Origin of the sequence: Prauserella aidingensis, assembly GCF_024171865.1 — a bacterium.
In the GTDB taxonomy this organism is placed as follows: Bacteria; Actinomycetota; Actinomycetes; order Mycobacteriales; family Pseudonocardiaceae; genus Prauserella; species Prauserella aidingensis.
Genome location: NZ_JAMTCN010000004.1, coordinates 57672 through 114922, shown reverse-complemented (window position 1 = coordinate 114922; position 57251 = coordinate 57672). Strand labels below are relative to the sequence as shown.

Genomic DNA, 57251 nt, shown 5'->3' with positions numbered 1-57251 from the left:
CGTGGTTCGGCCACGCCTCGACGCTCGTCGAACTCGACGGCGCGCGCGTGCTCGTCGATCCCATGTGGAGCGACCGGGCCTCGCCGTCGCGGTGGTTCGGCCCGCGGAGGCTGTTCGCACCGCCGCAGCCGCTGGCCGAGCTGCCCGAGCCCGACGTGGTTCTCATCTCGCACGACCACTACGACCACCTCGACATGCGCACCGTCGGCGAGCTCGCGCGACGGACCACCGCGCTGTTCGTCGTGCCGCTCGGCGTCGGGGCCCACCTGCGCCGCTGGGGTGTGCCGGCCCACCGGATCACCGAACTCGACTGGCACGACGAGACGCGCTCGGCGGGCCTGCGGATCATTGCCACACCCGGCCTGCACTTCTCGGGACGCGCCTTCTCCCGCAACAACACCCTGTGGGCGTCGTGGGTGCTCGCGGGGAAACGGCACAGGGTGTTCTACAGCGGCGACACCGGTTACTTCGACGGGTTCGGCCGGATCGGCGCGGACCACGGCCCGTTCGACCTGACCCTCGTGCAGCTGGGCGCCTACGCGCCGAGCTGGCCGGACATCCACATGACGCCCGAGCAGGCGGTGGCCGCGCACGTCGACGTCGGCGGCGGACTTCTCGTGCCCGTGCACTGGGGCACGTTCGAACTCGCCCCGCACGGCTGGGCCGAACCCGTCGACTGTGCCCGCAAGGAGGCCGCGGCACGCGGCGTCGCGCTGGTCGTGCCGAAACCGGGGGAGCGCGTCGACGTCGCGTCCCCGCCCGAGCTCGACCCGTGGTGGGAACACCTCGCCTGACCGACGCGCGGGACGTCGTGTTGCGGTTCTGGGGGACCGTGTTGCCGTTCGGGGAGACCGTGTTGCGGTTCTGGGGGACGGTGTTGCGGTTACCGGGGCGGCGTGCGCGAGCAGGACGCGCGGGTGGGGCGATGCTGCTAGCGTCCGGCTCGACAGGCTGTCCAGGGTGTGGAGGCGGGCGATCGTGGGGAATTCCGGCAGCGAGCCGGGGTACGGCGAGCCGGGAGACAGCGAGCCGGGAGACAGCGGGCAGGGAGGCAGCGGGCCGCGAGACAGCGGGCCGGGGCAGCTGCGGTTGCGGCCACCGGTACACCGGGTGCACCGCACGGCCGTGACGTGGTGGCGTGCCCGGATCCTGCTCGCCGGTGCGGCGGCCGTCGCGGTGCCCGCCGTGACGGCATTGCTGCTTCCCGACGTGGTGCGCCCGTGGCTGGTGGTGCCCGCGGTCGGGCTCGCCGTCGTGACCGTGGTGGCCGCCGTGGGAATGCCGCCGTGGTGGTACCGCGTGCATCGCTGGGAGGTCACCGGCGATGCGGTTTACACCCGGACGGGCGCGCTGTGGCAGGAGTGGCGCGTCGCGCCGATGTCGCGCATCCAGACGGTCGACAGCGACCGTGGGCCGCTCGAGCAGTTCTTCGGCCTGGCCACGGTCACCGTGACGACCGCGTCGGCGCGAGGGGCGCTGCGGATCCCCGGTCTGGACCACGCCCTCGCCGCCGAGCTCGTGCACGAGCTCACGGAGACGACCCAGGCGACCCCGGGCGACGCGACGTGACGCTGCGCGCTGCCGGTGGGCTCAGGAGGCCGGCGTGTTCGGTGGCGTGCCGGGGCGGCGCCGTGCGCGCAGTCGATGCACGGAGAGGACGCCGAGGCCCGCACCGACGAGCGCGGTCGCGCCGCCGGCGAATTGCCACTGCGGGGCGGGTGCCTGGACGGGCCGGCAGTCGCCGGTGCACAGGATCGGGTCCACGGTGACGAGGCCGATTCCCTGGGCGAACCAGAAGAGGCCGAGCGCGGTGAGCAGTGCCGCCACCGCGGTAACGATGCGCCATACGACGGTCATGAGGTGCTCCCTTCCTCGCCGATGATCGCGGCGAGCAGTGTCCGGGTGGAGTCGAGCCGGTCGTCGCCGACGGCCGCGGCCCAACGGCGCTCCGTCGACGCGTAGTGCTCCTCGAGCGCAGCGCCGGCGCGCAGGCCCCGTTCGGCCCAGAACACCCGCCGTGACCGTTGATCGGCCGGGTCGGGTTCGCGCCGGACGTATCCCATGTCCTCCAGCTCGGCCAGGGTCTGGCCGATCGCCTGCGGGGTCACGCCCGCCAGCCGGGCGAGGTCGGCGGGCCGGTCCCCGTGGCCGGTCAGGTGGCGCAGGACCTGCAGGAAGTGCGTCGGGCGCAGGTCGTCGAACCCGGCCTCGTGGAGACCGCGCATGATGCCGGCCGTCACGGTCTCGAAGGCGAGGCAGATGAGCGCTGGTGCGGGACGGGTGGGCGTGCAACGGTCGTCGGCCATATATGAAAGCTACTTGAGAAAGTTGCTTTATGTCTAGGTCGGGTCGACAGTGCGGCCGTCGTTCGCGACGATCACGCGTGACCGTGACCGACCGCGGCGACACGAAGGGAGCATCGTGCCGACAGCCGATTCCGAGCAGGGGTGGCGCCGACTCGACGCGCGCACCGTCCGGGCGAGCGTGGTCACCGTCGCCGGGATCTGCGTGGCCGCGGGCATGCCGACCGCTCTCGGGATCGCCTCGTCGTCGGTGTTCTGGGCGCTCGTCACGGTGCTGCCCGCCTCGGTCGCCGCCCTGGTCGCCGCGGTGGTCGTCGAGCACGTGCGGCTGCGCAGGACCCGCTATCGCGTGACGGCCGACCGCGTCGAACTCGTCCAGGGCATCGTGGTGCGCAGCCGCAGGTCCGTGTCGCGGGACCGCATCCGCACCGTGGACCTCACCGCGGGGCCACAGGTGCGGATCTTCGGCATCGTCACCGTGAAGATCGACACCGGCGAGGGCGGATCGGCGGGCGGTTCGGTGTCGCTCTACGCCGTGGCACGCGAGGAGGGGGAGCGGTTGCGCGCCGAGCTTCTCGACCGCGGGGGCGGCGCCGGGGAACCCGTCACCGACGGACGGCTCGCCACGTTCGATCCCGGTTGCGTGCGGTACGCACCGTTGTCGATCCTCACGCCCGCGCTCGGTGCGGGCGCCTACGGGGCGGTACTGCAGGTCGCGCAATGGTTCGACCTGCAGGCGGGGGTGATCGGCTGGACGGTCGGCCTGCTGGGCGGACTCGGTCTCGTGGGTGCCCTCGCCGTGGTCGTGGCCGCCGGCGTGGCGATCGGGGTGGTCGGTTCGCTCGCGCTGTTCGTCGAGATGTGGTGGAACTTCCGGCTCGATCGCGAACCCGGCGGCACGCTGCGGGTCCGCCGTGGCCTGGTGACGGTCCGGTCGATCTCGCTCGAGGAGCAGCGCCTCCGTGGGGTCGAGCTCGTCGAACCACTCGGGGTGCGCACGGCGGGCGCGGCGCGGGTCGACGCCGTCGCGACCGGTCTGCGGTCCGGGGGTGACGACAAGGCCGACCGGAAGACCCTGCTCCCCGCCGCACCCCGTGGCGAGGCGCATCGGGTGGCCGCGGCCGTGCTGCGGGAGCGAACCGGCCCGATGCCGGCCGCGCTGACGCCGCATCCGCGGGCCGCACGCGGCAGGCGCATCCGCTGGGCGCTGGCCGGCGCTGCGGTCCCGGTGCTGACGCTGACGGCGCTCGGCGGGCTGCTGTCGTCGGCGGTCCTGCTCCACCTGGCGTGGATCGGCGCGGCGCTCGGCGTGCCGATCGCCCTCGCGCTCGCCGTCGACGCGTACCGCAACCTCGGCCACGGCCTGAGCGGTGACCACCTGGTGGCGCGCCACGGCAGCGTGCGCCGCAGCACCGTCGCCCTCCAACGCCGTGGGGTGATCGGCCTGAACGCCCGTCAGTCGCTCTTCCAGCGCCGCCGCGGGTTGATGACGATCACCGCCACGACCGCAGCGGGGTCCGGTGCGTACTCCGTCCACGACGTCGGCGCCGCCGAGGGCCTCGCCTTCGCGGACGAGGCCGTCCCGGGGCTGTTCGGACCGCTGCTCGAACGCGGGTGACCCGATCGCCGCGACGGGGCCGGGCGCGCGCTCAGTGGGGCGGGGCGCCCGGCGGGAGTAGCGTGCCGATCATGAGCGCTTCCCGCCGACACGCTTTCGGTGCCGCGTTCGACGTTCCCCTGGGATACGTCAACACGCCGAGCATCGGCATCCCGCCCGTCACCGTCGCCGACACCGTCGCGACCGCCGTCGACCGCTGGCGCACGGGCGCGGACGATCCGCCGGACTTCACCGCCGCCGTCGACGCCTCGCGGGTGTCGTTCGCCGACCTGGTGGGCGTTCCGGCCGAACGGGTCGCCGTCGGCGCCACCGTTGCGGGGCTGCTCGCCCCGGTCGCGGCGGGCCTGCCCGACGGTGCGCGGGTTCTCGCCGCGACCGCGGAGTTCACCAGTGTGACGTTCCCGTTCGCCGCGCACGAACACCGCGGCGTGACCGTCGAGACGGTGCCGGTTGCCGAGCTCGCCTCGGCGGTCGACGGGCACGACCTCGTGGTGGTCGCCGTGGTCCAGTCCGCCGACGGCGCGGTCGCCGACCTCGCCGCACTCCGGGCCGCCACCGCCGAGGCCGGGATCCCGGTGGCGCTCGACGTCACGCAGGCGGCCGGGTGGTTGCCGCTCGCACTGGACTGGGCCGACTGGGTCGTCTGCGCGGGCTACAAGTGGCTGTTGAGCCCGCGCGGTGCGGCGTGGCTCGCCGTGCATCCGCGGGCGCTCGACCGCGGCAGGCCCGTGGGCGCGAACTGGTACGCGGGGGAGAATCCGTGGGACACGGTGTACGGCCTGCCGCTGCGGCTGGCCGCCGGGGCGCGGCGATTCGACGCCTCACCGGCGTGGCTGGCGTTCATCGGGGCCGCCGCGGCGCTCGACCACCTCGCCGCGCTCGACCGGGGAGCCGTGCATGCGCACTGCACCGGGCTCGCCGACGCGCTGCGCGGCGAGTTCGGCCTGCCGCCCGCGGGCAGTGCGATCGTGGCCCTCGACACCCGAGCCGACCCGGAACGGCTCGCTCGCGCGGGCCTGCGCGGAAGTATGCGTGCGGGCCGGTTCCGCCTGGGATTCCACCTGTACAACACGTGGCAGGACGTCGATCTGGCGGTTGCGGCCCTCCGCTGACACCGGATCGACTACCGTCACGGGCCGTGCCAGGACAGCAGTCGCAGTTCCCCGGATCGAGTGGACGACAGCCCGGACCGGCGTACGGGCATCACGGACCGCATCCACCGTGGTCCGGGCAGCCGGCCGCGCCCGCAGGCCCTTCGACGCCGTCCGGCCCGGCCGCGCCCGCAGGCCATGCGGGTCCCGCCGGTCGGGTTCCGCACGGCACGCCCGCGCCGGCAGGACAGTCGCCCGCACCCGGACGGCCCGCGATGCAGGGAGGCCCCGCAGCGGCAGCAGGAAGCCCCGCAGCAGGAAGCCCCGCAGCAGGAGGCCCGGCAGTAGGCCCCGTGGCAGGACGCCCCGCAGGGCCAGGAGGCCCGGCGCCGCAGGCGGGAGCAGGACCGTCGGGGCCGCCGTCGTCACCGCCGCCGGGGTCGCCCGACGGCTCCGCCGGTTCCGGGAGGTCGCCGCGGCTGAGGAAGGCGCTGCGCGGGGGCGGTCTCGTCGTGATCGCGCTCGTCTCCGGGCTCGTGTGGTGGCTGATCCGGTACGAGCCCGCCGGTGACGACCCGCCGCCCAGCGCGCAGCAGGAGAATCCGCTGACCAGTGGCGAGTTCGACTACACGCGAGTGGCGGGGCCGGAGATCTCGGCGGGCTGCGCGGCCAACTCCTACGGCGACGTCGTCGGCTGGTTCCGGCAGCACCCCTGCGAACAGGTGCACCGTTCGTTGTACGAAACGCGCTCGCAGGACGCCCGTGCGCTCGTGTCGGTCGTCGTCGTGACGATGCCGGGGCAGACCGGCGCCAAGCAGTTGAAGGTCACGACCGACACCGACGGCACCGGAAACGTCAACGACCTCGTCCGCGACGGCACCGCGAACCTGCCGGGTGCACCGAACGTCGCCACGGGCGAATACGCCTCCCGGGTCGTCGGGAACCGTCTGACGATCGTCGAGACACAGTTCTTCGCCGACACGCCCGGTTCGTCCGACCTGCTGGGCGAGATCGCCCACGACGCGCTGCGCCTGTCAGCCGCGGCCCGGTAGTGGGATGACCGCGGGATTCTCGTCCGCGTCGAGCCGCCAGCTGGTGCCGCGGGTCGCCGAGCCGACGAGGGCCTGCGTGGCGACGTCCCGCAGCCCGGCCACGTCGGTCCGCTCGAGCACGCCGTGCCAGGCGTGGGCCGCGTCGGTCTCGGCGGTGATCACGAGGTGCGTCGCCGAATCCTGATCGGACACCGTCTCCCCGTCGCGGGTGCGGTAGGCGACCTGGGCGTCGCGCGGGGTGGCGCCCGCCCTGCGGAGCAGGGTCTCGCACGCCAGTCTGCGGTCCCGGTGCGCCTCGCGCCCCTCGGTCAGGCCGTTGTCGTAGCTTCCGGGCAGGAAGGCCGTCACGGTGGTGTACACCCACTCCGCGGCGTGTTCCGCCGCGAGGGCCTGCTGGAGCGCCTCGACGGCGGAATCGTCCAGCGGTCCCGCCGACACCCGCCGAAGCGGTCCCGGCTGGCCCCTGCCGAACGCGTCGCCCAACTGCTGTGCGGCGGCGCAGCCCGCGGTCACCGCACCGACCAGGCCCGCGCGGTGGGCGGGCAGCTCGGGCACCAGGCGGGCGGCCTGCTCCCGCGCGTCACCGAGCCGCTGCCCGAGTGCCTCCGCGCTCGCGACCGTGGCGGGTGGGGCCGACGTGGCCGTCGGCCGCGGCCGGTTGAGCCGGTTCACTTCGCGGCGCAGCGCCCCGGCGTGCGTCGAACGGACGGTGGCGACCTGCTCGGCCTCGGGGCCGCCCAGGGCACGGGCGGCGGAGGCGTCGGCCTCCGCGGTCTCGAGCAGCGGTAGGAGCGGGTCCGGGCTGTCGTCGTAGTCCGTACAGCCCGCGACCGCCCCGAGGCCCACTGCCGCCGGGACGGCCAGTGCGGCCGCACGGAGGACGGCACGACGGTTCGGCGGGGTCACGGGTCGACGGAAGGTCACGGAACGTCATCCTGCCAGGCGCTTCGTCCCGGCGGCTCGCGCGTACCCCGCTGGTCGGCGGGCGGCGGCCCCGACACGATAAGCTGGACCACCCCTGTCCGGAGGAGCGTACGGGCGCCGGCACCCGTACATTCGGACGACCTCGAGAACCGACGACCTCGGGACACCGGGACACCACACGACACCGAGACCGCAGGACCGAGAGACCACAGGACACCGACCACGACTCCGTCCCCGACGACAACCGCGTCCCCGACCACAACCCTGTACCGACAACCGCATACCGACAAGACGCATAGACAACAGCAACTCACGGGAGCATCACGGTGCCCAACGAACTCGCCAGCCGGCTGGAGCCCATCGTGGCCGAGGCCGTCACGGCCGCGGGTTTCGATCTCGACGCGCTCGACGTGCAGCAGGCCGGACGGCGCAAGCTCGTCAAGGTCGTCGTCGACAGCGACGACGGTGTCGGCCTGGACGAGGTCGCCGAGGTCAGCCGCGTCCTGTCCGAGGAACTCGACCAGCACGAGCACCTCATTGCGGGCGCCTACACCCTGGAAGTCACCTCGCCGGGCGTCGACCGGCCCCTGACCACGCAGCGGCACTGGCGCCGCGCGAAGTTCCGCCAGGTGCGGGTGACCCCGACCGAGGGAGCCGAGTTCACCGGCCGGGTGGGCCGGGCCGACGAGACCGCGGTGCGACTGCTCGTCGGCGGCACCATCCGCGACGTGCGCTACGCCGACGTCGCGAAGGCCGTGCTCGAGGTCGAATTCAAGCAACCGCCCGCAGGCGAGCTGAAGCTCCTGGAAGAGGACGCGGGCGAGGCCGCGGGCGACAACCACAACAGCGAGGGTGCCGCGGCGGCAGCACCGGAGGAGGAGCCGAGGTGAACGTCGACATCGCCGCGCTGCGGGCCATCGAGGCGGACAAGGACATTCCGTTCGAAGCGGTGCTCGAGGCGATCGAGTCCGCACTGCTCACGGCCTACAAGCACACCGAGGGCCACCAGCCCCGGGCAAAGATCGACATCGACCGCAAGACCGGTTACGTGCGGGTACTGGCGCACACGCTCGACGAGCACGGCGAGATCGCCGAGGAGTGGGACGACACGCCCGAGGGCTTCGGGCGGATCGCCGCGACGACCGCACGCCAGGTCATCCTGCAGCGCCTGCGGGACGCCGAGCAGGAGAAGACCTACGGCGAGTTCTCCGCGAAGGAGGGCGAGATCGTCGCCGGTGTGATCCAGCGCGATGCCCGCGCCAACGCGCGGGGCATGGTCGTCGTCGACATCGGCGGGGACACCGAGGGAGTGCTGCCCGCCGCCGAGCAGGTGCCGGGGGAGGACTACCCGCACGGCGGGCGGATCAAGGCATACGTGTGGCAGGTCGCCCGCAGCGCCCGTGGGCCGCAGATCACGCTCTCGCGCACGCACCCGAACCTGGTGCGCAAGCTGTTCTCGCTCGAGGTGCCCGAGATCGCCGACGGCACGGTGGAGATCACGGCCGTGGCCAGGGAACCCGGTCACCGGTCCAAGATCTCCGTTCGCTCGACGGTGCCCGGCGTGAACGCCAAGGGCGCCTGCATCGGACCGGTGGGCGCGCGGGTGCGCAACGTCATGAGCGAGCTCGGTGGTGAGAAGATCGACATCATCGACTACTCGGACGATCCCGCCCAGTTCGTGGGCAACGCCCTGTCTCCCGCGAAGGCCGTGTCGGTCACGGTCGTCGACGAGCGGACGAAGACCGCACGCGTGGTCGTGCCGGACTTCCAGCTGTCGCTGGCGATCGGCAAGGAGGGGCAGAACGCCCGGCTCGCGGCCCGGCTGACCGGCTGGCGGATCGACATCCGCAGCGACGCCGCACCCGATGCCGGACCCCAGCAGGAGGCCTCTCCGGACCCCCAGCCGGAGGACTCACCGCACACTGCGGTAACCGGTTCCGCCGAGTGACAGACCAGGGGCTAAACTGGGATCGGTGCAACGCCCGACGTCGATGACCGGCCCGATGCGTACGTGCGTCGGTTGTCGTCGACGGGCGTGCAGCGACGAGCTGCTTCGGCTGGTCGTGTCAGGTGGGGAACTCGTCGCCGACGAACGGCGGCGGCTTCCCGGCCGCGGTGCCTGGGTGCACCGCGACCCGGCCTGCCTGGCCACGGCCGAACGGAAACGAGCGTTTCCCCGTGCGCTGCGCGTGTCCGGTCCGTTGGACACCTCCGGCGTGCGGAGTGTCGTGGAGCGGTTCGCCACCGAGGAATGAGGGCCCGGGATCTCCCCGGGCCCTGGTCGGAAACAAGGAAGCAGGTCGACCCGTCATGAGTCAGCCGTGAAGCTGAAGCCATGAACGCGCGACGATAAGACGAGGTCAGCGGGTGCTCTGCCTGCCTGGCCTCAGTTGAGGAGAGCAGTGGCAGGCAAGGCCCGCGTGCACGAGCTCGCGAAAGAGCTCGGTGTCACGAGCAAGGAAGTACTCGCCAAGCTCAAGGAGCAGGGTGAGTTCGTGAAGTCCGCGTCGTCCACCGTGGAGGCACCGGTCGCCCGGCGCCTCCGCGACGCCTACGGCGGCGCGGCCGGAGACAAGAGTGGCGGTAAGGGTGGCGGCAAGTCCGCGTCCAAGCCCGCCGCAAGCAGCGGTGCGGCCGAGTCGCAGGCACCGCAGGCGCAGCCCGCCGCGTCGGCGCAGTCCGCGCCGCAGCAGGCGGACAAGCAGGACGCGGCGCCGTCGGCAGCGCCGAAGCCCGGTCCCAAGCCGGGGCCGAAGCCGGGCCCCAAGCCCGGTCCGAAACCGGCTCAGCCGGCCGAACCGGCCGAGCAGGTGCCGGCAGCGAAGGCGAGCCCCGAGCAGGAGGCGCCCAAGCAGGACGACTCCGGCGGTTCGGTGGTTCCGCCGAAGCCGCAGGGTCCCAAGCCCGGTCCCAAGCCCGGTCCGAAGCAGCCGCGGGTCGGCAACAACCCGTTCGGCGTCGGTGCGGGCGCGCCCACGCCGCGTCCGGCCCCGCCTCGTTCCGGTGGCGGCCAGCAGGGCGGTGGCCAGGGCGGCCAGAAGCAGGGCGGTCAACAACAGGGCGGCCAGCAGCAAGGCGGCGGCCAGCAGCAGGGTGGCCAGCAGCAGGGCGGCGGTAACCGGCCGAGCCCCGGCAACATGCCGCCCCGCCCCAACCCGGGCATGATGCCGTCGCGTCCGGCCCGCCCGAGCGGACCCGGTGGCGGCCGTGGTGGACCCGGCGGTGGTCGCGGTGGACCCGGCGGCGGCCGTGGTGGACCCGGCGGTGGTCGCGGTGGACCCGGCGGCGGTCGCGGTGGACCCGGCGGTCCCCCCGCAGGCGGCGGTCCCGGTGGCGGCCGTGGCGGTCCCGGTGGTCCCCCCGCAGGCGGCGGCGGTGGTTTCCGCGGCCGCGGTGGTGGTGGCCGCGGTGGCACGGCCGGTGCCTTCGGGCGTCCCGGTGGCCCCTCGCGCAAGGGTCGCAAGTCGAAGCGGCAGAAGCGCCAGGAGTACATGGAGAACATGCAGGCGCCGTCCGTGGGTGGCGTGCGTCTGCCGAAGGGCGGCGGCGAGACGATCCGCCTGCCGCGCGGTTCGTCGCTGACCGACTTCGCCGAGAAGATCGACGCCAACCCGGCGTCGCTGGTGCAGGTGCTGTTCCACCTCGGCGAGATGGTCACCGCGACGCAGTCGGTCTCCGAGGACGTGCTCGAGCTGCTCGGCACCGAGATGAACTACAACGTCCAGGTCGTCAGCCCGGAGGAAGAGGACCGCGAGCTCCTCGAGGCCTTCGACATCACCTACGGCGAGGACGCGGGCACCGACGAGGACCTGCAGGTGCGGCCGCCGGTCGTGACCGTCATGGGTCACGTCGACCACGGTAAGACCCGACTGCTGGACACCGTCCGGAAGTCGAAGGTCGCCGAGGGCGAGGCCGGTGGTATCACCCAGCACATCGGTGCCTACCAGGTCGAGACCGAACTCGAAGGTGACGAGCGGACCATCACGTTCATCGACACCCCGGGTCACGAGGCGTTCACCGCCATGCGTGCCCGTGGTGCGCAGGCCACGGACATCGCGGTGATCGTGGTCGCGGCCGACGACGGCGTGATGCCGCAGACGATCGAGGCGATCAACCACGCGCAGGCGGCCAAGTCGCCGATCGTGGTGGCGGTCAACAAGATCGACAAGGAAGGCGCCAACCCGCAGAAGATCCGCCAGCAGCTCACCGAGTACGGGCTGGTGGCCGAGGAGTACGGCGGCGAGACGATGTTCGTCGACATCTCCGCGCGGGAGAACGTCAACATCGACGGGCTGCTCGAGGCGATCCTGCTGACCGCGGACGCGGCGCTGGATCTGCGGGCCAACCCGCGGATGGAGGCGCAGGGCGTCGCGATCGAGGCGCACCTCGACCGTGGCCGTGGTCCCGTGGCGACCGTGCTGGTGCAGCGCGGCACGCTCCGGGTCGGCGACTCCGTCGTGGCGGGCGACGCCTACGGGCGCGTGCGCCGCATGGTCGACGAGCACAACCGCGACGTCACCGAGGCCGACCCGTCGCGTCCGGTGCAGGTCATCGGCTTCACGTCGGTGCCGCGTGCCGGTGACACGTTCCTGGTCGTGGACGAGGACCGGGTGGCACGGCAGATCGCCGAGCGCCGCCAGGCCCGCATCCGCAACGCCGAGAACGCGGCGAAGCGCAAGCGCGTCAGCCTCGAGGATCTGGACTCCGCGCTGAAGGAGACCAACAGCCTCAACCTGATCATCAAGGGTGACAACTCGGGTACCGTCGAGGCGCTCGAGAGCTCGCTCAACCAGATCGACGTGGGCGACGAGGTCGAGCTCAGCATCGTGCACCGCGGTGTCGGTGGCGTGACCGAGAGCGACATCGATCTGGCGACGGCGTCCGACGCCGTGGTGATCGGCTTCAACGTGCGGGCGCAGGGCAAGGCGACCGAGCGGGCGAGCCGCGAGGGTGTCGACGTCCGGTACTACACGGTGATCTACCAGGCCATCGAGGAGATCGAGCAGGCCCTGAAGGGCATGCTCAAGCCGGTGTACGAAGAGGTCGAGCTCGGCAAGGCGGAGGTGCGCGAGGTCTTCAAGTCCTCGAAGATCGGCACCATCGCCGGTTGCCTCGTCACCTCGGGTCTCATCCGGCGCAACGCCAAGGCGCGGGTGCTACGCGATGGGGTCGTGGTCAGGGAGGAACTGCCGGTGTCGTCGCTGCGGCGGTTCAAGGACGACGCGACCGAGGTCCGCGACGGTTACGAATGCGGTATGACTCTCGGCAAGTTCTCCGACATCAAGGTCGGCGACATCGTCGAGACGTACGAGCAGCGCGAGAAGCCGCGCGTGTGAGTTCGCGGTGCCGGTGGGGCGGGAACGTTCCCGCCCCACCGGCACTCCCTTCCCCGGTGAGCCCGGAGTGGAGCCGGTGGCAGTGTCGAGTCCGTGCCGACGCGGTGCCGCCGGCCTCGTGGCAGGTGCCGGCTGACAGGACGGTGCGACGGTGTTCGTGGGTTCGCTGGAACTGGACGTGCTGCTCGGGGACGTCCGTTCACTGAAGCAGAAGCGTTCCGTGGTGCGGCCCATCGTGGCCGAGCTGCGCAGACGTTTCGACGTCGCGGTCGCCGAGGCCGGGCAGCGCGAGCTCTACCGCCGCGTCACCATCGGTGTCGCGGCGGTTGCGGCCGACGCCGCGCACGTGCGTGACGTGCTGGAGGGCTGCGAACGGTTCGTCGCCGAGCGTCCGGAGGTCGAGTTGCTGTCGGCCGGACGGCGGCTGCACGGCACGGACGACGAATAGCGGTCGGGTCGCCGACGCCGGGCGGCCGGGCCGGAACATCATGGTGGTACGCCGGGTCGTGAGGTGCCGGCGTTCGAACGAGTGAGGGGATGGCCGTGGCTGACAAGGCTCGGGCACGCAGGCTGGCCAAGCGGATCGCACAGATCGTCGCGTCCGCGATCGAACACGAGATCAAGGACCCGCGACTGGGCAACGTGACGATCACGGACGCCCGCGTCACCGGTGACCTGCGCGACGCCACCGTGTATTACACCGTGCTCGGCGAAACCCTCGACGCGGCGCCGGACTTCGCCGGTGCCGCCGCAGCGCTCGAATCCGCCCGCGGCGTGTTGCGGACCAAGGTCGGACAGGGCACGGGCGTGCGGTACACGCCCACGCTGGCGTTCGTCGCGGACAACATCCCCTCCGAGGCGCGCAACATCGACGATCTCCTCGCCAAGGCGCGCGAGGCCGACGCCGAGGTCGCCCGGCAGGCCACGACCGCGGAGCCGGCGGGCGAACCCGACCCGTACAAGCCCGCCAAGGACGCCGACGAGGAGTAACCGTTCCGGGCGGTCGGTGTCCACTGAGGACGTCTGCATCCCGCGGCGGCCGCTATCGGGCGGCGAGGGCGTCGGTGAGGGCGTCGGTGAGGGCGTCGGTGAGGCGATCCGCCCACGGATCCGAGGTCTCCACGAACGCCGCGGGGGTGCCGATCGGCGCCGGGACGGTCCGTGTCGCGGCGCCGTCGTAGACCTTCCCGGTCAGCAGGTGCCGCCACCGGCCGGGCGGCAACGTCACCTCGACCTCGCGGGCACCCTCGGCGAGCACGGGAGCGACGAGGACGGACGGTCCGAGGAAGAACTGGTCGTCGGCCTCGGCGGCCGCAGTGCCCGGGACGTTCAACCAGCCGTGCCGGATCGCCGGGACACCGGTCGCCGTGGCGTGGGCGACGACCTCGCGCCGATAGTCGGCCAGCGCCGCGTAGATCCGGGTCGTCCTGGCGAAGTGCTTGCGCACCCGTACGTCCTCGACCTGCACGTTCGCCGCGGGGCGGTTGCCCTCGTGGGTGCGCATCATGACCCCGAACGCGGACAACTCGGCCCAGCGGGCGAGTAGTTCCGGTGAGCGCACGTAGTCCTTCACGACCGCGTCGATCGAGGTGTACCCGCCGACGTCGGAGTGCACCAACGGCCAGCCGGACACTCCCGCCGAGAACGTGCCGCGCAGCACCGACGCCAGCCCGTCGTGAGCGCTGAACGAGGTCAGTTGGTCGCCGTTCCAGAACATCGGGGCGTCGGCGGCCATCCCGAGCGAGCCGGCGCGGAACCAGGTGACGCAGTCCGGTTTCCCCGCGCGCGTGCAGGCGTCGCGGACCGTCTCCGCCCAGAGCGCGGGCCACCGGTTGTGGGCCGTGACGGCGTCACCGTCGGTCAGCGCCGCGTCCAGCGGCAGGCCCTCGCCGAAGTCGGCCATGGCACCGCGGACGCCGTCGGTCAGGACCTCGGTGGCGATGACGTCGGCGTACCAGTCGCGAGCCGCCTCGTCGGTGAGGTCGACCAGGTAGGCGTCGAAGTCGCCCTGGTCGATCGGGTACGGCCGGCCGTCTGCCGTCGTGACCAGGTATGCCCGTGCCGCTGCCTCGGCGTACAGGTTCCGGTCGGGCGCCGGGTGCTGCTGCGCGGGGTCGACGAGGAACGGGTTGACGTACGTCGTCACGGTGATGTCGTCGGCGGCGAGGTCGGAGACGAGCCGCTCCCAACCGGGGTAACGCTCGCGGTCGAGCTGCCAGGTCCACCACAGCCGGTCGCCGAAGGACGTGGTGCGCTGTCCCGTCCAGTCCTGCAGCCAGACGCCGCTGATGCGGGTTCCGGCGCTCCGGAGCGTATCGACCGTTCGCCGCACCGCCGCCGTACCGCCCTGGATGCCGACGACGGCACCGTCGGAGGTCCAGTCCGCCAGTGCGGGGCGGTCGGTCCCGGACTGCTGCCGGGCGACGAGGTCGAGCGGCGTGTCGGCGGTGACCAGCTCGGCGCGCAACCGCGTGGCCCGGATCTCCAGGCCGACCCGCCCCTCGGCGGTCGTGTCGGCCACCGCGGGTGCGTGCGAGGCGCGCAGCGTCGGGTCGAGCCGGACGCCGCGCAGGTCCTCGGTCGCCCAGGAGGCCCACGTCGCATAGGTCATCTCCTCGGTGCCGCCCGCGCCGTGGTTGGTGACGTCGGCCAGCGCCGTGATCGGCTGCTCCCCGCGGCCGACGCCCTGTTCCCGGATCACGATCGGCAGGATGCGCCCGTCGAGGTTGAACGCGGTGAACTGCTCGCCGAACCCGTGCACCGCGCTCCGGCCCTTGCGGGCGCTCCAGAACCCGAGCGAGGTGGGGCCGCCGCCATCGCCGAGCCGGGCGTCCAGCATCACGCCGCGCTCGGTGGCCGTGAACTCGGCGCGCCAGGTCGGCCCCGGCGTGCCCGCCAGGTCCTCCAGCTGTCCAGTGAGGACGACGCCGCGGTCGTGCGTGGTCACCCGGTCGAGGGTCTGGCTGGTCCAGCGGCGGTCGTGGCCGGTGCGGAGCCAGAGGTGTCCGCGGTCCTCGTCGGACTCGAGGGTGCCGCGGCCGGCCCCGAGGAACGCGCGGCCGGGATCGCTGCTCCAGACCGTGCCGCGGGCGGTCTCGACGACGACGCGTGCTCCGGCTCCGGAGCGGCCGCCGGAGTCGGCGGTCACCGTCACGCCGCCCGCGGTGGTGTGACCGGGGTGCCCGGCGCGACCCGCAGCCCGCCGGGGTCGAGGACCTCCAGGTCGTCCCGCGGTACGCGCGCCCACGTGACGATCGCGGCCGCGACGAGGACGGCGACGACGGTGAGCACCGCCGGGGTCCGGATCCGGCGCAGGCGGGAACGGGAGGCCGGCATGCTCGCATCGTGTCAGAGGCGAGCTCGGGGCGGCGGCGTTTCGCCGGACGCGGTCAGTGGTCCTTCGTCGCGACGAGGACGTCCCGCACGATGGCCTGGTCGACGCGGTGCGCCAGCGACGCGTACGGACCGTCGTCGCGAACGGTCAGCCCGGCACCGGCCAGAATGCCGACGAGTTCGTCCCGCGCCACGACGTGCGTGTTCCACGACAGGCCGAGCGCGCCCCCGCGCCGCAGCACCCGGGTCCATCCCGGCACCGCCGCGGCGAGCAGGTCGCGCGGGCTCCGCGCGGGCACGCGGTCCGGTGTGCGGCTCCCGTGCTGCACCCCGTAGGGCGCGTCGGTGACGACGAGGTCGGCCGACCCGGGACGCAGCAGCTCGTCCGTGTGGAGCGTGTCGCAGTTGAGGTAGGAGAGCGTCCGCGTCTCGCCCGCCTTGTACCGCTCCTTCGACGCGGCGTACTCGATGTCCAGCCTGCGTCCGAGCCGCGCCTTCCGGTGGCGCAGCATCCCCGCCTCGGCCTTGTGCTTGACGCGTTTGGTGCGCAGCCACGTCTTGATGAACTGCTGGTAGGCCTCGAAATCCTTGCCGTCGGTTTCGAGACCGGTGGCGTCGAAGCCGTACATCATCGCCTGATTGAGCGTCGTGCCCCTGCCGCACAACGGATCCACCACGCGCAGGCCGCCCTCGACCACGCCACGCGGCCGGTCGGAGGCCAGCACGGTGAGATTCAGCAGCAGCTTGGTGAACAGTTCGTTGGTCTTGCCGCTGTACTTCTGGATCGTCAGCAGGTCCGAGTCGAACACGTCGGCGGGCGAGAGCGGCAGCGGCCGGAGCAGCTCGCCGGTGAGCTCGAACAGCACGTAGGCCGACGACAGATTCGACAGCAGCGCGATGTCGTCGCCGGTCAGCGGGTCCGGGGTGGTGAACGTGACGTAGGACGCGCCGCCGATCGACCGTGTGCCCGGCTCGTGCACCTCCGTGGACAGCACCGCGTCGCCGAACGCGGTCAGTTCGGCCTGCAGCAGGCGGGGCGAGGTGTCGGTGTAGACCCGGTTGGCCGACGGCAGGATCAGAATCGCGTACTCGGACATCGGCGTAAGACTAGGCGAGCCCGCCCTGCTGCCGGCGCTGCGGGCAGGGCGAGCGGGGCCGGTCCGGCCGTGACGACACCGCCCGGGCGGGGCACCACAGCGGGCGGGGCGCCACAGCGGAAGGGGCACCGCAGCACGCCGACAGCGGTGCACGGGAGCGTGCCTGCCGCGGCTCAGCCGGCGGGCGGACCGTAGAGGGTGCGGTACGGCACGAATCGCTGGAAACCCATCGGTTCGAGTCCCGCGGTCCGTTCCACCAGTTGTGGGACGTCGTCGTCGGCCTGGAGCCGGTCCGCGACGACGCGCTCGTGCGCCTCGACGGTCGCGAACTCGGCCCAGTTGAGCATCCTGCTGCCGTCGACCGCGATGTGGAAGTGGTTGCCTGCCATCCCCTCGGGCGATTCCTCGCCGGTGGTCGCGGGGTGCCGGCGCAACAGCTCGTCGACGAACCGTTCGCCGGTGTCGGCGGAGTCGGTCCGGAACGACACGAGCACCACGGCGCCCGGTTCGAAAGGCCGCTCGGGCAGCGCCTCGCGGTACAACCGGTAGCCGACGGCGTCCAGCCGCTCGATGCCGCCGACCGCCTCGTCGAGCGCGGCATTGCGGGCGGCGCGACCGGTGCGGCGGAAGTCCTCGAGCGCCGCCTCCTCGGTCCACTGTGAATAGTGCACGAGCGTGTGGCCGTCGGTGCCGAGCAGCACGGAGTGGGCGAGCAGCCCCGCGGGCCACGGGCGGTCGCGCCAGTCGTCGACGGCGGCCGCCGCGGCCGCTCGTTGGGAACCGGCGTCGGCGACCCGCCAGGTCGCGACCAGCACGTGGCCGGCGTCCGTCCGCGACACCGGCGGCAGCGGGCCGGTGAGGTCGTGGGTGTGGGCCGCGACCCATTCCCGGTACGTGTGCGCGCGCTCGCCGGTCACCCACGCGACCGTGTCGGTGCGGACCCCCGGGTGATCGGTCACCCCGGCCACGATGCCGGCCACGACCTCGTCCGCAGCGTCCCGGCCGAGGAGCGTGCGCGCCCACTCCTCGGCAGGCCGCTCCCGCCACGCGATGTCCCGGCCGGTGACCTCGCCGACGATCGCCAGCTGCCGCGCCGGGGTGAGCAGTTCCGGTCCGGTGAGCTCGTAGCGCGCCCCGTCGTGGCCGTCCTCGGTGAGCGCGCGGACGGCGACGGCGGCGATGTCCCGTTCGTCGACCGGTGCCGAGGGCACCTCGGGTCGCACCAGTTCGACGGGACGGCGGGAGCGGATCGCCTCCGCCCACTCCAGCGTGTTGACCGCGAATCCGTAGGGCCGCAGGAACGTCCACGAGACGCCGGTCGCGCGGATCGCCTCCTCGACGACCGCGTGGGCGTGGGCGATGGTGCCGGGTTGGTCGGCCGCGGGCAGGCCGTCGCGGACCGCGCCGGAGGACAGCAGCACCACGCGCTCGACGTGCTCGCCGACGACCCGCACGCTCTCGGTGAGGGCGTCGGTGTCGAAACCGGGCAGCATGACGAAGGCCGCCGACACCCCGTCGAGGTGCCGTCGCAGACCGGGCGGGTCGAGCTGGCTGCCCGCCACCACCTCGACGTCCCCGGGCAGCTCGGCCGTCGCCGGATCGCGCGTCAGGGCCCGCACCCGAACCCCCGCGCGCCGCAGCCCGGCCACCACGTGCCTGCCGACGTGTCCCGTCGCGCCTGTCACCAGCACCGTTCCGTGCGTCTCAGCCATGACGGCGACGCTAGGCCGGTTGTGACGATCACGGCATCCGTCAGGTGACCGGGTTGTCGGCGGGTCCCTTTAGGCTCGCGTGCGTGGTCGAGGTGATGGAGGAACGCGTCCCGGCGCGCAAGGTCTTCGGGCTCGCGGTCCCGGCGCTCGGCGTGCTCGCGGCGGAGCCGCTGTACGTGCTCGTCGACACCGCGGTGGTGGGGCATCTCGGGGCGCTGCCGCTCGCGGGGCTGGCGCTGGGCGGCACGCTGTTGTCGCTCGTGTCGACGCAGCTGACGTTCCTGTCCTACGGCACGACCTCGCGCACGGCACGCCTGCACGGCGCGGGGAGGAGGCGGGAGGCCGTCGAGGAGGGTGTGCAGGCGACCTGGCTGGCACTCGCCGTGGGACTCGTCATCGTGGGGCTCGGACAGCTGCTGGCCCGGCCCGTGGCAGGGCTGATGTCGGGTGACGACGGGATCACCGACGCGACCGTGTCCTGGCTGCGGATCGCGCTGTGCGGCACGCCGATGATCCTCGTGACGATGGCGGGCAACGGCTGGATGCGCGGCGTGCAGGATGCCGTGCGCCCGTTGCGCTACGTGCTGGCCGGGAACGGACTCTCGGCCGTGCTGTGCCCGGTCTTCGTCTACCCGTTCGGCTGGGGCCTCGAGGGGTCGGCGATCGCGAACGTCGTCGCCCAGACGGTGGCGGGCGGGCTGTTCCTGCGCGCACTGGCGACGGAACGCGCGCGGCTGCGGCCCCGGCCGAGCGTGATGTGGGCCCAGCTGATCCTCGGCCGCGACCTGGTGCTGCGCAGCCTCGGGTTCCAGGCGTGCTTCCTGTCGGCGACGGCGGTCGCCGCGCGGACCTCCACCGAGGCGGTCGGTGCCCACCAGGTGGTGTGGCAGCTGTGGACGTTCCTGTCGCTCGTGCTCGACTCGGTGGCGATCGCCGCGCAGTCACTGATCGGAGCCGCGTTGGGTGCCGAGTCGAAACGGCGGGCGCAGGGGATCGCGGGTCAGATCGTCGGCTACGGCCTGACCCTGGGCTGCGGTCTCGGCGTCGTGTTCGCGGCCGTGTCGCAGGTGCTGCCGTTGGCGTTCACCGCCGACGCGGGTGTGCTCGGCCAGATTCCGCACGCCTGGTGGTTCTTCGTCGCGCTGCAGCCCGTGGCCGGCGTGGTCTTCGCACTCGACGGTGTGCTGCTCGGCGCGGGCGACGCCGCCTACCTGCGCAACGCCACCCTCGGCAGCGCGCTGCTCGGGTTCCTGCCGCTGATCTGGGCCTCGCTCGGCTTCGGCTGGGGACTGGCCGGCATCTGGACCGGCCTCACGGTGTTCATGCTGCTGCGCCTGGTGTTCGTCCTGGTGCGCTGGCGAGGCGGCCGGTGGGCGGTGACCGGCGCGGTGCGGGGCTGACGTCCCGTCCGATCCGCTCCGGCCGCCGACGGTGCGGCGCGTGCGGAACCGCGCCACGGACGCCTGCCGATGCGCGTGTGGGCAACTCCACTGCTGCGCCGGGGCCGGTGCGGGTACCGGCCCGGAGGACGATGCACTAGAACGAACAGCGGACGGCCGCCGACGTCTGTCCACCCACTCGATGTGATGAGGAGGACAGGTGCTGTCCAGCCGACCGGTGAATGCGTCCGCGCCCGCACGGGCGTGGGTGATCTGGGGCGCCGGTGGGTTCGTCTACCTGCTCGCGCTGTTCCACCGGGCCTCGTTCGGCGTCGCCGGGCTGGACGCGGCCGAACGGTTCGGTGTCGGCGCGGCGGCACTGGGCACGTTCACGGTCCTGCAGGTGGGCGTCTACGCCGCGATGCAGATCCCGACCGGGTTGCTCGTCGACCGGTTCGGCCCGCGGGCCGTGCTGATCGCCGCCGCGGTCATGCTCGGCTCCGGGCAGGTGCTGCTCGCGCTCGTCGACACCTACGCGCTCGGCCTGCTCGCCCGCGCCGTCCTGGGCGTCGGCGACGCGCTGGCGTTCGTGTCGGTGCTGCGGCTCGCGGCCAATCACTTCCCGGGACGGCAGTACGTCCTGGTCACGACCCTGACGGGGTCGCTCGGCTTCGTCGGCAACCTCGCGGCGACCCTGCCGTTGGCGCTGTTGCTGTCCGGTCCGGGCTGGACGCCGACGTTCCTCGTCGCGGGCCTGGTCACGCTGGCCTACGCGGTCGTGGTGGTGGCGGCGGTGCGTGACACCCCCGAGCGGCGGACGGCGTCCGCGGCGGCCAAACCCCTCTCCGAGGTCGGTGGCGACCTGCGCGAGGCGTGGCGGGTGCCGGGCACGCGACTCGGTTTCTGGACGCACTTCTCGATGCCGTTCAGTCTCAACGTGATGACCCTGCTGTGGGGCGTGCCCTACATGGTCGAGGAGCTGGGCTACACCGAGACGACCGCGAGTTCGCTGCTGATGGTCTTCGTCGTCGGTGCGATGCTGTCCAACCCGCTGGCGGGCGGCTTCTTCAGCCGCAGGCCCGACCTGCGCATGCCGACCGTGCTCGGCTACGGCGCGCTGCTGGCCGTGACCTGGGCGGCGTTGCTCGCCTGGCCGAATCAGGTGCCGATCGCGGTACTGATCGTCGCCTTCGTCCTGATGTCGCTGGGCGCGCCCGTCTCGTCCGTCGGCTTCGCCCTGGTGCGCGACTACAACCCGTTGCCGCGCGTCGGCACCGCGACCGGCGCGGTCAACGTGGGCGGGTTCTGCGCCACCACCGCGGCCTCGTTGCTGGTCGGCGTGCTCCTGGAACTGACCGGCGGCGACTACCGGATCGCGCTGCTGGCGATCGTGGCGGTGTTGCTGTTCGGCACCTCGCGCGTGGTGGTGTGGTTCCGGAGGGCCCGGGCGGCGGTGCTGGCCGCCCAGGAACGCGGCGAGGACGTGCCCGTGCCGGTCACCCGTACGCGCTGGGACCTGGCCTCCACGGTGTGACGGGCTCTCGTTACAGTCGTCGGCCGTGTCGAAATCGCCCGCCCCGCCTCCCGGTCTGCTGATCGTCGACAAACCCGCAGGCATGACGTCCCACGACGTCGTCGCCAAGACCCGCCGCTTCCTCGGCACCCGCAAGATCGGCCACGCGGGCACGCTCGACCCGATGGCCACGGGCGTGCTGGTGCTCGGCGTGGAACGTGCCACGAAACTGCTCGGCCACCTCGCGCTCGACCGCAAGACCTACCTCGCCACGATCACCCTCGGCGCCGCCACGACGACCGACGACGCCGAGGGCGAGATCCTCACCGAGACGGACGCGAGCGCGGTCACCGACGGCGTGGTCGCCGCGGGCATCGTCGACCTGACCGGCGAACTGCAGCAGGTGCCGAGCGCTGTCAGCGCGGTGAAGGTCGACGGCAAACGGGCCTACGCGCGGGTGCGTGACGGCGAGGAGGTCGACCTGCCGCCGCGGCCGGTCACCGTGCACCGGTTCGACCTGCTCTACACCCGCAGGGAGGACGGCCGCATCCTGCTGGACGTGATGGTCGACTGCTCGTCGGGCACGTACGTGCGCGCTCTCGCCCGTGACCTCGGTGCCGCGCTCGGTGTGGGCGGGCACCTGACGCAGCTGCGGCGCACGACGGTCGGGCCGTTCACGCTGGCCGCCGCACGCACGCTCGAGGCCGTGGAGGCCGAGCCGGGACTGTCGCTGAACCTGAGCGAGGCCGTGGCGGCGGCGTTCCCACGCCGGGACGCCGACGCCGCCGAGACACGCGCCGTCCGGCACGGGCAGCGCCTGCCCGCGGCCGGCATCGCGGGCACGTACGGCGTCTTCGGCCCGGACGGCGAGGTGCTGGCGCTGGCGGAGGACCGCGGCGGCGTCGCCAAGCCCGTGGTCGTCCTGTTGCCCGCCTGACGGCTGCGGGCGGGCACGCGCCCGGATCGGGTGCTCCCTCCCGCCCGGCCGATCCGGTCCTCGCGGACGGTCGTTACGCTGCTGCACTGTGCAGCGTTGGCGCGGTTTGACAGATCTTCCCGGTGGCTGGGGGCGGTGCGTCGTCACCATCGGCGTGTTCGACGGGGTGCACCGGGGACACCAGGTGCTCATCGACCGGACGGTGGCGACGGCGGCCGAGCTCGGCGTGCCGTCGGTGGTGCTGACGTTCGACCCGCATCCCTCGGAGGTGCTGCGGCCGGGGTCGCACCCCGCCCAGCTCACGACGTTGCGGCGCAAGGCCGACCTGGTCGAACAACGCGGCGTCGACGTGTTCTGCGTGCTGCCGTTCACCCCGGAGCTGTCCCGGCTCGAACCGGACGAGTTCGTGCACGAGATCCTCGTCGACAAGCTGCACGCCGCGGCGGTGATCGTGGGGGAGAACTTCACGTTCGGCCGTAAGGCGGCGGGCGACGTCGAGACGCTGGAGCGGCTCGGCAAGCGGTTCGGCTTCACCGCGCAGGGCGCCACGTTGCAGGGCACGGCACTCCCGGGTGGCGCACGGGAGGCCGAGGAGATCACCTACTCGTCGACGTACGTGCGGTCCTGTATCGACGCGGGTGACGTGGTGGCCGCGGCGGACGCCCTCGGCAGGCCGCACCGGCTCGACGGCATCGTCGTACGCGGCGACGGCAGGGGCCACGACCTCGGCTATCCGACGGCGAACCTGTCGCCGCCCCGGTTCGCGGCGATCCCGGCCGACGGGGTGTACGCGTGCTGGTTCGTCCGAGCGGGCGGCGGGCGGCTGCCCGCCGCCGTGTCGGTGGGCACCAACCCGACGTTCTCCGGCCGCGAGCGCACCGTCGAGGCCTTCGTCCTCGACGTCGACGAGGACTTCTACGGCCAGCAGGTCTCGCTCGACTTCGTCGGGCGGATCCGCGGGCAGATCACGTTCGACGGCCCGGACGCGCTCGTCGAGCAGATCGCCGACGACGTCGAGCGGACCCGGCGGCTGCTCGGGACGGCCTGACGCCGCAGCCGGCCGCGGCCGGTGGCCGCGCCCGCGGCGCACGCCGTGCGGTGGTGGCCGCGCCCGCGCGGGTGCAATAGTGAACGGCCGGTCCGTTCCGGCCCGGATGTCGGGCGCGACCTGGCAGGATGCCGGGCAGGGGTCGCCGGGGCGTCCGGTGGCCGGACATGCGAGGGGAGCAGGGGCTGACGTGGAGGACCACAAGATCGTCCAGCGCAACGTCTCGTTGCAGCGCGAGTGGTACGGGGAACCGCTCGGCGACCGCGTGCGCAGGCTCGTCGTGGCCTTCGACGTGTCGCAGGCGTACCTGGCCGAGGTACTGGGGATCAGCGCGCCGATGCTCAGCCAGGTGATGAGCGGCAGGCGCGCCAAGATCGGCAACCCGGTCGTGCTGGCGCGACTCATCATGCTGGAGCGCAAGGTGCTGCTGCCCGAGGTGGCCGGTGGCAGCAAGGAGGCCATCCAGGCGGCGCTCGAGGACGTCAAGGAGTCCCGGCCGACGGTGAGCCGGGACAGCATGCCGCTCGCCGGCGGGCCCGACGACCAGCCCGTGCTCGCCGCGCTGCGCGAGGTCGCCGAGGGGGAGAACCTGATCGCCGCCGCGGAACGTCTCGATCCCGATTTCCCCGCGATCGCCGACCTGTTGCGGCGGGCGGGCAAGGACCCCCGGTGACGGCGGGCCGCCGCGGGCGGTAGGCGTGGGCGTGCGGCTGTTCAGCGCACTGCCGGTGCCGTCGGAGGCTGCGGCACCGCTGCGGGCGCGCCTGTCCTCGTCGGACGCGGCTCGGGACGAGGGGCTGCGCTGGACCGATCCCGAGGGCTGGCACATCACGTTGGGTTTCTACGGCGACGACGAGCCCGCCGCCCGGGTCGACTGGCTGGCCCGGCGGCTCGACGGCCTGCCTGCGCCCGTGCTGCGCTTGGCCGGTGCCGGGGTCTTCCCGGGGGTGCTGTGGGCGGGGGTGACGGTCGAGTCCGGCGAGCTCGGCCCGATCGCCGAGGCGGCGCGGCCGCCGGGGGAACGCCGCGGGTTCCGCGCGCACGTGACGGTGGCCCGCGGCGGCCCGACCGCGGAGCTCGACGTCCTGGCCCGGGAACTGGCGGACCACCGCGGGCCCGCCTGGCGGCCACCCGCCGTCGTCCTGCTGCGCAGCGACCGCGGGCGGGCCGGTCCGGTGTACACGCCGGTGTCGCGGTTCGCCCTCGGCCGTGCGCTGCGGTGACCGCGACCGCTGATAGGCTGGACAGTCGAGTCCGGCTGCAGTCCGTGGCGGCCGGTACTGACATGACGAACACGGCACCGAACACAAGGAGTGACGCGTGGCGCTGTCCACCGACGAGAAGAAGGCGATCCTCACCGAGTACGGCTTGCACGAGTCGGACACCGGTTCGCCCGAGGCTCAGGTTGCCCTGCTGACCAAGCGGATCACCGGGCTCACCGAGCACCTCAAGACCCACAAGCACGACCACCACTCGCGTCGTGGTCTGCTGCTGCTGGTCGGCCGTCGCCGTCGGCTGCTCAACTACGTGATGAGGGTCGACATCGCGCGGTACCGTTCGCTGATCCAGCGACTCGGCCTCCGCCGATGACATCGTGACGAAGGGGAGTGGCCCGCGGGTCGCTCCCCTTCGCTCCATCGGAGCCGGAATAGGCTCCACCACGGACGCGCGAACGGGCCCGGCCCGGCCCGCGGTCCGGAGACAACCCCAGAGAGTTCCGCAGGCAGACATTTCGCAGGCGACGCGCGCCGCGTGCGGGGACGCCGCAGCCGGTCCTCGGTAGTGGCTCCCGGGAGTTCCTCCCGTGGGCTTCGATCGATGGCCGGCCTCGTACCCCGGACGTGCCCCGAAGGGCGGGGAAGTGCGTGTCGCGTGCGGCAGTACGAGGAGTAATCACTTTCATGACAGACGCAGACACCGTGCACGAAACCGAAGCCGTACTGGACAACGGCCGGTTCGGCACGCGCACGGTGCGCTTCGAAACGGGCAGGCTCGCCAAGCAGGCAGCCGGTTCCGTCGTGGCGTACCTGGACGACGAGACCATGCTGCTCTCGGCCACCACGGCCTCGAAGCAGCCCAAGGAGCACTTCGACTTCTTCCCGCTGACGGTGGACGTCGAGGAGCGTATGTACGCCGCGGGTCGTATCCCCGGCGCGTTCTTCCGCCGCGAGGGTCGTCCGTCGACCGACGCGGTGCTGACCTGCCGGCTGATCGACCGGCCGTTGCGCCCGTCGTTCGCCGACGGCCTGCGCAACGAGATCCAGGTCGTCATCACGGTGCAGAGCCTCAGCCCCGAGGACCCGTACGACGTGCTGGCGATCAACGCCGCGTCGGCCTCCACCCAGATCGGCGGCCTGCCGTTCTCCGGTCCGGTCGGCGGCGTGCGCGTCGCGCTGATCGAGGACCAGTGGGTCGCCTTCCCGACCTGGTCGCAGCTCGAGAAGGCGACGTTCAACATGGTCGTCGCGGGCCGGGTCGTCGGTGACGACGTCGCCATCATGATGGTCGAGGCCGAGGGCACCGAGAACACGCTCGACCTGGTGGCCGACGGTGCGACCGCGCCGACCGAGACGACGGTCGCGCAGGGCCTGGACGCCGCGAAGCCGTTCATCCGCGCGCTGTGCGAGGCCCAGCAGCGGCTGGCCGACGCGGCGGCGAAGCCGACCGGTGAGTACCCGCTGTTCCCGGCGTACCAGCAGGACGCCTACGACGCCGTCGCCGCCATCGCGACCGACGACCTCACCAAGGCGCTCGCGATCGGGGGCAAGCAGGACCGCGACGACGCGACCGACGAGGTCAAGGCCGCGGTGCTCGAGAAGATCGGCATCGGTGAGGGCGAGGCCTTCGAAGGCCGCGAGAAGGAGATCGGCGCGGCGTTCAAGTCGCTGACCAAGCACCTGGTGCGCCAGCGCATCCTGCGCGACAAGGTGCGCATCGACGGTCGTGGCCTCACCGACATCCGCGATCTCGGTGCCGAGGTCGCGGTCATCCCGCGGGCCCACGGTTCGGCGCTGTTCGAGCGCGGCGAGACGCAGATCCTGGGCGTCACCACGCTGAACATGCTGCGCATGGAGCAGACGCTCGACACGCTCTCCCCGGAGACGTCGAAACGCTACCTGCACCACTACAACTTCCCGCCGTTCTCCACCGGTGAGACGGGCCGCGTCGGCACGCCGAAGCGGCGCGAGATCGGCCACGGCATGCTGGCCGAGCGTGCGCTGGTGCCGGTGCTGCCGAAGCGGGACGAGTTCCCGTACGCGATCCGCCAGGTCTCGGAGGCGCTGGGCTCGAACGGCTCGACGTCGATGGGCTCGGTCTGCGCGTCCACGATGAGCCTGTACAACGCCGGTGTGCCGCTGAAGGCGCCGGTGGCGGGCATCGCGATGGGCCTCGTGTCCGACGAGGTCGACGGCGAGACCCGCTACGTCGCGCTGACCGACATCCTGGGCGCCGAGGACGCGTTCGGTGACATGGACTTCAAGGTCGCGGGCACCAAGGACGTCATCACGGCGCTGCAGCTGGACACCAAGCTCGACGGCATCCCGTCCGACGTGCTGGGCGCCGCGCTGAACCAGGCGCGGGACGCGCGGCTGACGATCATGGACGTCATGTCCGAGGCGATCGACGAGCCGGACGAGATGAGCCCGTACGCGCCGCGCGTGACGACCGTGAAGGTCCCGGTCGACAAGATCGGCGAGGTCATCGGCCCGAAGGGCAAGATGATCAACACGATCACCGAGGAGACCGGCGCCGACATCTCGATCGAGGACGACGGCACCATCTACGTCGGTGCCGCCGACGGTCCGTCCGCCGAGGCCGCGATCGACAAGATCAACGCCATCGCCAACCCGCAGCTGCCGAAGGTCGGCGAGCGCTTCCTCGGCACGGTCGTCAAGACGGCCGCGTTCGGTGCGTTCGTCTCGCTGCTGCCCGGCAAGGACGGTCTCGTCCACATCTCGAAGCTGGGCAACGGCAAGCGCATCGGCAAGGTCGAGGACGTCGTCAACGTCGGCGACAAGCTGCGCGTCGAGATCGCCGACATCGACCAGCGCGGCAAGATCAGCCTGGTCGTCGTGGACGAGGACGGCGAGACCGACACCGACACCGACGGCGCCGCGTCCGAGGAGGCCGAGCCGGCCGACGCCTGATCGGCAGCGGCTCCTCCCGGACCAACGGACACCACGGCGACCCGCCGACGGCAGTGCTGCCGCGGCGGGTCGCCGTGTGACATCGGCGAAAAGCAGGTTGATGGCACGGCAGATTCCCGGGCACGAGCAGCCCGTCGGCACGACCCGCACTCTGGACCCGGGCTCCGCGGGCGGGCCGGTCAAGCGCACCGTCCTGCCCGGTGGGCTGCGGGTGATCACCGAACAGGTCCCGGGCGTGCGATCGGCGACGGTCGGCCTGTGGGTCGGCGTCGGGTCCCGCGACGAACGGCCCGCGGTCGCGGGCGCGGCGCACTACCTCGAGCACCTGCTGTTCAAAGGCACCGGCCGCCGTGACGCGACGGCCATCGCCGAGGAGGTCGACGCCGTCGGCGGGGAGCTCAACGCGTTCACGGCGAAGGAACACACCTGCTACTACGCACAGGTCATCGACGAGGACCTGCCCGTGGCGATCGACCTGGTGACCGACGTCGTGTTCGACGCACGGTGCACCGACGCCGACGTCGAGACCGAGCGCAGCGTCGTCCTCGAAGAGATCGCCATGCGGGACGACGACCCGGAGGACCTGCTCCACGAGACGTTCGTGGAAACGGTCATGGGCGGACATGCGCTCGGCAGGCCGGTGCTCGGGAACCAGGAGTCCATCCGGCACATGTCGGGCCGGGCTCTGCGCGGGTTCTACCGCACGCGGTACGTGCCGCACCGGATGGTCCTGGCGGTCGCGGGCAACGTCACGCACGGCGCGGTGCTGCGGCTGGTGCGGAAGGCTCTCGGCGGCAGACTCGACGGCGACACCGCTCCGACGGCGCCGCGTGCGGGCCGCGCCCGGCCCCGCCGGACCCGGAGCCTCCAACTGCGCAGTGACGACACCGAGCAGGCGCATCTCATGCTCGGCATGCCGGCGCCGGGCAGGCACGACGAGCGGCGGTACGCGCTCGGGGTGCTCAATGCCGCGCTGGGCGGTGGGATGAGTTCGCGGTTGTTCCAGGAGGTGCGCGAGCGCCGTGGGCTGGCATACCAGGTCTACTCGTCGGTGGCCGCCTACGCCGACAGCGGGCACCTGTCGGTCTACGCGGGGTGTCAGCCCGACCGGCTCGGCGAGGTGACCGACGTCGTGGCCGGGGTGCTGGCCGACGTGGCCGCCGACGGGCTCGGCGACGCCGAGCTGGCGCGCGCGAAAGGCCAGCTGCGCGGCGCGCTGGTGCTGGGCATGGAGGAGACGGCCGCGCGGATGACCCGGCTGGGCAAGAACGAACTGAACCACGGCCGGTATCTGAGCGTCGACGACAACGTCGCGCGCATCGACGCCGTCACCGGTGAGGACGTCGCCGCGCTCGCGCGGACGCTCCTGCGCAGGCCGGGAGGTGTGACGAGCGGCGTGGTCGTCGGGCCGTACGCTCACGACGAGGACCTTCCCGACGAGTTGCACGAGGTGATCGCATGACCAGCAGCCCGATTCGCGTCGGCGTTCTCGGCCACACGGGCCGGATGGGCGCGGAGACCGTGCGGGCGGTCGAGGGCGCGCCGGACATGGACCTGGTCGCGACCGTCGGCTCATCCGACGACCCCGCGGCGCTGGTCGAGGCGAAGGTCGACGTGGTCGTCGACTTCACCCGGCCCGACACGGTGATGGGCAACCTCGAGTTCGCGGTGTCGCACGGCATGCACGCCGTGGTCGGCACGACCGGATTCACCGACGAACGCCTGGCGCAGCTGCGTTCGTGGCTCGCCGACCGGCCCGAGCTGGGCGTGCTCATCGCGCCGAACTTCGCGCTTGGGGCCGTGCTCGCGATGCGGTTCGCGCAGCAGGCCGCGCGGTTCTACGACTCGGCCGAGGTCGTCGAACTGCACCACAACCGCAAGGCCGACGCGCCGTCGGGCACGGCGGCGCACACCGCGCGGATGATCTCCCAGGCGCGTGCCGAGGCCGGGATCGAACCCGGCAGCGACGCGACCGTCTCCGAAATGGACGGGGCGCGCGGTGCCGACCTGGGCGACGTCCGCGTGCACTCGGTGCGGCTGCCCGGCCTCGTGGCCCACGAGGAGATCATGTTCGGTGCGGCGGGGGAGACGCTGACCATCCGGCACGATTCCATGGACCGGACGTCGTTCATGCCCGGCGTGCTGCTGGGCATCCGCGAGATGCCGAAGCGCCCCGGCCTGACCGTCGGCCTGGAGAAGGTGCTCGACCTGTGAAGGCCCGCAACGTCGCCATCGTGGTCACGGCCGCGGTGGCCCTGTACCTCGTCCTGCTGGCGGGTCGTGCCGTCGCCCTGCTGAAGACCGGCGAGCCGGTGGCGGTGCTGCTCGGGGCGGGCGTGCTCGTCCTGCCGTTGCTGGGTGCCTGGATGTTGTGGACGACGTGGCGCTCCGGGAACCGGATCCAGCGGCTGGCCCGCCGCCTCGAGGCCGAAGGCGGACTGCCGGACGTGTCGGACCTGCCGCGCCGGCCGTCGGGACGGGTGGACCGGGAGGCCGCCGACGCATGGTTCGACGAGCGCCGCGCCGAGCTCGAACAGGAGCCCGACGACTGGCGCCGCTGGTACCGACTGGCCTACGCCTACGACATCGCGGGCGACCGCAAACGCGCCCGCGCCACGATGCACAAGGCCGTCGAACTCGAAGCCCGCGAGGCCGGCGCCGCCGACGGCGCGAGCTGAGGCGGGCGCGGGCCGGGCAGTGGCGCCGGCCTGCAGCCGCCGTTCCTCGGCGGCAGCACCGTTCCTACAGCGGAATGCCGAGCCAGCCGGCTGCGACGGCGGGGGAGGCGGCGAGCAGGCTGAAGCGGACGAACCGGCCCGCCAGCCCCGCTCCCACGAACAGCGACGGGCGCATGTTGACGAAGCCGGCCAGCACGACGGTGGCCATGTACGGCGGCAGACCGAGCACGGAGCTGACGCCGTAGGTGCTGGCCATCCAGTGCGGGTGCCGGTGACACCGCTCGCGCAGCGCCTCCAGCCAGCCGCGGATCCGTTTCGTGCGCCGGCGCCAGCGTTCCCGGCGGGGCGTCGGCGGCCGCTCCTCGCGGTGGCGGTGCAGCCGGTCGTGCAGGAACCGCGGCAGGTGGATCGACCCGCGTGCGGCGAGGTAGTACGGCAGCTTGCCGATGATCTGGCCGACCGCGACGACCGCGCCGACGAGCAGCCAGGGGATCGTCTCGCTCTCACTGGTCATCAGCGTGATGAGGAAGAGCTCGATGCTGACCACCGGCAGCAGCGCCGACCCGACGGCGACCCCGAAGGCGACGCACAACCAGGTCAGCACAGTGTCTCCGAAACGGTCGGGGGCGGTCGGACGGGAACCGGCGGGCGGCGAGGGCCGTGGCACGGGCGACGACGGTGACGCCGGGACGTCACCACCATCGTCGCCGCGGTGGCCGCAGCATCGCAGGCTCGGTGTGTCGGGCGGGTGAACGAGTCACCGGATCGGCGGCGGGGACGGTCCGACTATGACAGACATCGCGCTCGCCGTGTGACGGGTCGCACCGATCGGCCGCCGGTTTTCGTGGGTGGGGCGCGGTCGCGCGGGGCACGGACATCGCCGAGATCGGGCGTCAGTGGTCGAACTGGACGTCGAGGCCGCCGGTGAGGCGGAGTTCGCGCACCGTTCGCTGTCCCGTGTCGAGCGTGCGCACGGTGCCGTCCGGATTCCAGCCTATGCCGCGGAAGAACGACAGTGCCGCGGAATCGGATTGCGAGACCCAGGTCACGCCACGGGTGAGGCCCATCGCCCGCAGGTCGGTGGCCGCGGTGCCGAACAGCCGCCCGCCGTGCCCGCGCCTGCCCCAGCGCGGTTCGACGAGCACCGTGGCGATCAACGCGACCTCGGCGGCGTCGGCCGGAGGGGAGCCGTCGGCGGCCGCCGTGTCGTCGGCGGGAGCCGGCCCGGCTGCGCAGAACCCCACCGTCGTCGCGCCTTCGCGGGCCACGTAGACCGTCGACGCGGGGTGGTCGACGGCGCGGGTCCATTCGTCGGTGAGCGCGGCCTCCTCGAGCGCGTCGACGGTGTCCTGGCCCAGGGTCTCCGCGTACGCGACGCGCCACGTGCGCACCTGGATGGCGGCGAGGTCGGCGGCGTCGTCGGGTCCGGCGACGCGAACCGTGGCGTCCGTCATACGGGCACCCTACTGGCCGGTCGTGGCGGAAACGTCGGGGGCGGCTGGCAGCATGCGACGGGTGAGGACCATGAGCCTGCCCGTCGCACGCCGCACCGCTCTCGCCGCACAGGGGTTCACCGATCCTCGGCCCTCGGCCACGCCGACGCGGCGGCACCTGCGCCGCGTGCTGTCGCGGACGAAGCTGCTGCAGCTCGACTCGGTGAACGTCGCGATGCGCGCGCACTACGCGCCGCTGTTGGCCCGGCTCGGCCCGTACGACCCCGCGCTCGTCGACGACGCCGCGTGGCGCGACACGGCGCGTCGGCCGAGGCTGCTCGTCGAGGCGTGGGCGCACGAGGCCAGCTTGATCCCCGTGGCGGACTGGCCGCTGCTGATGTCCGGTGCGAAACGACCCGGCTGGTGGCGTGGCTACGCGCGGCTCGCCGACGAGTCACCCGGCCTGGTCGACGACGTGCTGGCGGTCGTCAAGGAGCTCGGACCGGTCGGCGCGGGCACCGTGGAGAAGGAACTGACCGGCGGCGAGCGCCGCACCCCGGGGTCCTGGTGGGAGCGCTCGGAGGTGAAGAAGATCTGCGAGTGGCTGTTCGGGACCGGCGAGCTGACCACGGGCACGCGCCGCGGTTTCGAACGGTGTTACGACCTGACCGAACGGGTGCTGCCCGCCGACGTCCGGCAGCGGCGCGTCGACCCCGAGGACGCGGCGCGCCGACTCGTCGCCTCCTCGGCCGAGGCGCTCGGCGTGGCGACCGAGTCGGACCTGCGCGACTACTACCGCCTCGGACCGCCGGAGACCCGCGCCGCCGTGGCCGACCTCGTGGAGGCGGGCACGCTCGAGCCGGTGCGGGTCGAGGGGTGGCGGCAGCAGGCGTACCGCCACACCGCGGCCACCACGCCGCGGCGGGTCACCGGCAGTGCGCTGCTGTGCCCGTTCGACCCGCTCATCTGGGAGCGCGACCGCACCGAGCGGTTGTTCGGGTTCCGCTACCGCATCGAGATCTACGTGCCGGCTCCGCAACGGGAGTACGGGTACTACGTCTTCCCGTTCCTCTGCGACGGGGAACTGGTCGGCCGGGTCGACCTGAAGGCCGACCGCCGCGCGTCGGTGCTGCGCGTGCCCGGAGCGTTCGCCGAACCCGGCGTCGACCGCGCCCACGTCACCGCCGAACTCGCCCACCGGCTGCGGGAGACGGCCGACTGGCTCGCACTCGACGGCGTCGACGTGGGCGAACGCGGCGATCTCGCCGGAGCCCTGCGCCGGGAGGTCGCCGCGCACCACTGATCCCGGCTCGCGCGGCGGACCCGCGGCCCTTCGGCCGGTCGGGCCGGCTCGGCGCACAGGCAGGCCGGGTTCAGCCGCCGGAGCCGACGCGAGCGCTGCCGACGACGACGTCGCCCGCGCCCGTGCGCGCCCGCACCGCGAGGGGAACGTCCCGGTCCGGCGCCATGTCGGCCACGTCGAGCTCGCTGCTGACCCGGCCCGAACCGGACGAGAGGTCGATCTCCGCGGCCACGCCGGACCGGACGCCGATGCGGATCGTGCCGGACCCGGTGGTCGTCTCGAGCGAGCCGGCCGCCGCGTCGGCGACCGTCACATTGCCGCTGCTCGTGCGGATCAGCACGTCGCCGCCGACCTCGCCGAGGCGGACGGCGCCCGCGGCGGTCGTTACGCTGCCGGTCGCGGGCAGTGCGGCCACCGACACGTCGCCGCGGCTCGCACGCAGCTGCACCCCACCACGCAGGGCTCCCGCCGTGACGTCGCCGCCGCCCGCCCGGATCGTCGCCGGGCCGTCGGCGTCACCCACCCGCACCTCGCCGGATCCGGTGGTCACCTCCAACCGGTGTGCCGTGCCGCTCACCGTCACCGCGCCCGCCGCCGCGCGGACCCGCACCGCCGACCCTTCGGGGGCGCGTACCGTCACCGCGAGCGGTACGCCGTGCAGCGGCAGCGCCTGCGGACCGCGTACCACGAGCGTTCGGGACTCGTGTTCGATGCGGCACTGCGCGATCGCCTCCTCGGGGGAGCCGGCCAGGTCGCCGGTACCGAACCGGTCACCGACCCAGCTGAGGACGCCCGCGACACTCTCCGTCCACGGCAGGTGTGCACCGGGGTCGTGTCGGATGTCCACCGAGCACGCGTCGCCGCCCAGGTGCACGGCGACGCGCCCGAACGGGATGTCGACGTCGACGTCCACCGGTCCGGTCGTGTCGAACGCCTCGGTGCGGGCCGGTTCGGACTGCTGCTCGCTCATGGTCACCCTTCCACCCAGCCGTGCAGGTGCGACCGGCTCGTGCGCTCGGAACGGGGGCCCGGGCCGCAGTCGTCCCGCCCGCCCGCGTGCCCGCGGCCGGACGGCTCGGCCGCGCCACGCGGACCTCTCGCGTTCCCGTGCCCCTGCAACCCGCCACGGACGGCCTGCTGCACGGCCTGGGCGACGAACGCGTTCAGCGACTGGCCCTGTGCGGCCGCCGCCTGTTCGGCCTGGGCCTTGATCTGCTCGACGATGCGCAACGTGATGCGGCTGATGTCGCCGCCCGCGCCGGCCATGTCACCGAAGCCGCCGGCGCCCGGTCCGCCCGCACCGGTGCCGCGGCCGTCGGCCCCGTCGCGGTCCCGGTCGGCATCACGCGTGGCGTCGTTTCCGATGTCGTCGCCTCCGCGGGTGGCGTCACCGGCGGCGGCCGACGCCGATCCCGCCGCGCCGGCCGGCCGCTCCGGTCCGGTCACGACGACGCGCAGGTCTCGCCCCTCGAGCCGGACGTCCACCACCTGGTCGTGCAGGTGGGCGGTCACTTCCGCGGCCATGTCGGCGAGCGCGTTCATCAGGGTCAGGCGGGCGGCAGGCTCGAGTGCCGCCGAGAGCACCGCGACGGCACGTGTCATGTCCTGATCGCCCGCCGAGGCACTCGTGGCGAGGTCCTCGCGGAGCCGGTCGAGGTAGGGCGTGAGATCCATGACACCATGGTGACGCCGAAGGTGACGTCACGCAACCCGGACGTGGTGTCACTCGGTGCACCGGGTGGTGTCGATCGGCGTGCGTGCGGTGTCGGCGGGCGCGCGTCGTCCGGTCGCGGCCACGTCGGCAGCCGGGACAGGATCGTCGGCCCCGGGCAGTACGCTGCCGGGGAGTCGTCGGCAGAGGGAGTCGGACGTGGCCGAAACGGTCTCACCGCAGGTACGCGTGATCGCGAAGACGGAGTTCTACCCGCCCGAGGACGTGCCGTGGAGCACCGACGCCGACGGCGGACAGGCGCTCGCCGAGTTCGCGGGCCGAGCCTGCTACCAGTCGTGGCAGAAGCCCAACCCGACGACGGCGACGAACGCCGGCTATCTCGACCACATCATCGAGGTCGGCCACCTGTCGGTCCTCGAACACGGGTCGGTGACCTTCTACATCACGGGCATCTCGCGCTCCCTGACCCACGAACTGATCCGGCACCGCCACTTCTCGTTCTCCCAGCTCTCGCAGCGGTACGTGCCCGAGAGCGGCGCCGCGGTCGTCGAGCCGGACGTCATCGCGGGCGACCCCGAGCTGCACGAGAAGTTCCTCGCCGCGGCGCAGGCAGGCGTGGACGCCTACCGCGAGCTGCTGGCCGGCCTCGAGGCGAAGTTCGCCGACGCGCCGAACGCCACGCTGCGCCGGAAGCAGGCGCGTCAGGCCGCGCGTGCGGTGCTGCCGAACGCCACCGAGACGCGGATCGTCGTCACCGGCAACTACCGCGCCTGGCGGCACTTCGTGGGGGTGCGTGCCACCGAGCACGCGGACGTCGAGATCCGCGAACTGGCCGTGGCCTGTCTGCGGGAGCTGCAGAAGGCGGCACCGAACGTGTTCGACGATTTCACGATCTCCGAGCTGCCGGACGGCACCGAGGTCGCGACCAGTCCCCGCGTTGCGGAAGGGTGAGGGGATCCATGCGCCGGCTTGCCATCGACGTCCAGCCGGGGGAGTACACGGTCGCCCGGTTCGACGCGGCCGCACCCGTGCCCGCCCGGCTGCTCGACCCGCCGGGCGGGGAGTTCGTGTCCGTGGTCCGCACCGCCGAGGAGCTGTCGGTGGTCGGGCCGATCGAGCGCGTGCCCGCCGCCGACCGTGCGGAACCGGGCTGGCGGTTGCTGACCGTGCGCGGCCCGCTCGCGTTCAGCCTCACCGGCATCGTCGCGGCGCTGTCGAGCGAGCTCGCGGCCGCCGGGGTGGCACTGTTCGCGGTCTCGACCTTCGACACCGACCACTTCCTGGTCACGGGCGGCGACCTGGACCGGGCGATCGACGCGTTGCGAGCCGGAGGGCACGAGGTGCACCGCGCCGACGTCTGACCGGGTGATACGCCGCTAGGATGCGGCACGCACCGTGAGGACGAAGTGAGGGCGTGTGACCGAGAACCCCGAGCAGCAGACCGATTCGAGTACGCGGGCGCACGCGCCGTTGCGCACGGTGGCCGGGCGGTACGCCCTGTTGGAGGAGCTGGGCCGCGGCGGCATGGGTGTCGTCTGGCGCGGCGAGGACACCGTGATCGGCAGGCACGTCGCGGTGAAGGAACTCCGGCTGCCGGACGGCGCCGAGGACGCGGGCGTGTTCTCCGAGCGCATCCTGCGGGAGGTCCGCACCGGAGGGCGGCTCAACGACCCGGCCGTGGTGACGGTGTTCGACGTCGTCGCCGACGGTGACGCGACGTTCATCGTCATGGAGCTGGTCGAGGCTCCGACCCTGTCCGACCTGGTCGACCGGCGTGGCCCGCTGCCGGCACACGAGGTGGCGCGGATCGGTGAGCAGGTCCTGTCGGCGCTCGAGGCCGCGCACCGGGCCGGGATCGTCCATCGCGACGTCAAACCCGGCAACATCATGGTCGCACCGAACGGTCGGGTGAAGCTGACCGACTTCGGCATCGCACAGGCCGTCGACGACCCGAGGATCACCACGAGCGGGATGCTCGTCGGCTCCCCGGCATTCATGGCGCCCGAGCGCGTCGCGGGGCAGGAGGCGCTCGCGGCCTCCGACCTGTGGTCCCTCGGCGCGACGCTGTACTTCGCGGCGGAGGGTGCGCTGCCGTTCCAACGGTCGACCACCGCGGCGACGCTGCACGCGATCATGCACGAGATGCCGCCGCTCGCGCGGGCCCACGGCCCGCTGGCCTCGGCGATCATGGGCATGCTGACCACGGCGCCGGAAGCTCGGATCCCGGCGGGTCAGGCGCGGGGTCTGCTGACCGCCGCGGCGCAGCCCGGCGTCGCGCAGCCGGGGCCGCAGACCCCGCCCGGAGGCGACGTCGGGGCCACGGCCGTGCACCACGGCGGGGCGCCGACGCAGGCCACGCCGTCCGGCGCGGGCCGCGCGCCGGTGAGCAGGATCCGGCGCAGGCTGCTGACCGTCGGCGGTGCGGTCGCGGCGGTGGCGCTGCTGGTCGGCGGCTTCTTCGCGGGCAAACCGTTCTGGGGCCCGGCCACCGACGACGCGATGGCCGAGACGCTCACCTACGGCCGCGGCGGCGACATCGCCAACTACGAGTTCGACGGCAGCTCGTACTACTGCGTCAACACCCCGCTCGCGGCGGGACGTGCGCTCGCGTCGAGCAACTGGGTCGACTGCGAGGACGAGGCGCACGACGCGCAGCTGTACGACGTCTCGGCGGCGGTGCCGGAGTCGAGCGATTCGGACGCCGCGGCGGCGACGTACCCGGGCGAGCAGCGGCTTCGGACGTTCGCCGAGGCCCAGTGCGCGGCGACGTTCCACACCAACCGCGTGCGCGACGACGCCCGGCCGAACCTCCGGTTCCTGGCTCTCGTCCCGACCGAGGCCGAATGGGATCGCAGGCCCTCCGACGACTACGCCTCGCCGGTCCGCTCCGTGCTGTGCTTCCTGGTCCCCGCCGAGGGCGGCAGGCTCGAAGGGTCGGCCACGCGCGGCGTCGTCTGACCGTGACGCCGGGCCGGCCCGGCGCCGGGCGGGCACAAGAACTTCCGGTGGTGACGGGGTGGCGCCGGTGATCGTCCGGCGTGCGGCGTGACGCCCACGGAGCCGTGCCCGCGGGGCATGGTCGACGCGCCGACCCGGCCTCGCGGGAGGTACCGTCAGCGGCATGTCGACCGCTTTGCCTACCGCGCCCACCGCCGCGCCGGGCCGTCCCTTCGGCCGCGTGCTGACCGCCATGATCACCCCGTTCGACGACCAGGGCGAACTGGACGTGACGCGGGCGCAGGAGATCGCCGAACACCTGGTGGACCTGGGCAACGACGGCCTCGTCGTCAACGGCACCACCGGTGAGAGCCCCACGACGACCGACGACGAGAAGGCCCGCCTGCTGCGCGCGGTCGTCGAGGCGGTGGGGGACCGGGCCGCCGTCGTCGCCGGCGCGGGCACCTACGACACGCGGCACAGCATCGAGCTGGCCCAGCAGGCGGAGAAGGCGGGAGCCCACGGCCTGCTCGTCGTGACGCCGTACTACTCGCGGCCCACGCAGGCGGGCGTGCAGGCGCACTTCACGGCGGTCGCCGATGCCACCGAACTGCCGGTGATGCTCTACGACATCCCGCCGCGCTCGATCGTGCCCATCGAGGTCGACACGCTGCGCAGGCTCGCCGAGCACCCGCGCATCGTCGCCGTCAAGGACGCCAAGGGCGACCTGCTGGCGGGCAGCGAGGTCATCGCCAACACGCACCTGGCCTACTACTCCGGTGACGACGCGCTGAACCTGCCGTGGCTGTCGGTCGGCGCGGCCGGTGTGGTCAGCGTGATCGGTCACGTCGTCGCAGGTCGGATCCGCGCGATGATCGAGGCCTACGAGGACGGCGACACGTCCACCGCACGCACCAACCACCGCGGCATGCTCGCGGTGTATCGTGCGTTCTCCCGCGTCGGCGGTGTCGTGTTCTCGAAGACCGCTCTGCGCCTGCGTGGCTTCGACGTCGGTGGTCCGCGACTGCCGATCGTCCCTGCCACCGACGATCAGGTGGAGGCGATCGCCGCGGACCTGACCCAGGCCGGCGTGCCGCTCGACGCCTACCGAGCGGAGGACTGGGCCGGTTCTCGTGCGCGCCGCGCGGACGAGGCCGCGGCCTACGTCACGCCCACCACCCACACCAGCGTTGGGACACTGCATCAGTGAGTGAACTCGCGGTCGGCCCCGGACCGACCTCCGCACCACCCGCACTGCCGGAAGGCGCGCTGCGTGCCGTCGCACTGGGCGGTATCAGCGAGGTCGGCAGGAACATGACCGTCTTCGAACACGGCGGCAGGCTGCTGATCGTCGACTGCGGCGTGCTGTTCCCCGAGGATCCGCACCCCGGCGTCGACCTGATCCTGCCGGACTTCCGCGCCATCGAGGACCGGCTGGACGAGGTCGACGGCCTCGTGCTCACGCACGGCCACGAGGACCACATCGGCGCGGTGCCGTTCCTGCTGCGGTTGCGGCCGGACCTGCCGGTCTACGGCTCGAACTTCACCCTGGCGTTGCTCGCGGCGAAGTGCCGGGAGCACAAGCAGAAGCCGGTGCTCGTGGAGGTGTCCGAGGGCGAGCGGCGGAACGTGGGAGCGTTCGACCTCGAGTTCTTCGCCGTCAACCACTCGATCCCCGATGCGCTGGCCGTCGCGATCCGCACCCCCGCGGGCGTCGTGCTGCACACCGGCGACATCAAGCTCGACCAGCTGCCGCTCGACGGCAGGCTCACCGACCTGGCCGGGTTCGCCCGCCTCGGCGACGAGGGGGTGGACCTGCTGTGCGTCGACTCCACCAACGCCGAGGTGCCCGGCTTCGTCACGCCGGAGCGCGAGATCGGCCCCGTGCTCGACGACGTGATCGCGAAGGTGCGCCAGCGGGTGATCGTCGCGTGTTTCGCGAGCCACGTGCACCGCGTGCAGCAGGTGCTGGACGCGGCCGTGCGGCACGGCAGGCGGGTGGCGCTGGTGGGCCGGTCGATGGTGCGGAACATGAACATCGCGGCCGAACTGGGACTGCTGAACGTGCCCGAGGGGTTGCTGATCGACCTCGACGAGGCCGTGAACCTGCCCGAGTCGCACGTGCTGTTCGTCTCGACCGGTTCGCAGGGCGAACCACTGTCGGCGCTGTCGCGCATGGCGCGCGGGGAGCACCGCCAGATCTCCATCCGCGCGGGCGACACGGTGGTGCTGGCGAGCTCGCTGATCCCCGGCAACGAGAACGCGGTGTTCGGGGTCATCAACGGGCTCGTCCGGCTGGGCGCCGACGTGGTGCACCAGAGCAACGCCAAGGTGCACGTGTCCGGTCACGCCTCGGCGGGCGAGCTGCTGTTCCTGTACAACGCGATCCGGCCGAGCAACGTCATGCCGGTGCACGGCGAGTGGCGGCACCTGCGGGCCTGCGGTGAACTGGCGGTCCGGACCGGAGTGTCACCGGAGAACGTGGTCCTGGCCGAGAACGGCGTGGTCGTCGACCTGGTCGACGGCAAGGCACAGGCCACGGGCCGGGTCGAGATCGGCGAGGTCTACGTCGACGGGCTCTCGGTCGGCGACGTCGGTGAGTCGACGCTGTCGGACCGCTTGATCCTCGGCGAGGGCGGCTTCATCGCGATCACCGTCGCGGTGGACTCCGCGACCGGGCGGGCCATGAGCGAACCCACCGTGTCAGGCCGCGGCTTCTCCGACGACCCGAAGGCGCTCGACGAGGCGGCCTCGCTGGTCGAGATGGAACTCTCGCGGACCGAGGCCGAGGGGATCACCGAAACGCACCGCATCGCGCAGGCCATCCGCCGCGCGGTCGGCCGCTGGGTCGCGGAGACCTACCGGCGGCGGCCGATGATCATCCCGACGGTCATCCCGGTGTAGACGCTCCCGCACCCGGGTGCCCTGCCCGCGGGTGCCCGGGGCCGGGGCGCCCGCGGGGCGCGCCTGCGGGTGGAAGCGCGGACCACGCGTGCGGGGCCGCAGGACATGCCGGTCGGGGTGCAGGACACACGCTGGTGGAGTGCGTGTGGTCGGCGCTAGTCGGCCACCGGGAGGGGTTCACCCACGGGCTGCTTCTTCGGTGACGTCAGCTGGACGAGCGCGGCGCCGCCGAGCAGGATCGCCGCGCCGAGCACCTGCGTCCAGGTGAGCGCCTCACCGAGCAGCAGCCAGGCCAGCCCGGTGGCGATCAGCGGCTCCATGAGGGCGAGCACGCTCGCCGCGGCCGCGGGAAGGTGGCGCAGCGAGGCGGTGCCCGCACTGTAGGCCAGCACCGTCGACAGCAGGGCCACCGCGATGAGCAGCACCCACACCGGCGGCTGCCACGGTCCGAGTTCGGCCTGCGCCGTCACGACGTCGCCGGGCCACGTCCACGGCGGCGCGACGACGCACATGGCGACGCCGCCGACCGTCATGCCCCACGTGACCATCCCGAGCGGGTGTTGCTCGGCGACACCGCGTTCGCCGAGCAGGAAGTACGCCGCCGAGCACACGGCCGCGCCGGCTCCGGCGAGCAGGCCGACCGCGTCGAGCGTGATCCCGCCGCCGATCCGCGCCACCATGGCCAGCCCGGTGAGAGCGCAGGCGATGCCCAGCCACATCGGCCACGGCAGCCGCACCCGCCGGACGAAGCGGACCCACAGGGCCACGAGCACCGGCGAGGTGAACTCCAGCAGGATCGCCACGCCGACGGGGATGCGGGACGCGGCCACGAAGTACAGCAGTTGCACACCCGCGACGCCCAGCAGGCCGTAGGCCACCAGCAGCCGCCACTGTGCCCGCCGCACCCGCAGCAGCGAGGGGCGCAGCAGCGCGACGCACGCGAGCATGACCACCGCCGCGATCCCGATCCGCGCGGCCGCGACCTGTTCCGGGCCGAGGCCCGCCGTCATCGCGGGTTTGCCGATCACGCCGGAACTGCCGAAGCACAGCGACGCCACCAGCAGCAACAGCACCCCGCGGCCGGCGTGCGGGCGAAGGGGACCGGGTGGGGCGGGGGCGGCGTCGCCGCCGGTCTGGCCGGCGGGGCGAGTCGTGGTCATGCAGGTGTCCTCGCGGGATCGAACGGAGGGGGACGCCGATGACGGTAGCCGCAACCGACGTGCGGCCGATTGAAAATCGTCCCGGCCGCGCGCAATATTGTTGCGTGAGCGATCTGCGGCTGGACGACCTCGACCACGACCTGCTCGCCCTGCTGCAGCGCGACGCGTCCCGCACGCTGCGGGACCTGGGTGACGAGGTGGGGCTGTCCCCGAGCGCGGTGTTGCGCCGGGTGCAGCGTTATCGCACGGGCGGCCTGCTCAGCCACAACGTGGCGGTGCTGGACCCGCGCCACGTACCGGAGGTCATCCTGGCCGTGTGCCTGGTGACGATCGAGGACGACACTCCCGAGGAGGGACGCCGGTACCGGGCCAGGCTGCTCGACACCCCGGAGGTCCAGCAGGCCTACGAGGTCTCGGGCGACTACGACTACGTCGTGGTGCTGGCCTGCGTCGGCATGCGGCACAAGAACGAGGTCGCCAAACGGTTGTTCCAGCAGGACCCGAACGTCAAGCGCTACACGACGCTGTTCGTCCTCGACCCGGTGCGCACCGGGGCGGCGCTCCCGACGCGGGGACCGGACGGGGTCGACGAGGTCACGGGCGCCAGGGACTGACCGTGTCCGTCGGCCTGGTCGGATCCCGGAACCTCGGGACGTCGGGTTCGTCGCGGCGCAGCGGGACGAGCCCCTCGGTGATCGTCCGCATGATCTTGGCGTGTGCCTTCACCGCGTGGCCGGGTGTGCCCGCGTCGAACTCGGAGAGGTCCACGGGTTCGCCGAAGTGGACCCGGAAGGTCGGCCTGCGCAGCGGCGCGGTGAAGCCGGACCGTGCCAGCGGGACGAGGTCGCCGAACCCGCTGACGGTCGGCGTGCCCCAGTAGACGGCCTCGTGCGCGCCCCACTGGCTGATCGGCACGACCGGTACGCCTGATCCCAGGGCGAGCCGGGCGAGGCCCGTCTTGCCGCGCTCGGGCCACAAGCCGCGGTCGTGGCTGATCCGTCCCTCGGGGTAGACGATGATCGGCACCCGCGTCGATCTGAGTTCGTCGACGGCGTCGGCGAACTGCTGCACGGCCGAGGCCGAACCCCGGTCGACCCGCAGGTGGCCGCTGGCCTTCAGTGCGGAGCCGAGCACCGGCGCGTCGAGGAGGCCGCCCGCGAGCATGAACCGGGGAGCCAGCCCGATCGACCGGCACGCGGCCATGAGCACGAACGGGTCGAAGTTGCCGATGTGGTTCGCCGCGATGAGCAGCGGCCTGCCGCGCAGTCGCCGCGCGACGGATCCGGTGACCCGCAACCTGCCCGCGACACGGACGAGGTTGTGGTCCGCGGCGAGCATCGCGCGCCAGATCGCCGGAGTCCCGCCGCCCCGTGACGGACTGTGATCGTCGGTGTGACTGCCGGTGGTACCGCTCAGCATGCCCAGAAGGATGTCACGCGCACGGATGAGCGCAGCCTCCCGGGCGGCGGTGCGGACGGGCCGCAGTGTGACCTCGTCGTTCGTGACGCGCGGGCCGCGTGTGGCGGCTGGGACGCAGGTGATGATCCGGTTACCGTGGGGCCATGGCGAGTGGGTCGGTGACGAAAGGCCGGGGCGGCGCGGCGCGGGGATCGGGAGGTTCCGGCGCCACGTCCGGCGGTTCCCGTGGCTCGGGCGGTGCCCGGGGTTCCGGTGCGCGCACCTCCGCCGCCAAGAAGGGCGGCGCCGCAAAGGGCAGTGCGGCGAAGGGCAGTGCGGCGAAGGGCAGTGCGGCGAAGGGCAGTGCGGCGAAGGGCAGTGCGGCGAAGGGCAGTGCGGCGAAGGGTGCCAAGGGGTCCGGTGCCAAGGGAGCGTCGTCGGCGCGCACCCGGACGGCGTCGTCCTCGCGCACGCCGGCCAGGAAACCCGCCACGGGCGGCAAGGGCGCCGGGGCGACGTCGGGCGCGAAACGCAGCTCGGGATCGGCCGTACGCGGCGGCTGGAACCTCGCGGCGAAGGTCGTCGGCGGGCTGGCCCGCACGGTCGGCCGCACCCGTGAACTCGAGCCCGAGCACCGCAGGGACGGTCTCGCGCTCGGGTTGATCGCCCTGTCGCTCGTCACGGCCGTCGGCGTGCTGTGGGAGAGCGCCGGGCCGATCGGGGAGATCGTCACGATCGCCATGCGCACGGTGTTTGGTGCGGGCTCGGTGGCGATCCCGCTGGTCCTGCTCGTGCTCGCCGTCGCGTTGATGCGCTCGGAGCCGAATCCGGACACGCGCCCACGACGGGTCATCGGCCTGCTGTTGCTGGGCCTGGCGGTGCTCGGCCTGCTGCACCTGATCAACGCGCGGCCGCAGGGGCACGAGGGCCTGATGTACGCGGGCGGCGGACTCGGCTGGTTCTCGGGCGACCTGCTCGCCCGCGGGGTCACCGTGTGGGTCGCCGCCCCGCTGCTGGTGCTGGCGCTCGTGTTCGGGGTGCTCGTGTTCACCGGAACGCCGGTGCGCGACATCCCCCGGCGGCTCAGCGAATGGGGCACCGAGCCCGCCGACGACGCGTTCGAGTCCGACGACGAGGCCTCGCGCGGGCGTCGGGATGCCGATCCCGTGGCCGAGGGGGATCCGTCCGCCGTGCGGTTGCGCAAGCCGTCGCGGCGCCGGCAGTCCGCGTCCGGGTCGTCGACGCTCGACGAGATGCTCGACGGCGAGGACGCCGCGAGCGGTGCGGCGGAGCAGGCCGTGGCCCGGCCGAAGGCGACCGACACGGCCGTCGACGGAGCGGCCGCGAAGGCCGCGGCGAAACCCGCCGCGAAGGCAGCGGAGAAGGCGGAGGCGAAGACCGAGACCGCGCAGGCCGAGCCTGCCCTGGCGATCACGCGGACCGTCGACGGCGACTACACCCTGCCGCCACCCGACCTGCTCACGCTCGGCGACCCGCCGAAGGCCCGGAGCAAGGTCAACGACGCCATGATCGAGTCGATCACGGGCGTGCTGGAACAGTTCAACATCGACGCCCAGGTCACCGGGTTCGTCCGCGGTCCGACGGTGACTCGCTACGAGGTGGAACTCGGCCCCGGTGTGAAGGTCGAGAAGATCACGGCGCTGACGAAGAACATCGCCTACGCCGTCGCCACGGACAATGTCCGGCTGCTGGCGCCGATCCCCGGCAAGTCGGCCGTCGGCATCGAGGTGCCCAACTCCGACCGCGAGATGGTGCGGCTCGGCGACGTCCTGCGGTCGGCGAAGGCCGCGAAGGACGCGCACCCGATGGTGATCGGCCTGGGCAAGGACATCGAGGGCGAATTCGTGACGGCGAACCTCACGAAGATGCCGCACCTGCTCGTCGCCGGGTCCACCGGTTCCGGTAAGTCGAGCTTCGTCAACTCGATGCTCGTCTCGCTGCTGGCACGGTCGACGCCCGACGAGTGCCGCATGATCCTCATCGACCCGAAGATGGTCGAGCTGACGCCGTACGAAGGCATCCCGCACCTGATCACCCCCATCATCACCCAGCCGAAGAAGGCGGCCGCGGCGCTGGCGTGGCTGGTGGAGGAGATGGAACAGCGGTACCAGGACATGCAGGCCAACCGGGTGCGCCACATCGACGACTTCAACGAGAAGGTGCGCTCCGGCGAGATCACCGCGCCGCCCGGCAGCGAGCGCGAGTACCGGCCCTACCCGTACATCCTCGCCATCGTCGACGAGCTCGCCGACCTGATGATGACCGCGCCGCGGGACGTCGAGGACGCGATCGTCCGCATCACCCAGAAGGCGCGTGCGGCAGGCATCCACCTGATCCTGGCGACGCAACGGCCGTCGGTCGACGTCGTCACCGGCCTGATCAAGACGAACGTGCCCTCGCGACTGGCGTTCGCCACGTCGTCGCTGACCGACTCGCGCGTCATCCTCGACCAGCCGGGCGCCGAGAAGCTGATCGGCATGGGTGACGGGCTGTACCTGCCGATGGGCGCGGGCAAGACGATCCGCATCCAGGGTTCGTTCATCGGCGACGACGAGATCCAGTCGGTCGTCGACTTCACCAAACAGCAGGGCGAGCCCGACTACACCGAGGGCGTCACCCAGGCGAAGGCCGACGAGAAGAAGCAGATCGACGAGGACATCGGCGACGACCTCGACGTGCTGCTGCAGGCCACCGAGCTCGTCGTCACCTCGCAGTTCGGCTCGACGTCGATGCTGCAGCGCAAGCTCCGTGTCGGCTTCGCCAAGGCCGGGCGGCTGATGGACCTGCTGGAGAGCAGGGGCGTCGTCGGCCCCTCGGAGGGGTCGAAGGCCCGCGACGTGCTGGTCAAACCGGACGACCTGCCTGCGACGCTGGCGTTCATCCGCGGCGACGACCCGCCGCCGACCACCGACGACCAGCCCGATCCCGAGGAGTGACACCCCGGACCGTTCGAAGCCGGCAGGGCGCGTCGGTCGGCGTCGAACCGGCGGATCGCCTGGGTGGTCGGTCCGGGCCGCTCAGAGCTCGAGGAGCATGCGCGTGTTGCCGAGGGTGTTGGGCTTGACGAACGGCAGGTCGAGGAACTCGGCGACACCGGTGTCGGGGGAGCGGCGCATCTCGTCGTAGACCTCCTGCGGGACGGGCGCTCCGTCGATGGCACGGAAACCGTGCCTGCTGAAGAAGTCCGTCTCGAACGTCAACACGAACAGCCGGGGCAGGCCGAGCCTGCGCGCGAGGTCGATCAGCGCCGACACCAGGGCGTGCCCGATGCCGTGGCCACGGGCCGCGCGGTCGACCGCCACGGTGCGGATCTCGGCGAGGTCCTCCCACAGCACGTGCAGAGCCCCGCAGCCGACGATCTCGCCGTCGAGTTCGGCGACCCAGAACTCCTGGACGGCCTCGTAGAGCGTGACGAGGTCCTTCTCGAGGAGCACCCTGCCGGCATCGGCGTCGACGAGGCGTTTGATGGTGCGGACGTCGGCGATGCGGGCGCGGCGAATGATCGGTGACTCCACCGCTCAAACGCTAGCGGCCGGGTTGCGCGGACATGCCGATGGCCTGGTCGTTACTCTTGTCGGGATGTCTTCCGCAGATTCCTCGCCCGGCCGCAGGGTGTCCCTGCTGACCCTGGGCTGTTCCCGTAACGAGGTCGACTCCGAGGAACTCGCGGGGCGACTCGCCGCGGGGGGCTGGGAGCTGGAGAGCGATCCCGCGGGCAGCGACGTCGTGGTCGTCAACACGTGCGGGTTCGTCGAGTCGGCGAAGAAGGACTCGGTGGACACGCTGCTGGCGGCGTCCGACACGGGGGCGAAGGTCGTCGCCGTCGGCTGTATGGCCGAGCGCTACGGTGAGCAGCTCGCCGCGAACCTGCCCGAGGCCGACGCCGTGCTGGGCTTCGACCACTACGCGCAGCTGGCCGAACGGCTCGACGACGTCGCCGCGGGCAGGCGGATCAGCTCGCACACGCCCGCGGACCGCAGGACACTGCTGCCGATCAGCCCCGTCGAGCGACAGGACGCCGCCGAGGACGTCGCGGTGCCCGGTCACGCGGGCTGGGGACCGCGCGTGCTGCGCACGCGGCTCGACGACGCGCCGGTCGCGTCGCTGAAGATCGCCTCCGGCTGCGATCGGCGTTGCTCGTTCTGCGCCATCCCGTCGTTCCGTGGCTCCTTCGTGTCCCGGCATCCGGACGAGATCGTGGCCGAGGCGCAGTGGCTGGCCACGCAGGGCGCGCGGGAGCTGTTCCTGGTCAGCGAGAACTCGACGTCCTACGGCAAGGACCTCGGCCGGGAGCTGGGCGGCACGCGGGCGCTGGAGGCGCTGCTGCCGCGGCTGGCGGAGGTCGACGGCGTCGAGCGCGTGCGCGTGTCGTACCTGCAACCCGCCGAGACCCGCCCCGACCTGGTGAAGGCGATCGCCACGACCCCGGGCGTGGCCGACTACTTCGACCTGTCGTTCCAGCACTCCAGCGAGGCGGTGCTGCGGCGGATGCGGCGGTTCGGGTCGACCGACTCGTTCCTCGCGCTCGTCGACCAGATCCGGGAGTACGCGCCCGAGGCGGGCATCCGCACCAACGTGATCGTGGGTTTCCCCGGCGAGACCGAGGACGACGTGGCCGAGCTGGAGCGGTTCCTGACCGGCGCGCGGCTCGACGCCGTGGGCGTGTTCGGGTACTCCGACGAGGACGGCACCGAGGCCGAAGGGTACGAGGGCAAGCTCGACGAGGACGTGATCGCCGAGCGGGTCGCTCGGATTTCCGCGCTGGTCGAGGAGTTGACGGCGCAGCGGGCGGAGGAGCGCATCGGCACCGTCGTCGACGTGCTCGTCGAGCAGGCGGGCTCCGACGTCGAGAACGACGGGGAGGCCGAGGTCACGGGCCGCGCCGCGCACCAGGCGCCGGAGGTCGACGGCGAATGCGTCGTGCTCGACGCGCCCGGGGTCGAGCGGGGGCAGGTGATCCGCTGCGAGGTGGTCGACAGCGAGGGCGTCGACCTGATCGTGCGCCCGGCGGGGCCCGCCACCGGTGAGGACGCCGCGCGGTGACCGGCGCACCCGGAGGCGACGGCGCGGCGGGCGGCGCAGGCGGTTCCGCGGACGGAACCGGCAGGCCGGTGGTGTCGGTGCCGACGCTGAACATCGCGAATCTGCTGACGATCTCGCGGCTGGTGCTGGTGCCGCTGTTCGTGATCGCCCTGTTCGCGGGCGGTACCGGCGAGGAGGACGACGGCGACGTCGTTCTGTGGCGGTACGTCGCGGCGGCACTGTTCGCCATCGCGGCGCTGACCGACAACGTCGACGGCTGGGTGGCCCGCAAGTACGACCTCATCACCGACTTCGGCAAGATCGCCGATCCGATCGCCGACAAGGCGCTCATCGGGGCCGCGCTGGTCGGGCTCAGTGTGCTGGGCGAACTGCCGTGGTGGGTGACGATCGTGATCGCCGTCCGCGAACTGGGGATCACGCTGCTGCGGTTCTGGGTGATCCGCCACGGCGTGATCCCGGCGAGCCGGGGCGGCAAGGCCAAAACGCTCGCCCAGGTCGTCGCGATCGGACTGTTCCTGTTGCCGCTGCCCGCGGCACTGGACGTCGTGAGCTGGACCGTGATGATCGCGGCGCTGGTGCTCACGGTGGCGACCGGGCTCGACTACGTCGTCCGCGCGCTGCGGTTGCGGGCGACCTCGGCGGGCACGACGGCGTCGTGATCGGCAGAATGCTGTCGTGAGCGAGCAGGGCACGTTGCCACGGCGGGTCGTCGAACTGCTGACCGCCGCCGGGCAGACGGTGGCTGCGGCGGAGTCGCTGACTGCGGGCCTGGTGTGCGCGAGCCTGGCCGAGGTGCCGGGGTCGAGCGTGGTGCTGCGGGGCGGCCTGGTCGTGTATGCCACGGAGCTGAAGCACGAACTGGCGGGTGTGTCGGCGGCGCTACTGGAGGCCGAGGGCGCGGTGCACCCGGAGGTGGCGGCACAGCTGGCGGCCGGGGTCCGGGAGCGGTGCCGGTCCGACTGGGGGCTCGGACTGACCGGTGTCGCGGGTCCGGCACCGCAGGACGGGGTGGCGCCGGGGACGGTGCACGTCGCGGCGTGCGGTCCGGACGGTCGCCACGCCCGGACACTGGAGATTTCCGGCGACCGGGACGCGGTGCGCACCGGGGCGGTCCGGGGTGCGCTCGTGCTGCTCGCGGAACAACTCGGCTGACCTGGGCGTTGTACCGGGACACAGCCCGCCCGGACCTCCCGGGTGGGTACCGCCGGTGAGCGTGGCCGGGCCCCGTGGCGGGCCCGGTTCGTTCGCCGATGGCGGACGGGCCGCGCTCATGACTGTGCGGTGTCGGTCCCGGTCGGTACCGTGGGCGGTGGTTGAAGGGAGGCGCGTGATGACCGTGCTGCTACGTGAGGCGATCGGTGACCGGCTCCGCCATGCCCGGACCACGAGGCGGCGGACGCTGCGTGACATCTCGCGCGTCGCGAGGGTGAGCCTGGGATACCTGTCCGAAGTCGAACGCGGGCAGAAGGAGGCTTCCAGCGAACTGCTGGCCTCGATCTGCGAGGCCCTGGATCTTCCCCTGTCGGATCTGCTGGTCAGCGTTGCCGGTGACGTCTCCGCGCTGGACAGCGTGGACGCGGTCGGGAGCGTGGACGGGCCTGTGGAGCCCGGCGTCGACGGGGCCGACGCGAGCGCGGAGCGCTCGGTCGACGTCGGTGAGGCGCCCGCGAGCGCCGGGGGCGACCGCGAGGGCTTCGAAGGCGGTTCGCTCGTGACGGGCCCGGTCGGCGACGAACTGACCGACCTGCAGCTGTCGCCGGTGCTGCGCACGACCATTCATCAGCCGGAGGCGAAGGCCGCGCTCGTGGCGTGAGTGCGGCCACGAACCGAGATCATCCGCTTGTCCGGGAAACCCGGTGAAATCCCCCGAAATCCTCCGGGGTCTTGTGGAACGACCGCTGCCGACCTGACACGATGGAACCCGACACCGGGGGTTGCACGTTGCCAGGTCGACGGCCAGCGGTGACAACACCGGACCAGTAAGCCCGTGGGACGTGGAGAAGGCAGGCGGAAAGATGGCCAACCCTTTCGTGAAGGCATGGAAGTACCTGATGGCGGCGTTTTCGGCGAAGGTCGACGAGAACGCCGATCCGAAGGTGCAGATCCAGCAGGCCATCGAGGAGGCGCAGCGCAACCATCAGCAGCTGTCGCAGCAGGCCGCCTCGGTGATCGGTAACCAGCGGCAGCTGGAGATGAAGCTGAACCGCCAGCTCGGCGAGGTGGAGAAGCTGCAGTCGTCGACGCGGCAGGCGCTGACGCTGGCCGAGGAGGCCCGCGCCCGCGGCGACGAGCAGAAGGCTCAGGAGTACGAGACGGCCGCGGAGGGCTTCGCCGCCCAGCTCGTCACCGCCGAGCAGAGCATCGAGGACCTCAAGACGCTGCACGACCAGGCGCTGCAGGCCGCCGACCAGGCCAAGCAGGCGGTCGAGCGCAACGCGAGCATGCTGCAGCAGAAGCTGGCCGAGCGGACCAAGCTGATGTCGCAGCTCGAGCAGGCCAAGATGCAGGAGCAGGTCTCCAACTCGCTGAACCAGATGACCGAGCTGGCCGCTCCGGGCAACACCCCGTCGCTGGAAGAGGTCCGCGACAAGATCGAGAAGCGCTACACCACGGCCGTGGGATCCGCGGAGCTGGCGCAGAACTCGGTGCAGGGCCGCATGATGGAGGTCCAGCACTCGACCACGCAGCTCGCCGGGCACAGCAGGCTCGAGCAGATCCGCGCCTCGATGTCGGGCGGTTCGGTGGCAGGCGAGGTGACCGACGGCTCGGCCGCGTCCGGCACCTCGGCCGCGTCCGGCACCTCGTCCGCGGGCGCCACGCAGCCTGCCGCCTCGCCGGACATCCAGCAGGAGATCCAGCAGCGCGTGCAGGCCGAACAGCAGAAGAACCAGGCCTGACACGGCCGGATCGGGCCGGTTCACGAACGTCCGGGAGGCGGTCATGGCGGGGAAGCCGGGCAGGCGGGATTTCAGCGAGCTGACGGCGAAGCTCGGTAAGCACGTCGAACGTCTGCCCGACTACGCGCAGAAGGCCCAGGAGAAGGTCCAGAAGTACCTGCCGCCCGAGGACCAGCGGGCTGCCGACGGTCGGGACCGGACGTCGGAATCCAGCGGGGAGACGACCGCCGGGTCCGACGGCACCCGCGCCGGTGGCCGTCCGGCGCCGCGGCCCAAGGTGGACCTCACGGTCGTCACCGACGTCCGTGACAAGCTCGCCGCGTGGAACTCACCCGAGGCGAAACACGCGCGGCGGGTGCGCTGGACCCGCCGCGCCTTCACCCTGTGGGCGGTTCTGACGCTTCTGGCGGTGCTGTGGGCGGTCGCCGGGTACTTCGGCGTGGTCGGCGTGTACGACGGGGTCGAAGGCGCGCTGACCGGAGCGGCGGGCACCGTCGTGTTCGGTGCGCTGGCGGTGTCGTCCGGCACGAAGCTGCGACGACTGGGGCGGGCCGCGCCGCCGAAGCCCGATCCCTCGGCCACGTTGCCGCCCGCGAACTCGGCAGCCCGGGAGCCGATGGAGAAGCTCGTCGACAGTGAACGCACGCTGACCGACCTGCTCGACCAGCTGGCCGCACCGCAGCACGGGGCGCCGTCGGGGGCGACCGGGTTCGACGTCGAGGACGCCAGGGCGACGGCGATGGACGCCTCGGCGGCCCTGCGCGGGCTCGCGGCGCGGCTCGAATCGATCGAGCGGGCCCGCGACGCCGCCCCCGCGCGCGAACGCGGCGGACTGGACTCGGCCGTCACCGCACTGCGGGAGCAGCTCGACGAGGGACTCGAAGGTTACGGCACGCTCGTCGCCGCGGCGGGCCGCGCGGTCGCCGCGAGCAGCGACGGCGCGACCCCGGCGAAGGACGCGCTCACCGACGCCACCGACCGGCTCGCCGGACTGGCCGTCGCGCTGCGCGAACTGTCCTGAGGCGGGCGCCGTCGCAGGCCGCCCGCCGTGGTGACGTCGTCGTGGTGACGCCGTCCTGAGCCGGGGCGGTAGTTCAGTATTCGGCGGGCCAGCGTGCCCGCTCGGCGGCGAGGCGGCGGTTGATCGCGCGCACTACCGACGGTCCGTGCAGCGCGAACGCGGTGTACAGCTGCACCAGGGCTGCGCCGGCGTCCAGCATCGCCTCGGCGTCGGCGGCCCCGCCGACCCCGCCGACCCCGATGATCGGCAGCGCGCCCGCGGTGCGGGTGTGCACGAACCGCACCACGTCCCGGGCACGCCGGGTGAGCGGCCTGCCCGAGAGACCGCCGGTCTCGGCCGCCGCGGCGGCGTCGGCCGTCGCCAGACCGTCACGGGCGAGCGTGGTGTTGGTGGCGATGATCCCGGCGACACCGTGGTCGGTGCACACCTGCAGCAGCTCGCCGAGTGCGTCGTCGGTAAGGTCGGGGGCCACCTTCACCAGCAACGGCGTCGTCGGTGCGAGGTCGCGCAGCGCGGTGAGGATCTCGGTGAGGGAGTCGCGGTCCTGCAGCGTGCGCAGTCCCGGAGTGTTGGGGGAGCTGACGTTGATCGCGACGTAGTCGGCGAACGGGTGCAGGGCGCGCAGGGACGCCTCGTAGTCGGCGACGGCCTCGTCGATCGGCGTGACCTTCGACTTGCCGATACTGATGCCCAGCGGAACGTCCGGCGTGCCGTCGCGGGTCAGCCGGGCCGCGAGGGCGTCGGCGCCGGCGTTGTTGAAGCCCATGCGGTTGATCACCGCGTCACTGTCGGGCAGGGCGAACAGCCGGGGACGGAGATTCCCGGGCTGCTGCCGGGCGGTGACCGTGCCGACCTCGACGAACGAGAATCCGAGGGCGGGCCATGCGTGCAGGGCCCAGCCGTCCTTGTCCATGCCCGCGGCCAGGCCGACCCGGCCCGGGAACCGGACGCCGAACGCGGTGACGGGGTCCTCGGCGGCGCAGGTGCGCCGCAGCGCGGCCCGCACCGGTCCTGGCGCGGCGCTCAGCAGACCGAGCGCGCGGACGGTGCGTTCGTGGACCCGTTCGGCGTCGCCGCCGTGCAGCCGGTACAACGCGGGGCGGAGCAGACTGTCGAAGAGCACGGCTGCCTATGGTGCCGTACGGGCGCTCCGGCTGCCGGTACCGGCCCGCCGGGGCCGTGCCTGCGCCGCGGGAGCACCGGAATCGCGAGAAAACCGGAGTCGAGAGGGCGCCGGAATCACAGGGAGCACCGGCGCCGAGGGAGGCGGAGCCGGTGGCCGAGCGAGGCGCGACCGGTGAATGAGGGAAACCCCCGATGCGACTCCCGGACGTCGTCAGCCGTCCGGGCCCGTGGTGGACCGGTCCTCGGGAGCATCGGGGGCCGGTGACCGCCTGGTATTCGCCGGGCGGCACGCGGTGGTCCGCATACCGTCCTAGCGGACGGCCACCTCACGAGTCCTGTAGCTGTTCACTGCTGGACCACCTCCTTTCTCGTGTACCCGCCACGCTAGGCGCGGCCGGCAGCCTCCGGCAACGTGTTTTTCCCGCCGGCGGTGTGTCCCGTCTCGCACGTGCGGGGACGGCGCGCTGAGACGGCGGGCACCGGGGCACCGTCGGCCCCCGGCGGTCAGCGTTCCGGCGCCGGGCCGTGTTGGCATCGCGGGCAGAACCACGTCGGCCTGCTCTCGGTGCCCGGTCCCTGCGTTGCCACGCGGACCGGGCCGCCGCAGCGGAAGCAGCCCAGCCGGGTGCGCTCGTACACCCAGGTGCGCCGGCCGCGGCCGAGGTGGCCCGTGGTGCTCTGTTCCCAGCGGTGGGCGTTGGTGCGCAGCAATCTCCGTGCGAGGTCGACCACGCTCGAGGTGTCCACGTCGGACACCGGCGTCCACGGGGTGACGCCGGTGAGGAAACAGAGCTCCACCTTGTACAGGTTCCCGACGCCCGCCAGTGCGGTCTGGTCGAGCAGCGCGGTGCCGAGTTCGCGGCCCGGATCGGCCGACAACGCCGCGGCGGCACGTGCCGCGTGGGCATTCGTCCACTCCGGATCGAGCAGATCCGGCCCCAGGTGGCCGACCCGCCGGTGTTCGTCGGATGTGGACAGCAGCGCCAGGTCGTGCACGCGGACACCGACGGCCGTCGCATCCCCGGCGGTCAGCACGACGCGCACCTGATGGGCGGGCGCTCCCCAGCGGTCGCCGGTTCGCAGCGTGCGCCAGGCGCCGTCCATCCGCAGGTGGCTGTGCAGGCTCAGCGCGCGGTCCTGGTCACCGGTCCCGCCGCGGCGAGGTGATCCGTCACCACCGCCGCGGAACCGGAAGAACAGATGCTTGCCCACCGTGCGCACGCCGGTGAACTCGGCTCCGGTGAGGTCGACGGTCGCCAGCGACGGCACGCGGAAGTCCGTCGCCGTCAACGTCCGCCCGCTCAGCGCCCGGTCGACGAGCCTGCCGGTGAGGAAGACGGTGTCGCCCTCGGGCACGGGTCACGCCGAGTCGGGCTGCGCGGACGGGTCGTCGGGCTCGCCGGGCAGGCGATGCCGTCCGGCGCGGCTGGACCGCAGGATCTTGGCGAGCACCATGTTGAACGTCAGCCCGATCTCGTGCGCCCCGGGCGACTTCCACTCGTGGATCGGCAGGCACGCGCCCTGTGCCTGCTGGATGGCGAGCCGGTCGGGGATGGCCGTGGGCATGACCGCCCTGCCGAACGTCTGCCGCAGCTCCTCGACCCGGTAGTGGTGTTCGTACGAGCGCGGGCGCATCCGGTTGACCAGCACGCCCGCCGACTGCAGCCGCGGATTGGGTCCCTGCCGGACCGTCTCGATCGCCTCGAACGCGCGCTCGGCCCCGGACACGGCGTACATCGTCGGTTCGGTGACGAGCAACGCGGTGTCGGCGGCGAGCAGTGCCGACCGCGTCAGCCTGCCCAGCGACGGTGGGCAGTCCAGGATCGCCACCTCGTACGGGCGGTCGCCCTGTCCTCGCGCGCCGTGGCCGCGTGCGCGCAGTGCCTCGAGCGCGCGGGCGAGGTTGTCGAGCCGCCGGCTGTCCGGGCCGGGCTCGTTGAGCAGTTCCAGGTCCTCGGAACTGACGAGGACGTCCAGCTCGGGGCTCCAGCCGCTGGGGGCGAGCGCGTCGGCGACGACCGCCTCGCGCGGGGTGTCCAGCACGGCGGTGAGCGAGGACGTCGTCATCGGCGGATTGAGTGTGGCCGTGGCGTTGCCCTGCGGGTCCAGGTCGGCGACCAGCGTGCGGGCGCCCCGGCGCAGCGCGGCGGAGGCCAGCCCGAGGGCGACCGTCGTCTTGCCCACGCCTCCCTTGAGACTCAGTACCGCGACCGTATGCACGCCGCACAGCGTATCGGCTCGCGGAGTGTCACGGGGTGGTGCCGCGTGCACAGGGGAGATCCCTCACTCGGGTGGCGGCGTGATCCGCGACGTCGCCCTCGGCGTGTCCCGGTGCCGGGGCGCGCGGGCGCGGGGCGGCGTGACTACGCTGGGCGCCCATGCGAACGGAGTACGCGGCCGGCCACGGGTCCCCGGCCGTACGGCGAGTGCTGTCGGACGAGCTGGCGCAGGCCCGCGAGCGCAGGTCCGGCAGGCCGCGGGTGATCGACGTCGGTGGCGGCACCGGCGGCTGGGCGGTCCCACTGGCGGGCCAGGGATGCGACGTGACGGTCGTCGAGCCGAGCCCGGACGCCGTCGCCACGCTCCGTCGCCGCGCCCGTGAGGTGGGTGCGGACGACCGGATCACGGTGGTGGCCGACGACGTCGACGCGCTCGCCGGCCACGTCCCGGAGGGCTCGGCCGACCTGGTGCTGGCCCACGGACTGCTCGAGGTCGTCGACGACCCGGCCGCCGCGGTGCGGGCGTTCGCCGCTGTGACCGCGCCCGGTGGCGCGGTGTCGGTGCTCGTCGCGAACCGGCACGCCGCGGTGTTGCAGCGCGCTCTGGCCGGCAGGTTGTCCGAGGCCACGGCGCTGCTGTCGGCCCCGGAGGGCGTGCTGTCCGGGGACTCGGAGACGGTGCTGCGCCGGTTCGACACCTCCGGTCTGGAACTGCTGCTCGGTGGTGCGGGACTGGCGGTGGCGCTGATGCAGGGCGACGGCGTGGTCGCGGACGTGGTCCACCAGCTCGACGCGGGAGCCGACGGTGCGGACGCCGCCTGGGAACGCGAGGTCACCGAGTTCGAGGACCGGGCCGCCGTGACGCCGCCGCTGCGGGACATCGCGAGCAGGCTGCACGTGCTGGCGCGCCGCCCCGCCTGAGGGCAGGACGCGCGGTCGCGGCGCACCGTGATCGTCGGTGGTGGCCGCTAGTCTGGCGCCGTGGGACGTAATGCGCAGCTGCCCGACGGGTACGAGCGGTTCCTGGTGCGTACCGGCGCCCCGCGGGCGGCCGTGCCCGACGACACCGGGTGCGGTGTGCTGCACGTCGACATGGACGCCTTCTACGCGGCCGTCGAGTTGCGCACCCGCCCGGAGCTCGTCGGCAGGCCGGTCGTCGTGGCGGGCGCGGGGCCGCGGTCGGTGGTGCTGTCGGCGACCTACGAGGCGCGGCGCTACGGTGTGCGATCGGCGATGCCCGCGGCGACCGCACGGAAGCTGTGCCCCGACGCGGTGTGGCTGCCGCCCAGCCGAGACGCCTACCGGGAGGTCTCCGACGGGGTCATGGCGCTGTTCCGCGACATCACACCGCTGGTGGAACCACTCAGCCTCGACGAGGCGTTCCTGGACGTGAACGGGGCGCTGCGCAGGCTGTCCGCGACGCCCGCCGACATCGGCGCACGGATCCGTGAGCGGGTGGCCGCCGAGCACGGCATCACCTGCTCGGTCGGCGTCGGCAGGGCGAAGTTCGTCGCCAAGCTCGCCTCCGGAATGGCCAAGCCGGACGGCATGGTCGTCGTCCCGGCCCCCGAGACGCTGTCGTTCCTGCACCCGTTGCCGGTGTCGGCGCTGTGGGGCGTGGGCACGCGCACGGAGGACGCACTCCGCAGTCACGGCTACGCGACGATCGCGGACGTCGCCGCGGCCCCGGTCGACCGCCTTCGCCGCAGTGTCGGCGCGGCGGCGGGGGAGCACCTGCACGCGTTGGCCCACGGCCACGACGATCGCGACGTCGTTCCGGAGTCGGAGGAGAAGTCGGTGGGGGCCGAGCACACCTTCGACGCCGACGTCCGGGACCGCGGGGCGTGCGAGCGCGAGCTGCTGCGGTTGGCGCAGCGCGTCGCCGCGACCCTGCGCCGGAAAGACCTGAAAGGCAGGACCGTGTCGATCAAGGTCCGGTTCTCCGACTT

The 57251-nt window shown here is 72.6% G+C and carries 55 protein-coding genes (2 of these 55 cut by a window edge); 38 read left to right on the top strand and 17 right to left on the bottom strand.

Translation table 11 applies throughout. The features are described from left to right. Both LY13_RS06475 and LY13_RS06470 read left to right on the top strand, forming a co-directional pair. Window positions 1-794, top strand: the 3' portion of a protein-coding gene (locus LY13_RS06475; protein WP_301298595.1) for an MBL fold metallo-hydrolase. It extends 265 nt beyond the left edge of the window; only the last 794 of its 1059 coding nucleotides appear in the window; its start codon lies beyond the left edge, outside the window; the stop codon is at window positions 792-794. A gap of 289 nt (window positions 795-1083) precedes the next feature. Further along, window positions 1084-1569, top strand: a complete 486-nt coding sequence (locus LY13_RS06470; RefSeq protein ID WP_253827583.1) for a PH domain-containing protein — start codon at window positions 1084-1086, stop codon at window positions 1567-1569. 21 nt (window positions 1570-1590) lie between these two features. Here LY13_RS06470 and LY13_RS06465 read toward each other — a convergent pair whose 3' ends face one another. After that, window positions 1591-1857 carry a hypothetical protein gene (locus LY13_RS06465; RefSeq protein WP_253827364.1) on the bottom strand — a complete coding sequence of 89 codons (267 nt, stop codon included), beginning with the start codon at window positions 1855-1857 and terminating at the stop codon, window positions 1591-1593. Continuing rightward, a complete protein-coding gene (locus tag LY13_RS06460) occupies window positions 1854-2306 on the bottom strand; it encodes a MarR family winged helix-turn-helix transcriptional regulator (protein WP_253827363.1) in 453 nt (150 codons plus the stop codon). Before LY13_RS06460 ends, LY13_RS06465 begins: the two co-directional genes overlap by 4 nt. Before the next feature lie 115 nt (window positions 2307-2421). Here LY13_RS06460 and LY13_RS06455 point away from each other — a divergent pair, with 115 nt between their 5' ends. The 3 genes from LY13_RS06455 (at window position 2422) to LY13_RS06445 (ending at window position 6064) form a co-directional block, all read left to right on the top strand. Then, window positions 2422-3921, top strand: a complete 1500-nt coding sequence (locus LY13_RS06455) for a PH domain-containing protein (RefSeq protein ID WP_253827362.1) — start codon at window positions 2422-2424, stop codon at window positions 3919-3921. A 71-nt stretch (window positions 3922-3992) separates the two neighbouring features. Continuing rightward, window positions 3993-5033, top strand: coding sequence for an aminotransferase class V-fold PLP-dependent enzyme (locus LY13_RS06450; protein ID WP_253827361.1), 1041 nt, complete (start codon window positions 3993-3995; stop codon window positions 5031-5033). Between the two features lie 491 nt (window positions 5034-5524). After that, window positions 5525-6064, top strand: a complete 540-nt coding sequence (locus LY13_RS06445; protein ID WP_253827360.1) for a hypothetical protein — start codon at window positions 5525-5527, stop codon at window positions 6062-6064. On the opposite strand, the gene LY13_RS06440 is transcribed toward LY13_RS06445, so the two are convergent. Beyond that, a complete protein-coding gene (locus LY13_RS06440; RefSeq protein WP_253827359.1) occupies window positions 6047-6970 on the bottom strand; it encodes a ferritin-like domain-containing protein in 924 nt (307 codons plus the stop codon). The two genes, LY13_RS06445 and LY13_RS06440, sit on opposite strands and share 18 nt — an antisense overlap. A gap of 344 nt (window positions 6971-7314) precedes the next feature. Between LY13_RS06440 and rimP the strand changes: the two genes are divergently transcribed. From rimP to rbfA, 6 genes are all read left to right on the top strand, one after another. Then, window positions 7315-7878 (top strand): ribosome maturation factor RimP, encoded by a 564-nt coding sequence (rimP, locus tag LY13_RS06435; RefSeq protein WP_253827358.1) that lies wholly within the window; start codon window positions 7315-7317, stop codon window positions 7876-7878. Then, window positions 7875-8936 (top strand): transcription termination factor NusA, encoded by a 1062-nt coding sequence (gene nusA / locus LY13_RS06430; RefSeq protein ID WP_253827357.1) that lies wholly within the window; start codon window positions 7875-7877, stop codon window positions 8934-8936. Before rimP ends, nusA begins: the two co-directional genes overlap by 4 nt. Before the next feature lie 25 nt (window positions 8937-8961). Next, a complete protein-coding gene (locus tag LY13_RS06425) occupies window positions 8962-9243 on the top strand; it encodes a YlxR family protein (RefSeq protein ID WP_253827356.1) in 282 nt (93 codons plus the stop codon). Window positions 9244-9390: 147 nt separating this feature from the next. Continuing rightward, window positions 9391-12324 carry a translation initiation factor IF-2 gene (infB, locus tag LY13_RS06420; RefSeq protein WP_253827355.1) on the top strand — a complete coding sequence of 978 codons (2934 nt, stop codon included), beginning with the start codon at window positions 9391-9393 and terminating at the stop codon, window positions 12322-12324. Between the two features lie 151 nt (window positions 12325-12475). Continuing rightward, entirely contained in the window at window positions 12476-12772 is a 297-nt protein-coding gene (locus LY13_RS06415) for a DUF503 domain-containing protein (RefSeq protein ID WP_253827354.1), read from the top strand. A 95-nt stretch (window positions 12773-12867) separates the two neighbouring features. Further along, complete coding sequence (gene rbfA, locus LY13_RS06410) at window positions 12868-13314, top strand: 30S ribosome-binding factor RbfA (RefSeq protein WP_253827353.1); 447 nt, start codon at window positions 12868-12870, stop codon at window positions 13312-13314. A 52-nt stretch (window positions 13315-13366) separates the two neighbouring features. Here rbfA and LY13_RS06405 read toward each other — a convergent pair whose 3' ends face one another. The 4 genes from LY13_RS06405 to LY13_RS06390 form a co-directional block, all read right to left on the bottom strand. After that, window positions 13367-15478 carry an alpha-glucosidase gene (locus LY13_RS06405; protein WP_253827352.1) on the bottom strand — a complete coding sequence of 704 codons (2112 nt, stop codon included), beginning with the start codon at window positions 15476-15478 and terminating at the stop codon, window positions 13367-13369. Further along, a complete protein-coding gene (locus tag LY13_RS06400; protein ID WP_253827351.1) occupies window positions 15475-15660 on the bottom strand; it encodes a hypothetical protein in 186 nt (61 codons plus the stop codon). Before LY13_RS06400 ends, LY13_RS06405 begins: the two co-directional genes overlap by 4 nt. Before the next feature lie 53 nt (window positions 15661-15713). Continuing rightward, a complete protein-coding gene (locus tag LY13_RS06395; RefSeq protein WP_253827350.1) occupies window positions 15714-16754 on the bottom strand; it encodes a TRM11 family SAM-dependent methyltransferase in 1041 nt (346 codons plus the stop codon). Window positions 16755-16927: 173 nt separating this feature from the next. Next, window positions 16928-18466, bottom strand: a complete 1539-nt coding sequence (locus LY13_RS06390; protein WP_253827349.1) for an SDR family oxidoreductase — start codon at window positions 18464-18466, stop codon at window positions 16928-16930. A 95-nt stretch (window positions 18467-18561) separates the two neighbouring features. On the opposite strand from LY13_RS06390, the gene LY13_RS06385 reads away from it, so the two are divergent. The 11 genes from LY13_RS06385 (at window position 18562) to LY13_RS06335 (ending at window position 30169) form a co-directional block, all read left to right on the top strand. Continuing rightward, a complete protein-coding gene (locus tag LY13_RS06385; protein WP_253827582.1) occupies window positions 18562-19866 on the top strand; it encodes an MATE family efflux transporter in 1305 nt (434 codons plus the stop codon). A 202-nt stretch (window positions 19867-20068) separates the two neighbouring features. Further along, complete coding sequence (locus LY13_RS06380; RefSeq protein WP_253827581.1) at window positions 20069-21379, top strand: MFS transporter; 1311 nt, start codon at window positions 20069-20071, stop codon at window positions 21377-21379. Between the two features lie 25 nt (window positions 21380-21404). Further along, window positions 21405-22295 carry a tRNA pseudouridine(55) synthase TruB gene (gene truB / locus LY13_RS06375; protein WP_308216277.1) on the top strand — a complete coding sequence of 297 codons (891 nt, stop codon included), beginning with the start codon at window positions 21405-21407 and terminating at the stop codon, window positions 22293-22295. 88 nt (window positions 22296-22383) lie between these two features. Beyond that, entirely contained in the window at window positions 22384-23343 is a 960-nt protein-coding gene (locus LY13_RS06370; protein WP_253827348.1) for a bifunctional riboflavin kinase/FAD synthetase, read from the top strand. A 190-nt stretch (window positions 23344-23533) separates the two neighbouring features. Then, complete coding sequence (locus LY13_RS06365; RefSeq protein WP_253827347.1) at window positions 23534-24016, top strand: helix-turn-helix transcriptional regulator; 483 nt, start codon at window positions 23534-23536, stop codon at window positions 24014-24016. A gap of 31 nt (window positions 24017-24047) precedes the next feature. Next, complete coding sequence (gene thpR / locus LY13_RS06360; protein WP_253827346.1) at window positions 24048-24566, top strand: RNA 2',3'-cyclic phosphodiesterase; 519 nt, start codon at window positions 24048-24050, stop codon at window positions 24564-24566. A gap of 97 nt (window positions 24567-24663) precedes the next feature. Then, window positions 24664-24933: a 30S ribosomal protein S15 gene (rpsO, locus tag LY13_RS06355; protein ID WP_183653075.1), complete on the top strand. Its 270-nt coding sequence runs from the start codon at window positions 24664-24666 to the stop codon at window positions 24931-24933. 311 nt (window positions 24934-25244) lie between these two features. Next, window positions 25245-27491: a polyribonucleotide nucleotidyltransferase gene (locus LY13_RS06350; protein ID WP_253827345.1), complete on the top strand. Its 2247-nt coding sequence runs from the start codon at window positions 25245-25247 to the stop codon at window positions 27489-27491. A gap of 100 nt (window positions 27492-27591) precedes the next feature. Further along, a complete protein-coding gene (locus LY13_RS06345; protein WP_253827344.1) occupies window positions 27592-28953 on the top strand; it encodes a M16 family metallopeptidase in 1362 nt (453 codons plus the stop codon). Then, window positions 28950-29705 carry a 4-hydroxy-tetrahydrodipicolinate reductase gene (gene dapB / locus LY13_RS06340; protein ID WP_253827343.1) on the top strand — a complete coding sequence of 252 codons (756 nt, stop codon included), beginning with the start codon at window positions 28950-28952 and terminating at the stop codon, window positions 29703-29705. The genes LY13_RS06345 and dapB overlap by 4 nt, the downstream gene beginning before the upstream one ends. Further along, a complete protein-coding gene (locus tag LY13_RS06335; RefSeq protein ID WP_253827342.1) occupies window positions 29702-30169 on the top strand; it encodes a hypothetical protein in 468 nt (155 codons plus the stop codon). Before dapB ends, LY13_RS06335 begins: the two co-directional genes overlap by 4 nt. 64 nt (window positions 30170-30233) lie before the next feature. Here the strand turns inward: LY13_RS06335 and LY13_RS06330 are convergent, their stop codons facing one another. Together LY13_RS06330 and LY13_RS06325 are read right to left on the bottom strand one after the other, a co-directional pair. Then, on the bottom strand, window positions 30234-30773 hold the full coding sequence (locus LY13_RS06330; protein WP_253827341.1) for a hypothetical protein: 540 nt from the start codon (window positions 30771-30773) through the stop codon (window positions 30234-30236). 289 nt (window positions 30774-31062) lie between these two features. Further along, window positions 31063-31623: a GNAT family N-acetyltransferase gene (locus LY13_RS06325; RefSeq protein ID WP_253827340.1), complete on the bottom strand. Its 561-nt coding sequence runs from the start codon at window positions 31621-31623 to the stop codon at window positions 31063-31065. 70 nt (window positions 31624-31693) lie between these two features. Between LY13_RS06325 and LY13_RS06320 the strand changes: the two genes are divergently transcribed. After that, window positions 31694-32905: a winged helix-turn-helix domain-containing protein gene (locus LY13_RS06320; protein WP_301298550.1), complete on the top strand. Its 1212-nt coding sequence runs from the start codon at window positions 31694-31696 to the stop codon at window positions 32903-32905. 70 nt (window positions 32906-32975) lie between these two features. Here the strand turns inward: LY13_RS06320 and LY13_RS06315 are convergent, their stop codons facing one another. Further along, window positions 32976-33875 (bottom strand): DUF4097 family beta strand repeat-containing protein, encoded by a 900-nt coding sequence (locus LY13_RS06315; protein ID WP_253827338.1) that lies wholly within the window; start codon window positions 33873-33875, stop codon window positions 32976-32978. A 2-nt stretch (window positions 33876-33877) separates the two neighbouring features. After that, window positions 33878-34579, bottom strand: a complete 702-nt coding sequence (locus LY13_RS06310; RefSeq protein ID WP_253827337.1) for a toxin-antitoxin system HicB family antitoxin — start codon at window positions 34577-34579, stop codon at window positions 33878-33880. A gap of 196 nt (window positions 34580-34775) precedes the next feature. Here LY13_RS06310 and thyX point away from each other — a divergent pair, with 196 nt between their 5' ends. From thyX to LY13_RS06285, 5 genes are all read left to right on the top strand, one after another. After that, window positions 34776-35528, top strand: coding sequence for an FAD-dependent thymidylate synthase (gene thyX, locus LY13_RS06305; RefSeq protein WP_253827336.1), 753 nt, complete (start codon window positions 34776-34778; stop codon window positions 35526-35528). Window positions 35529-35536: 8 nt separating this feature from the next. Beyond that, window positions 35537-35938: an ACT domain-containing protein gene (locus LY13_RS06300; RefSeq protein WP_253827335.1), complete on the top strand. Its 402-nt coding sequence runs from the start codon at window positions 35537-35539 to the stop codon at window positions 35936-35938. A gap of 55 nt (window positions 35939-35993) precedes the next feature. Continuing rightward, window positions 35994-37535, top strand: a complete 1542-nt coding sequence (locus tag LY13_RS06295) for a serine/threonine-protein kinase (protein WP_253827334.1) — start codon at window positions 35994-35996, stop codon at window positions 37533-37535. 163 nt (window positions 37536-37698) lie between these two features. Beyond that, entirely contained in the window at window positions 37699-38724 is a 1026-nt protein-coding gene (dapA, locus tag LY13_RS06290) for a 4-hydroxy-tetrahydrodipicolinate synthase (protein WP_253827333.1), read from the top strand. Continuing rightward, window positions 38721-40418, top strand: coding sequence for a ribonuclease J (locus tag LY13_RS06285; RefSeq protein ID WP_253827332.1), 1698 nt, complete (start codon window positions 38721-38723; stop codon window positions 40416-40418). The genes dapA and LY13_RS06285 overlap by 4 nt, the downstream gene beginning before the upstream one ends. Window positions 40419-40573: 155 nt before the next feature. On the opposite strand, the gene LY13_RS06280 is transcribed toward LY13_RS06285, so the two are convergent. Beyond that, on the bottom strand, window positions 40574-41578 hold the full coding sequence (locus LY13_RS06280) for an EamA family transporter (protein WP_253827331.1): 1005 nt from the start codon (window positions 41576-41578) through the stop codon (window positions 40574-40576). 104 nt (window positions 41579-41682) lie between these two features. Between LY13_RS06280 and LY13_RS06275 the strand changes: the two genes are divergently transcribed. Next, window positions 41683-42192: an Lrp/AsnC family transcriptional regulator gene (locus tag LY13_RS06275; protein ID WP_253827330.1), complete on the top strand. Its 510-nt coding sequence runs from the start codon at window positions 41683-41685 to the stop codon at window positions 42190-42192. On the opposite strand, the gene LY13_RS06270 is transcribed toward LY13_RS06275, so the two are convergent. Beyond that, entirely contained in the window at window positions 42173-42916 is a 744-nt protein-coding gene (locus LY13_RS06270) for a lysophospholipid acyltransferase family protein (protein WP_253827579.1), read from the bottom strand. The genes LY13_RS06275 and LY13_RS06270 overlap by 20 nt on opposite strands. Window positions 42917-43140: 224 nt before the next feature. On the opposite strand from LY13_RS06270, the gene LY13_RS06265 reads away from it, so the two are divergent. Next, window positions 43141-45933 carry a DNA translocase FtsK gene (locus LY13_RS06265; RefSeq protein WP_253827329.1) on the top strand — a complete coding sequence of 931 codons (2793 nt, stop codon included), beginning with the start codon at window positions 43141-43143 and terminating at the stop codon, window positions 45931-45933. An 81-nt stretch (window positions 45934-46014) separates the two neighbouring features. On the opposite strand, the gene LY13_RS06260 is transcribed toward LY13_RS06265, so the two are convergent. Next, window positions 46015-46512, bottom strand: coding sequence for an amino-acid N-acetyltransferase (locus tag LY13_RS06260; RefSeq protein WP_253827328.1), 498 nt, complete (start codon window positions 46510-46512; stop codon window positions 46015-46017). Window positions 46513-46576: 64 nt separating this feature from the next. Here LY13_RS06260 and rimO point away from each other — a divergent pair, with 64 nt between their 5' ends. The 6 genes from rimO (at window position 46577) to pspM (ending at window position 51958) form a co-directional block, all read left to right on the top strand. Then, window positions 46577-48040, top strand: a complete 1464-nt coding sequence (rimO, locus tag LY13_RS06255) for a 30S ribosomal protein S12 methylthiotransferase RimO (RefSeq protein ID WP_253827327.1) — start codon at window positions 46577-46579, stop codon at window positions 48038-48040. Further along, on the top strand, window positions 48037-48699 hold the full coding sequence (gene pgsA, locus LY13_RS06250; protein ID WP_372493771.1) for a CDP-diacylglycerol--glycerol-3-phosphate 3-phosphatidyltransferase: 663 nt from the start codon (window positions 48037-48039) through the stop codon (window positions 48697-48699). The genes rimO and pgsA overlap by 4 nt, the downstream gene beginning before the upstream one ends. Before the next feature lie 16 nt (window positions 48700-48715). Next, window positions 48716-49192, top strand: coding sequence for a CinA family protein (locus LY13_RS06245; protein ID WP_253827326.1), 477 nt, complete (start codon window positions 48716-48718; stop codon window positions 49190-49192). A 178-nt stretch (window positions 49193-49370) separates the two neighbouring features. After that, window positions 49371-49853, top strand: coding sequence for a helix-turn-helix domain-containing protein (locus LY13_RS06240; RefSeq protein ID WP_253827325.1), 483 nt, complete (start codon window positions 49371-49373; stop codon window positions 49851-49853). A 202-nt stretch (window positions 49854-50055) separates the two neighbouring features. Next, window positions 50056-50937: a PspA/IM30 family protein gene (locus LY13_RS06235; protein ID WP_253827324.1), complete on the top strand. Its 882-nt coding sequence runs from the start codon at window positions 50056-50058 to the stop codon at window positions 50935-50937. Between the two features lie 43 nt (window positions 50938-50980). After that, complete coding sequence (gene pspM / locus LY13_RS06230; protein ID WP_253827323.1) at window positions 50981-51958, top strand: phage shock envelope stress response protein PspM; 978 nt, start codon at window positions 50981-50983, stop codon at window positions 51956-51958. A gap of 73 nt (window positions 51959-52031) precedes the next feature. On the opposite strand, the gene LY13_RS06225 is transcribed toward pspM, so the two are convergent. The 3 genes from LY13_RS06225 to LY13_RS06215 form a co-directional block, all read right to left on the bottom strand. Continuing rightward, complete coding sequence (locus tag LY13_RS06225) at window positions 52032-53081, bottom strand: quinone-dependent dihydroorotate dehydrogenase (protein WP_253827322.1); 1050 nt, start codon at window positions 53079-53081, stop codon at window positions 52032-52034. 506 nt (window positions 53082-53587) lie between these two features. Then, window positions 53588-54439, bottom strand: coding sequence for a DNA-formamidopyrimidine glycosylase family protein (locus tag LY13_RS06220; protein WP_253827321.1), 852 nt, complete (start codon window positions 54437-54439; stop codon window positions 53588-53590). A gap of 3 nt (window positions 54440-54442) precedes the next feature. Then, entirely contained in the window at window positions 54443-55303 is an 861-nt protein-coding gene (locus tag LY13_RS06215) for a ParA family protein (RefSeq protein ID WP_253827320.1), read from the bottom strand. Window positions 55304-55461: 158 nt separating this feature from the next. Between LY13_RS06215 and LY13_RS06210 the strand changes: the two genes are divergently transcribed. Both LY13_RS06210 and LY13_RS06205 read left to right on the top strand, forming a co-directional pair. Then, window positions 55462-56223, top strand: a complete 762-nt coding sequence (locus tag LY13_RS06210) for a class I SAM-dependent methyltransferase (protein WP_253827319.1) — start codon at window positions 55462-55464, stop codon at window positions 56221-56223. Window positions 56224-56283: 60 nt separating this feature from the next. Further along, on the top strand, window positions 56284-57251 hold the 5' portion of the coding sequence (locus LY13_RS06205; protein ID WP_253827318.1) for a DNA polymerase IV. Its footprint extends 286 nt past the window's final position; the window shows 968 of its 1254 coding nt (coding positions 1-968); it begins with the start codon at window positions 56284-56286; its stop codon lies off the right edge, out of view.

Bases quoted from the DNA above. Each gene is read 5' to 3' on its own strand.
- LY13_RS06465 (WP_253827364.1), bottom strand. From the start codon at position 1,857: ATGACCGTCGTATGGCGCATCGTTACCGCGGTGGCGGCACTGCTCACC.
- LY13_RS06460 (WP_253827363.1), bottom strand. From the start codon at position 2,306: ATGGCCGACGACCGTTGCACGCCCACCCGTCCCGCACCAGCGCTCATC.
- LY13_RS06450 (WP_253827361.1), top strand. From the start codon at position 3,993: ATGAGCGCTTCCCGCCGACACGCTTTCGGTGCCGCGTTCGACGTTCCC.
- LY13_RS06400 (WP_253827351.1), bottom strand. From the start codon at position 15,660: ATGCCGGCCTCCCGTTCCCGCCTGCGCCGGATCCGGACCCCGGCGGTG.
- LY13_RS06395 (WP_253827350.1), bottom strand. From the start codon at position 16,754: ATGTCCGAGTACGCGATTCTGATCCTGCCGTCGGCCAACCGGGTCTAC.
- LY13_RS06390 (WP_253827349.1), bottom strand. From the start codon at position 18,466: ATGGCTGAGACGCACGGAACGGTGCTGGTGACAGGCGCGACGGGACAC.
- LY13_RS06385 (WP_253827582.1), top strand. From the start codon at position 18,562: ATGGAGGAACGCGTCCCGGCGCGCAAGGTCTTCGGGCTCGCGGTCCCG.
- LY13_RS06350 (WP_253827345.1), top strand. From the start codon at position 25,245: ATGACAGACGCAGACACCGTGCACGAAACCGAAGCCGTACTGGACAAC.
- LY13_RS06345 (WP_253827344.1), top strand. From the start codon at position 27,592: ATGGCACGGCAGATTCCCGGGCACGAGCAGCCCGTCGGCACGACCCGC.
- dapB (WP_253827343.1), top strand. From the start codon at position 28,950: ATGACCAGCAGCCCGATTCGCGTCGGCGTTCTCGGCCACACGGGCCGG.
- LY13_RS06325 (WP_253827340.1), bottom strand. From the start codon at position 31,623: ATGACGGACGCCACGGTTCGCGTCGCCGGACCCGACGACGCCGCCGAC.
- LY13_RS06320 (WP_301298550.1), top strand. From the start codon at position 31,694: ATGAGCCTGCCCGTCGCACGCCGCACCGCTCTCGCCGCACAGGGGTTC.
- LY13_RS06315 (WP_253827338.1), bottom strand. From the start codon at position 33,875: ATGAGCGAGCAGCAGTCCGAACCGGCCCGCACCGAGGCGTTCGACACG.
- LY13_RS06310 (WP_253827337.1), bottom strand. From the start codon at position 34,579: ATGGATCTCACGCCCTACCTCGACCGGCTCCGCGAGGACCTCGCCACG.
- LY13_RS06300 (WP_253827335.1), top strand. From the start codon at position 35,537: ATGCGCCGGCTTGCCATCGACGTCCAGCCGGGGGAGTACACGGTCGCC.
- dapA (WP_253827333.1), top strand. From the start codon at position 37,699: ATGTCGACCGCTTTGCCTACCGCGCCCACCGCCGCGCCGGGCCGTCCC.
- LY13_RS06280 (WP_253827331.1), bottom strand. From the start codon at position 41,578: ATGACCACGACTCGCCCCGCCGGCCAGACCGGCGGCGACGCCGCCCCC.
- LY13_RS06270 (WP_253827579.1), bottom strand. From the start codon at position 42,916: ATGCTCGCCGCGGACCACAACCTCGTCCGTGTCGCGGGCAGGTTGCGG.
- LY13_RS06265 (WP_253827329.1), top strand. From the start codon at position 43,141: ATGGCGAGTGGGTCGGTGACGAAAGGCCGGGGCGGCGCGGCGCGGGGA.
- rimO (WP_253827327.1), top strand. From the start codon at position 46,577: ATGTCTTCCGCAGATTCCTCGCCCGGCCGCAGGGTGTCCCTGCTGACC.
- LY13_RS06240 (WP_253827325.1), top strand. From the start codon at position 49,371: ATGACCGTGCTGCTACGTGAGGCGATCGGTGACCGGCTCCGCCATGCC.
- LY13_RS06235 (WP_253827324.1), top strand. From the start codon at position 50,056: ATGGCCAACCCTTTCGTGAAGGCATGGAAGTACCTGATGGCGGCGTTT.
- pspM (WP_253827323.1), top strand. From the start codon at position 50,981: ATGGCGGGGAAGCCGGGCAGGCGGGATTTCAGCGAGCTGACGGCGAAG.
- LY13_RS06210 (WP_253827319.1), top strand. From the start codon at position 55,462: ATGCGAACGGAGTACGCGGCCGGCCACGGGTCCCCGGCCGTACGGCGA.